This window comes from Prauserella rugosa (genome assembly GCF_000719975.1).
GTDB classification, from domain to species: Bacteria; Actinomycetota; Actinomycetes; order Mycobacteriales; family Pseudonocardiaceae; genus Prauserella; species Prauserella rugosa.
This window is the reverse complement of the sequence record NZ_JOIJ01000015.1, coordinates 56,791-113,329: the sequence shown is the minus strand read 5'-3', so window position 1 is coordinate 113,329 and position 56,539 is coordinate 56,791. Positions and strand designations below refer to the sequence as shown.

Here is a 56,539-nt window from a genome sequence, read left to right as displayed (position 1 = left end):
GCGTGGGAGCTTGGTTCATGTCCCCTCGCCTGGTAACCCGGGGCTTGCGACTCGGCCTTTCGGCTTTCGTCTGCCCGGTCTCCCTGGCGACGAAGAGAAGATTACACGCTCCCCAAACCCCCGAAAACAGGGGGGTCCCCTTTTGACGAAAGCCCAGGTCAGCGGGCCTTTCAGCCGTGCAGGCGCAGACCGGCCAGGTTCCGCTTGCCGCGCCGGACGACGAGCCACCGTCCGTGCAGCGCGTCGGACATCGACGGTGCCCACGTCTCGTCGGTGATCTTCTGGTTGTTCACGTACGCACCGCCCTCCTTGACGGTGCGCCGCGCCGCACCCTTGCTCTCGACGAGTCCGGTCGCCACGAGGACGTCGACGATCGTCGGCTCGTCCGACAGCGACACCTCCCCCGCGGGTACCTCCGCCAGCGCGGAGCGCAGGGTCGGCTCGTCGAGCTCGGCGAGCTCCCCGCGGCCGAACAACGCCTGGCTGGCGGCGACGACCTGGGCCGTCTGGTCGGGGCCGTGGACCAGGTCGGTCAGCTCCTGCGCCAGCCTGCGCTGCCCGAGCCGCGCCGCGGGCCGTTCGGCCGTGGCGGTCTCCAGCTCGGCGATCTCGTCCCGGTCGAGGAACGTCAGCAGCTTCAGGTACTCCACGACGCTCGCGTCCGGCAGGTTGAGGAAGTACTGGTACCAGGCGTACGGCGACGTGAGCTCCGGGTCGAGCCAGACGTTGCCGCCCCCGGTCGACTTGCCGAGCTTGCGTCCCTCGGCGTCGGTGACGAGCGGGGTCGTCAGCGCGTGCACCTGCTCGCCGTGCACCCTGCGCACGAGGTCGACACCGGCGACGATGTTGCCCCACTGGTCCGAACCACCGATCTGGAGCCGGACACCGTGGCGTTCGAACAGCTCCCGGTAGTCGGTGGCCTGCAGGAGCATGTAGCTGAACTCGGTGTAGGAGATGCCCTCGCCGTCGAGCCTGCGTTTGACGGTCTCGCGCGCCAGCATCGTGTTGATCGAGAAGTGCTTGCCGACGTCCCGCAGGAACGTCGGCACGGTCATCGCACCCAGCCAGTCGAGGTTGTTGACCTCGATGGGAGGCACGTCGGCGTGGTCGAAGTCGACGAACCGCGCCAGCTGGCCCCGCAGTCGCTCCGCCCACTCGCGCACGGTGTCCTCGGAGTTCAGCGTCCGCTCGCCGACGTCACGGGGATCGCCGATCAGCCCGGTGCCACCGCCGGCGAGCAACACCGGCCGGTGGCCGGCGTTTTGCAGCCGCCGCAGCACCAGCATCTGGACGAGATGACCGGCGTGCAGGCTCGGCGCGGTGGGGTCGAAACCGATGTAGGCCGCCACCGGCCCCGCGTCGAGATCGCGCCGCAGCGCCTCGAGATCCGTGGACTGCGTGATCAGTCCCCGCCAGGTCAGCTCGTCAAGAATGTGCTCGCTCACGGGGGTCATTGTCCCCGCTCGGGGTGCGCCGACGTCGCCGGGACCGGATTACCGGCGGACGCGGCCACCCCTGCGGTAGGTGCTCACGGCGGGGGAACCGTCGATCCAGAACCGCCACGGCACGTCCTGCGCCGCGGCCACGCCGACCCGCGGGCCCGTGCGGATCCGCTCGGCGGGCACGTCGTCGCCGTGGCACAACCGCACCGGCGAATCCGGGTCGGTGAGGTCGATGCCGTTGTGGGCGGCGTCGAGCCCCAGCACGGACGTCAGGACCGCGGGTCCCTTCGCGACCGTGCCGTTGCCGCGCGCCGTCGGACGCCGGGTGCGCGCCAGCTCCTGCCCCTCGAGCACCTCGCCGGCGCGGACGAGCACGGCGCCGGGTTTGCCGTCGGTCAGGCCGACGACGTTGGCACAGAAGTGCATGCCGTAGACGAAGTAGACGTACAGGTGTCCCGCGGGGCCCCACATGACGTCGTTGCGCGGCGTCCGACCGCGGTAGCAGTGCGACGCGGGGTCGTCGAGACCGCGGTAGGCCTCGACCTCCGCGAGCCGCACCCGCACCGTGCCCTCCTCGCTGTGGGATTCGAGCACGCAGCCGAGCAACCACGGGGCGAGCGCGACCGGATCGACGGCCAGCTCGTCCCGGCCGACCACACCCACACCCTCGTCGATCATGCTCAGCAGCGTAACGGGGCGGGGCCGAGGCGCCGTGAGCCTTGCGTCACGGCGCCTCGGCGGTGGGAACATTGGTCGCGTTGAACGCGACCATGGGGCCCTCGGGAGCCTTGTGTCACGGCGCCTTGGGGGTTGCCCACGCCCGGTGGGCGGCGGCGCGTTCGACGAGGCGGTCCCGCTGTTCGGCCACACGCGGCGGAGCCGTACCGCCCTTGGCATCGCGTGAGGACACCGATCCGGAGACGGTCAGCACCTCGCGCACGTCGGGCGTCAGCTCGGCGTGGATCGCCGCCAGCTCGTCGTCGGTCAGCTCGTCGAGGCCGGCGCCGCGCGCCTCGGCGACGCGGACGCACTCCCCCGCCGCCTCGTGGGCGCTGCGGAACGGCACCCCCTTGCGCACGAGCCACTCGGCGATGTCGGTGGCGAGCGTGAATCCCGCAGGGGCCAGTTCGGCCATCCGGTCGGTGTGGAAGGTGAGCGTGCCGAGCATGCCCGCCAACGCGGGGAAGAGCAGCTCCAGGTGCGCCACTGAGTCGAAGACCGGTTCCTTGTCCTCCTGCAGGTCCCGGTTGTAGGCCAACGGCTGCGCCTTGAGGGTCGCCAGCAGACCGGACAGGTTGCCGATGAGCTTGCCCGCCTTGCCCCGCGTGAGCTCGGCGACGTCCGGGTTCTTCTTCTGCGGCATGATCGAGCTGCCCGTCGCCCACGCGTCGTCGAGCGTCACGTAGCCGAACTCGGCGGTGTTCCAGAGGATGACCTCCTCGGCGATCCGCGAGAGGTTGACCCCCAGCATCGCCAGTGCGAAGGCGAACTCGGCGGCGAAGTCCCGCGAGGCGGTGCCGTCGATCGAGTTGTCGACGCTGCTCGCGAACCCGAGTTCCGCGGCGACCGCCTCGGGGTCGAGTCCGAGCGAGGATCCGGCGAGCGCCCCGGAGCCGTACGGCGACTCGGCGGTCCGCGCGTCCCAGTCGCGCAGCCTGCCGACGTCGCGCAGCAACGACTGCGCGTGGGCCAGCAGGTGGTGGGCCAGCAGGACGGGCTGGGCGTGCTGGAGGTGGGTCCGGCCGGGCAGCACGGCGTCCGGGTAGCGGCGGGCCTGCGCGACGAGGGCATCGACGACGTCGAGCGTGCCCGTCACCACCCGCCGGGCCGCGTCGCGCAGCCACATGCGGAACAGGGTCGCCACCTGGTCGTTGCGCGAACGCCCGGCCCTCAGCTTTCCGCCCAGCTCGTCACCCGCACGTTCGAGCAGTCCGCGTTCGAGTGCGGTGTGGACGTCCTCGTCGGCGATCGTCGGGGTGAACGCGCCGGAGGCGACGTCCTCGGCGAGCGTGTCGAGCGCGGTGAGCATGCCGTCGAGTTCGGCGTCGGACAGCAGGCCCGCCCGGTGCAGTACGCGCGCGTGGGCACGCGAGCCCGCGATGTCGTACGGCGCGAGCACCCAGTCGAAGTGCGTCGACGCCGACAACGCCGCCATCGCCTCGGCGGGCCCGCTGGCGAAGCGCCCGCCCCACAGCTTGACGCCCTCGGTTCCCGTGCCGGTGTGGTTGTCGCTGGAGCTCATCAGTCGGTTCCGTACTCCATCGCTGCTTCGTCGAGGGGCGTCGGCGTCTCGGCGGCGTCGGTCGAGACGTCCGGGTTGTCGGTGATGCGGTCGGCACCGCCGGACGGCAGCTCGCCGAACAGCGTGCCGTTCTCGACGAGCACCTGTCCCTGGTCCAACGGCTGCTCGGCGTAGAACTCGAGCTTGTGGCGGGAGTCGGCGATGTCGAGGTTGCGCATCGTCAGCTGGCCGATGCGGTCGGTCGGGCCGAAGGCCGCGCCCTCGACGCGTTCCATCGACAGCCGCTCCGGGTGGTAGGAGAAGTTGGCGCCCTGGGTGTCGAGGATCGTGTAGTCCTCACCGCGGCGCAGCCGCAGCGTGACCTCGCCGGTGACCAGCGACGAGATCCACCGCTGGATGGCCTCGCGCTGCATCAGCGCCTGCGGGTCGAGCCACCGGCCCTCGTAGAGCAGCCTGCCGAGCTTGCGGCCCTCGTTGTGGTAGTTGGCGACGGTGTCCTCGTTGTGGATCGCGTTGAGCAGCCGCTCGTAGGTGATCCACAGCAGCGCCATGCCGGGCGCCTCGTAGATGCCCCGCGACTTGGCCTCGATGATCCGGTTCTCGATCTGGTCGGACATGCCGAGCCCGTGCCGGCCGCCGATCGCGTTGGCCTCCGTCACGAGGGCCACCGGGTCGTCGAACGTCCGCCCATTGATCGCGACGGGACGGCCCGCCTCGAACCGCACGGTGACGTCCTCGGTGGGGATCTCCACGGCCGGGTCCCAGAACCGCACCCCCATGATCGGCTCGACCGTCTCCAGCGACACGTCGAGGTGCTCGAGGGTCTTCGCCTCGTGGGTGGCACCCCAGATGTTGGCGTCGGTCGAGTACGCCTTCTCCGCGGGGTCGCGGTACGGCAGACCGTGTTCGGTCAGCCACTCGCTCATCTCCTGCCGGCCGCCGAGCTCGCGCACGAAGTCCGGGTCCAGCCACGGCTTGTAGATCCGCAGGTCCGGGTTGGCCAGCAGGCCGTACCGGTAGAAGCGCTCGATGTCGTTGCCCTTGAACGTCGACCCGTCGCCCCAGATGTCCACGCCGTCCGCCTGCATCGCCCTGACCAGCATCGTGCCGGTCACGGCGCGGCCCAGCGGCGTGGTGTTGAAGTAAGCGCGGCCGCCGGAACGCAGGTGGAACGCACCGCACGCGAGCGCGGCCAGGCCCTCCTCCACCAGCTGCGGCTTGAGGTCGAGGATGCGGGCGATCTCGGCGCCGTACTCCTTCGCGCGGTCGGGCACACCCGCGATGTCGTCCTCGTCGTACTGGCCGATGTCGGCGGTGTAGGTGCACGGGATCGCGCCCTTCTCGCGCATCCACGCCGCAGCCACCGACGTGTCGAGGCCGCCGGAGAACGCGATGCCGACGCGCTCCCCCTTGGGCAGGGACATCAGAACCTTGCTCATTGCTTCTACTTCCTCACGTCCGGATCAGTCGGGGGTGTGGCCGTCGGCCAGGTCGGACAGCAGGCGGGCCAGGGCGGGGCCGCCGTCGGGGTCCCGCGCGATCACCATGAGCGTGTCGTCGCCCGCGATGGTGCCCAGGACCTCGGCCAGCGCCGCGCGGTCGATGGCGCTGGCCAGGAACTGCGCGGCGCCGGGCGGGGTCCGCACCACCGTCAGGTTCGCCGACCCCTCCGCCGACACGAGCAACTCGCCCAGCAGTCGCGACAGCCGTGACGTGCCACCCTGCACGCCCTTGACCGGGCTGCCGTCCTCGGGGATGACGTACACCGGAGCACCGGAGTCGGCGCCCCGCAGCTTCACGGCACCCAGCTCGTCGAGGTCGCGCGACAACGTGGCCTGCGTGACCTCGACGCCCTCGGCGGCCAGCAGCTTCGCCAGTTCGGTCTGGCTGCGAATGGCCATCGTGGACACGAGTTCGGCGATCCGCGCCTGCCGTGCGACCCGCGAGAGACTCATCGTCGCTGCCGCCCGTGGCGTGCCGGGGCCGGGTGGGTCACGTCGCGGCGATTCACACGTTCTCCTTCGCCATCAGCCAGGTCAGCAGCGCCTTCTGGGCGTGGAGGCGGTTCTCCGCCTCGTCCCACACCGCGCTGGCCGGGCCGTCGATCACCTCGTCGGTGATCTCCCAGCCGCGGTGCGCGGGCAGATCGTGCAACACGATGGTGTCCTTGCCGGTGCGGGCCAGCAGCTCCTCGTTGACCTGGAACGGGCGGAACGGCGCGACCCGGTCCTTGCCGTCGTTCTCCTGGCCCATGGAGGTCCACGCGTCGGTCGTCACGACGTCGGCCCCGTCGACCGCCGCATGCGGGTCGGTCAGCACCGCAGCGCTGCCACCGGTCTCGGCGGCCCGCTTGTGCACGGCCTCGAGGATCCACGGCACCGGGTGGAATCCCTCGGGCGCGGCCACACGCACGTGCATGCCCGCGGTGACACCGCCGAGCAGCAGCGAGTGCGCCATGTTGTTGGCCGCGTCGCCGAGATAGGTCAGCGTCAGCCCGGCCAGGCTGCCCTTGCGTTCCCGCACGGTCTGCAGGTCGGCGAGGATCTGGCACGGGTGGAACTCGTCGGTGAGCGCGTTGATCACCGGGACCGTGGCCTCACGGGCCAGCTTGTCGATGCGGGCCTGGGCGAACGTGCGCCAGACGACCGCGTCGACGTACCGCGACAACACCCGGGCCGTGTCCTCGATCGTCTCCTCGCGCCCGAGCTGCATGCTGCGCCCGTCCACCACCACGGGGTGCCCGCCGAGCTGCGCGATGCCCACCTCGAACGAGAAGCGCGTGCGGGTCGAGTTCTTCTCGAAGATCACGGCGACGGCCTTCGGCCCCGCGAGCTGGTCGCCGTGGGGCTGCTTCTTCAGCGTGTCGGCGAGGTCGAGGATCTCCGTCTGCTCCGCGGGCGTCAGGTCGTCGTCCCGGAGGAAATGGCGTGGCATGTCAGTCCTTCGTTGTCGCCCTGGCGGGCCTGGTCCGGTGGGAGCGGTGCCGGTGAGTGCGGTCGGGCCGGGCCTGGCTACCCGGCTGCGTTCTCCCCGGCGGCTTTCTCTTCTGTTTCCTCGGCGGCCTTCTCCTCGGCGGCCCTCTCCTCGGCAGCACGGTCGAGCGCGGCGGGCAGCGCGGCCACCAGCCGGTCCGCCTGCTCGCGCGAGGTGATCAGCGGCGGTGCCAGCCGGATCACGTCGGGCTGGATCGGGTTGACGAGGAATCCCGCCTTCTGCGCCGCGGCGGCCGTCTTCGCCGCAACCGTGTCGGTGAGCTGCACCCCGAGCAGTACGCCCGCGCCGCGGACACCGTCGACGAGGGCGTGCTCGAGTCCCTCGATCCCCGACGTGAGCTCCTTGCCGAGTGCCGCCACGCGGTCGAGCAGGCCGTCGGAGGCGATCGTGTCGAGCACGGCCAGCCCGGCGGCGCAGCACACGGGGTTGCCACCGAACGTCGTGCCGTGCTGGCCCGGTTCGAACAACTCGGCCGCCGCGCCGAAGGCGAGGCAGGCGCCGAGCGGAAGCCCGCCCCCGAGTCCCTTCGCGAGCGTGACGATGTCGGGCGTGATGCCCGCCTGCTGGAAGCCGAACCAGCTGCCGAGCCTGCCGACACCGGTCTGCACCTCGTCGACGACGAGCAACGCGCCGTGGGCGCTCGTGATCTCGCGCGCGGCGGCCAGGTACCCCTCCGGCGGCACGACGACGCCGTTCTCCCCCTGGACCGGTTCGACGACGAACGCGGCCGTGTCGTCGTCGATCGCTGCCTCGAGGGCGGCCACGTCGCCGTACGGGATGTGGCGGACGCCGGGTACGAGCGGTTCGAACGGCTCCCGCTTTCCTGGCTGGCCGGTGAGCGCGAGCGCACCCATCGTGCGGCCGTGGAACCCGCCGTCGGTCGCGACGACGGTGCTGCGCCCGGTCCTGCGTGTGAGCTTGAACGCCGCCTCGTTGGCCTCCGCGCCGGAGTTGCAGAACAACACCTTGCCTGCGTCCACACCGGACACTTCCAGCAGTCGTTCGGCGAGGGTCAGCGCGGGTTCGTTGATGTACAGGTTGGACGTGTGGCCGATCGTGGCGACCTGCCGCGTCACGGCGTCGACGACAGCCGGGTGCGCGTGCCCGAGCGCGTTGACCGCGATACCGGTGAGGAAGTCGACGTAGCTGTTGCCGTCGGCGTCCCACACCACGGCGCCCTCACCGCGCACGAGGGACAGCTGCGGGGTCCCGTAGTTGTTCATCATCGCGGCCTGCCACCGCCGCTGCTGGTCCTGATTGGACATCACGAGACCTCCTGCGCCCCGTCGGGAACGACCATCGTGCCGATGCCGCGTTCGGTGAACACCTCGAGCAGCACCGAGTGCGGGATGCGCCCGTCGATCACGTGTGCGCGCCGGACACCGCCGTGGATCGCGCGCACGCACGCCTCCATCTTCGGGATCATGCCGCTGGCCAGCTCGGGCAGCATCGCGTTGAGCCTGCTCACCCCGATCCGGTCGATCAGCGACGACCGGTCCGGCCAGTTCGCGTACAGGCCCTCGACGTCGGTCAGCACGACGAGCTTCTCCGCGCCGAGCGCACCGGCCAGCGCACCGGCCGCGGTGTCGGCGTTGACGTTGTGCACGACACCGTCGGCGTCCGGCGCGACGGTCGACACCACCGGGATGCGGCCGGCGTTGACGATGTCCTGCACCGCATCCGGGTTCACGCCGGCGACCTCGCCGACGAGTCCGATGTCGACACTCTCGCCGTCGACGGTGGCCTGCTTGCGCTCGGCGGTGAACAGCCGCGCGTCCTCGCCGGAGATGCCGACCGCGTACGGACCGTGGGCGTTGATCAAGCCCACGAGTTCCCTGCTGACCTGTCCGACCAGCACCATGCGCACCACATCCATGGTCTCCGGCGTGGTGACCCGCAGTCCGCCCTTGAACTCGCCCTCGATACCGAGACGGTCGAGCATCAAGTTGATCTGCGGCCCGCCGCCGTGCACCACCACCGGATGCACACCCGCCAGCCGCAGGAAGACCATGTCCTCGGCGAAGGCGCGTTTGAGTTCGTCGTCGACCATGGCGTTGCCGCCGTACTTGACGACCACCGTGGCGCCGTGGAACCGCTGCAACCACGGCAGCGCCTCGATCAGCACCCCCGCCTTCTCGGCCGCCGTGGCGAGCCGCTCGTCGGCGGGGACCAGGGATTCCGGATCACTCATGTCGAATACGCCGAGTTCTCGTGCACGTAGGCGTGCGTCAGGTCGTTGGTCCAGATCGTGGCGGACTCCGTGCCCGCCTTGAGGTCGACGGTCACGCTGACCGCCCGCGCGTCGAGGTCCACGAGATCGCGTGAGTCACCCGGCTCCCCGCCGCGGCAGATCCACACCCCGTTCATGGCGACGTCCAGAGCGGACGGTTCGAACTCGGCACTCGTCGTGCCCACCGAGGCGAGGATGCGTCCCCAGTTCGGGTCCTTGCCGAAGATCGCCGCCTTGAACAGGTTGCTGCGCGCGATCGACCGGCCCACCTCGACGGCGTCGTCCTCGGAAGCCGCACCCACGACCTCGATCGCGATGTCGTGGTCGGCCCCCTCGGCGTCCGAGAGCAGCTGCTGCGCCAGGTCGTGGCAGACCTCTGTCAGTTTCTCGGTGAACGCGGCCTCGTCGGCGGCCACCCCGCTGGCACCGCTACACATGAGCAGCACGGTGTCGTTGGTGGACATGCAGCCGTCCGAGTCGAGCCGGTCGAACGTCACGCGCGTCGCCGCCCGCAGTGCGCGGTCGGCCGCCGCGGAATCCAGTTCGGCGTCCGTCGTGATCACCACGAGCATCGTCGCCAGCGCCGGTGCCAGCATGCCGGCACCCTTGGCCATGCCGCCGATGCTCCACCCGTCGCCGGAACGCAGCGACTCCTTGCTGTGGGTGTCGGTGGTCATGATCGCCTCGGCCGCCGCGCCGCCGCCCTCGGCCGACAGCTCCCCCGCCGCGGCCTCGATCCCGGCGGTGAGCCGGTCGCGCTCCAGCTGCTCGCCGATGAGCCCGGTCGAGCACACCACGACGTCGATGGCGCCGAGCCCGAGCCGTTCGGCGACCAGTTCCGCGCTCGCGTGCGTGGTCTGGAAACCCTCGGGCCCGGTGTAACAGTTCGCCCCGCCGGAGTTCAGCACGACCGCCTTGGCCCTGCCGTCCGCGGTGACCTGCTCACTCCACAACACGGGATTGGCCTTGCACCGGTTGCTCGTGTAGACGCAGGCGGCGATGTCGGAGGGTCCGTCGTTGACCACGAGCGCGACGTCGGGCTTGCCGCTGGCCTTGAGCCCGGCGGTGACGCCCGCGGCCCGGAACCCCTTCGGAGACGTGATGCTCACGGTGCCACCCCCGCGGTCGGCAGCCCGGCCGTCTCGTCGAGACCGAGCGCGAGATTCATGGACTGGACGGCTCCACCCGCCGTGCCCTTGGTGAGGTTGTCGATCGCGGCCACGACCACGAGTCGTCCGGCGTCGGCGTCGACGGCCACCTGCAGCTGCACCGTGTTCGATCCCACGGTCGCCGCGGTGGTCGGCCACTGTCCCTCCGGCAACAGCTGCACGAACGGCTCGTCGGCGTAGGCCTTCTCGTAGGCGGCACGAACAGCGGCCTCACCGGTCTCCGTGTCGCCGGTCAGGGGCGCGCTCGCGGTGGTGAGGATGCCGCGCGGCATCGGGGCCAGTACCGGGGTGAACGACACCGTCACGGTCCTGCCCGCCGCGCCGCTGAGGTTCTGGACGAACTCGGGCGTGTGCCGGTGTGCACCGGCGATCCCGTAGGCGCTGGCGTTGCCCATCACCTCGGAGCCGAGCAGGTGCGGTTTGAGGCTCTTGCCTGCGCCCGAGGTGCCGGTCACGGACACGATCGTCACGTCGGGTTCGACGAGGCCGGCCGACAACGCGGGCGCCAACGCCAGCGAGCCGCCCGTCGGGAAGCAGCCGGGCACGGCGACCCGCGTCGTCGCACGCAGTCGCTCGCGAGCGCCGGGCAGCTCCGGCAGGCCGTAGGGCCAGGTCCCCGCGTGGTCCCCGCCGTACCAGCGCTGCCAGTCCGCGGAGTCGGCGAGCCGGTGGTCGGCGCCCATGTCGACGACGAGCACGTCGGGACCGAGCTGGTCTGCGATCGCGGCCGAATGGCCGTGCGGCAGCGCCAGGAACACGACATCGTGACCCGCGAGCGTGTCGGCCGACGTCTCCTCGACGATCCGGCCGGCGAGCGGAGCCAGGTGGGGTTGCGCCTGACCCAGTGGGGTACCCGCACTGCTGGCCGCCGTCAGCGCCCCGATCTCGACCTCAGGGTGCGCCAGCAGCAGGCGGAGCAGTTCGCCTCCCGCGTATCCGGTGGCACCCGCCACCGCAACCTTCACCGTCATACGAATGATTATGCATGACCATGCAAGCTCAATACAAACGCCCTGTCGCCGACCCCACCACCAGGTGAACGACAAAGCTCCCAAGGGCCCCATAGTTGCGTTGAACGCAACTATGGGGCCCTTGGGAGCACGTGCCCAGGGTGTCAGGCGCGCAGGGTGGCTCCGCACCGTTCGGTCACGGCCGCGACGGCCGCGTCCCGCGCCTCGGTGGCCTCCTCCACGGTCAACGTCCGGTCGCCGGCACGGAAGCGCAGCTTGTAGGCCAGCGAGTGCTTGCCCTCCCCGACCTGCTCACCGGTGTAGAGGTCGAACAGCGTGACGTCCTCGAGCAGCTCGCCCCCGCCGGACCGCAGCGCGTCGGCCACGTCGGCCGACGGCACGTCGTCGGCGACCACCAGCGCCACGTCCAGCAGCACCGGGGGGAACGCCGAGATCGACGGGGCCGGGCGGACCTCGCGCAGCGGCAACGCGTCGAGGTCGAGTTCCATCGCGACAGTGCGCGGCGGCAGTTCGAGCGCCTCCAGCACCTTCGGGTGCAGCTCGCCCGCGTGCCCGATCGTCGACTCGCCCGCGACCAGCCGGGCGCAGCGGCCCGGGTGCCACGGCAGCACGTCGTCGGCCTCGACCCGCAGTTCGGTCTTCGCCGCCTGGGCCACGAGCCTCGCGGCCTGGATCGCATCGGCCCAGCCCGCCTGCTCGCCCTGGCCCCACCAGCCGTCACGCAGCCGGCGACCGGACAGCACGACCGCGACGTGCCGCGGCTGATGCGGCACCGCGGCCTCGAGCGCCGCGAGCTGCTCGTCGTCGGGCCTGCCCGCGACACCGGGGTCCGGTGCGGCACCGCCGTCCTCGCCCGGCAGCACGACCTGTCCGATGTGGAACAGGGCGACGTCGCGCGAACCGCGGGAGATGTTGCGCTGCAACGTCTCCAACAGTCCGGGAAGCAGCGTCGTGGTGAGCCGGTTCTTGTCGGCCTCCAGCGGGTTGCGCACCTCGACGGTCCGCCTGCGCTCGTCGTCTGCCGGCAACGCGAACCGGTCCCACACCGACTCCGAGACGAACGGGAACGGCAGCACCTCGACGTACCCGGCCTCGGCCAGCGAGCGCGACACGGCGCGTTCCCTGCGCTGTGCCTCGCTCAGGCCACGCCCCGCCGGAGCGGGCGGCAACTCCGAGGGGATGCTGTCGTAGCCCTCGAGCCGCAGCACCTCCTCGACGAGGTCCGCGGGCTGCACCAGGTCGCTGCGCCAGCTCGGCGGCACGGCGCTGACCAGTGTGGTGCCGTCGTCGGCGGTGTCGATGGAGACCTTGCACCCGATCTGGGTGAGCCTGCCGACCGTGACACCCCGCTCGTAGCGAACGCCGGCGACCTTGTCGGGCAGGTTGATCGGCATCGTGACCGCCGGCATCGGTGCGGCCTCGCCGACCACGGTGCGCCCCGGCTGGATGCTGCCGTCGCCGTACTGACGCAGCAGTTTCGCGGCCCGTTCGAGCGCGGCCTCGCACAGCTGCGGATCGGCGAACCGCTCGAACCGCTTCGCTGCCTCGGAGAACAGCTTGTGCCTGCGCGCGGTGCGGCTGATCGACGCCGGATCCCAGTGCGCAGCTTCGAGCAGGACATCGGTGCTCTCGGCGCTGATCTCGGTGGTCGCACCACCCATGGTGCCCGCCAGCGAGATGACGCCGGTGTCGTCGGCGATCACCACGTCGTCCGGGTCGAGAGCGCGCTCGGCGTCGTCGAGGGTCGTGAGCGTCTCGCCCTCGGCGGCCCTGCGCACCACCAGGTCGCCCTTGATCGAGCCGGTGTCGAAGGCGTGCAACGGCTGCCCGAGCTCGAGCATGACGTAGTTGGTGACGTCGACGGCCAGCGAGATCGACCGCATCCCGGCCAACAGCAGCCTGCGCCGCATCCACCACGGCGTCGGCGCACCCGCGTCGAGGCCGGTGACCCGGCGCAGCACGAACCGGGGACAGCCCTCCGGGTCCTCGACCCGCACCGGCCACGCCTCGCCCTCGGGTTCGGGTACGTCCACCCGCGCCGGATCACCGAACGGCACGTCCAGCGCACACGACAGCTCGCGTGCCAGTCCGCGGATCGACAGGGCGTAGCCGCGGTCGGGTGTCGGCGTCACGTCCAGGACGGTGTCGTCCAGGTCGAGGATCTCGCGCGCGTCGTCGCCCGGATCGGCCGTTCCGGGCGGCAGGACGAGGATGCCCGAGTGGTCCTCGCCGATGCCGAGTTCCTTGGCCGAGCAGATCATGCCCTCGCTGACCCGGCCGTAGGTCTTCCGCGCGCTGATCGCGAAGTCGCCGGGCAGCACGGCGCCAGGCAGCGCGACGACCACGAGGTCGCCCTCGGCAAAGTTGCGGGCACCGCAGACGATGCCGTTGGTCCGCGGCTGCGGCAGCCCCCCGCCGAGATCGGCCGTGCCGCCGGAGGTGTCGGTGTCGCCGGTGCCGGTCTCCGCGCCGTCGGCGTTCCCGGAAGCGGCGTCGGTCTCGGCGCTGTCGGCGTCGTCACCGCCGTCGGCCGTGCCATCGTCACCGTCGCCGGCAGCGCCGGCAGCAGTGTCGTCCTCAGCGTCGGCGGAATCCTCCGCCGGGTCCTCGGGGCCGCCGACCTCGACCCGGCAGTACCGGATCGGCTTCTTGAACTCGGTGAGTTCCTCGATCTCGGCGACCCTGCCCACCACGAGCGGCCCGGTGACGTTGCCGACCTGTTCGACGCCCTCGACCTCGACGCCGAGGTTCACGAACGCCTCGACGAGCCTGTCGGGGGTGACGTCGTCGCCGAGCTCGAGGTGCTCGGTCAGCCAGCTGACGGGGACTCGCACTACGCCTCCTTGGTGCTGCGGTGCCGGCGCATCGGGGTTCCGATCCGGTGGTGGGACGAGACGCGGCCCATCACGTCTCCGTGCCGAACGGGACCGTGAACCGGACGTCACCCTCCACCATGTCCCGCATGTCGGGGATGCCGTTGCGGAACATCAGGGTTCGTTCGAGGCCCATGCCGAAGGCGAAACCCGAGTAGACCTCGGGGTCGACACCGCACGCACGCAGCACGTTCGGGTTGACCATGCCGCAGCCGCCCCATTCGACCCAGCCTGCGCCGCCCTTCTTCTCCGGGAACCAGACGTCGACCTCGGCCGACGGCTCGGTGAAGGGGAAGAAGTGGGGCCGGAACCGGGTACCGGACTCCTCGCCGAAGATCGCCTTGGCGAACGCGTCGAGCGTGCCGCGCAGGTGCGCCATCGTCAGTCCCTTGTCCACGGCCAGGCCTTCGACCTGGTGGAACACCGGGGTGTGGGTGGAGTCGAGTTCGTCGGTGCGGAACGTCCGGCCCGGGCACACGACGTACACCGGCAGATCACGGTGCAGCAGGGTGCGGGCCTGCACGGGCGAGGTGTGGGTGCGCAGCACGAGGTTCGAGTCGTCCGCACCCGCGTAGAACGTGTCGGCCAGCTGCCGCGCCGGGTGGTCCTTGCCGAAGTTCAGCGCGTCGAAGTTGAACCACTCGGCCTCGAGTTCGGGCCCTTCGGCGACCTCGTAGCCCATGCCGACGAAGACGTCGGAGATCCGTTCGGCGATGGTCGTCACCGGGTGGCGGGCACCGCGCGGGATCCGGTCCCACGGCAGCGTGACGTCGACGGCCTCCTCGCGGAGCACCCGCTCGTCGCGTTCGGCCTTGAGCACCGCCAGCCGCTCGTCGTAGGCGGACTGCACCGCCTGACGTGCCTGGTTGACGCGCTTGCCCGCGTCGGCCTTCTCCTCCTTGGGCAGCGATCCGATGGCTCGCTTGGCCAGCGGCACGGGCGCCTGGTCGCCGAGGTGCGCCGGCTTGACCGCCGCCAGCTCGTCGAGATCGCCCGCCGCGGCGAAGGCCTTCTCGGCCTCGGCCACCGCCGCCTGCAACGTCTCGGGAGCGAGCGCCTCGCTCCCGCTGGAGGACTGCTTATCGCTGGCTTCGGACATGTCTCCTCGGCGTGGAGCTGGTGAGATCGCCGGTGCTCGGGACGTGCCCGCCGCACCGCACGACGCTTAATCGGGTCCTGATTCTAAGCAACCGCTCCCCCGCGACCGGCGGTCACCCTCGGTCAGCAGCCGGTGTCCGGGCGGCGGCGTTCAGCCGCGCACGATGCGGGCGTAGAGGCACACCGCCGCCGCGGTGGCGAGGTTCAGGCTCTCTGCCTGACCGTGCACGGGTACGCGCACCGCGTCGTCGGCCGCGGCGACGACGTCGGAGGGCAGCCCGTGGGCCTCGTTGCCGAACACCCACGCGATCGGCCCGTCGAGGTCGACGTCGGTGAGCTCGTGGTCGGCGTAGCCGTCGGTCGCGAGCGTGCGCAGACCGGCGCGACGGCAGGCCTCGAGCACCGCGGGCACGTCCCGTTCCCGCGCGACCGGCAGGTGGAACAGGCTGCCCGTCGAGGCGCGCACGCATTTGCCGTTGTGCACGTCGACGGTCTCGCCCGCGAACACGACCGCGTCGGCGCCGGCGGCGTCGGCCACCCGCAGCACCGTGCCCGCGTTGCCCGGATCGGCGATACCGCAGAGCACGGCGACGAGACGTGGCCCGTCCGCGAGTGCCGTCTCCAGCGGCACCGTCACGGTGTCGCACACGGCCACGATCCCCTGCGGCGAGACCGTCTCGGACAGCAGTTCGGCGGCGCGCCGGTCGACGAACGAGACCTTCGGGGCCTCGGCCACGAGGTCGGCGTGCCGGTCCGCCGCTGCCTCGGTGACGAACAGTTCGTGCACCGTGCCGTGCCGCAGGGCCTCACGGACCGCCTGTGCGCCTTCGGCGAGGAACCGGCCGGCGTCGTCCCGCCCCGACCGGGTCGTCAGGCGCCGAGCAGCAACGACCCGGGGCGTCTTGTGCGTGAACACGGTGACAGCCCCGGGTCGTGTAGCGCGCGTGCTCAGGCCGACTTCTTCTCGTCGGTGTTGACGTTCTGCTTGGCGACCTCGACCAGCGAGGCGAACGCCTCGGCGTCGTTGACGGCCAGCTCCGCCAGGATCTTGCGGTCGACCTCGACACCGGCGGCCTTCAGGCCCTGGATGAGCCGGTTGTAGGTCATGCCGTTCTGCCGCGCGGCCGCGTTGATCCGGGTGATCCACAGCTGACGGAAGTCACCCTTGCGGGCACGACGGTCCCGGTACGAGTACTGGAACGAGTGGAGCGTCTGCTCCTTGGCCTTGCGATACAACCGCGAACGCTGACCGCGGTATCCGCTGGCCATGTCGAGAGTTGCGCGACGCTTCTTCTGGGCGTTCACCGCCCGCTTGACGCGTGCCACGAATCCATCCTGTCGTTCGGGGGGCGCACAGGCGCCCCGGGCTTACGGCGAGTGCGAGAAGGTCAGCGACCGAGGAGCTTCTTGACGCGGCGCACGTCAGAAGCGGCGACGTCGGTCGTGCCCTCGAGGCGACGGGTGAGCTTGGTGGGCTTGTGCTCCATCAGGTGCCGGCGACCGACACGCTGGCGGCGGAGCTTGCCGCTACCCGTCACGCGGACGCGCTTGGCCGTCCCCTTGTGCGTCTTGTTCTTCGGCATTCTTCCCTCTTTCGAACGGCAGCACACCGACTCGCGGTGTGCTGCACACGTTGCCACCCTCCGGTGCCCGGGAGCACCGGAGCGGCGGGCCATGATCCGCGCCGGGTCAGGACTCGGCGCCCTCGGCTTCCTTCGTCGCCTTCGACTTCGCCTTGGGGTTCTTGTGCGGCGCCAGCACCATGATCATGTTGCGGCCGTCCTGCTTCGGCTTCGACTCGATGAAGCCGAGGTCGGACACGTCCTCCGCCAGCTTCTCCAGCAACCGGAACCCGAGTTCCGGGCGGGACTGCTCACGGCCGCGGAACATGATCGTGACCTTGACCTTGTTGCCCTGAGCGAGGAAGCGGGACACGTGCCCCTTCTTCGTCTCGTAGTCGTGCTGGTCGATCTTCGGGCGCAGCTTCTGTTCCTTGATGACCGTCAGCTGCTGGTTGCGGCGCGATTCGCGAGCCTTCTGCGCGGACTCGTACTTGAACTTTCCGAAGTCCATGAGCTTGGCTACCGGCGGCCGCGCCTGCGGGGCCACCTCGACGAGGTCGAGATCGGCCTCTTCGGCGAGTCGCAGCGCGTCCTCGATGCGGACGATGCCGACCTGCTCGCCGTTCGGTCCCACGAGGCGAACCTCGGGGACTCGGATGCGCTCATTGATGCGCGTCTCGGAGCTGATGGGGCCTCCTTGGTCCAAGTGTCGCCAGTTCTCGTTCGACCCTGGTGCCCACAGTGCCCACATACCACGGGCCCCGGACACCGGTACTGTCGAGTACCTCGGCGCGGGGCCCATCAATCCGATCACGGCCTGCAGCGTGGCTGCGAGGCGTTCCGCCGACGTCCGTTCCGAAGGACGAGGCGGGACCGGACCCGGCCGCCTTGTACGGGCGGCGACTCGGGTGGGAGCGGGGCTCCACTTGCGGCCCCCGATGGCTCGGGAGCTGGTCGCACATGGAAGGGTACCAGACGTGGTCGACGACTCTTTCAACGCACCGAACACCGGCGGTAATCCCGCCACCGACGACCAGGACGACGTGCGCGCACTCGAGGACATCCCGAGCGTCGAGGTGATCAGCCGTGCCGCCGTGATGCTGCTGTCCGCCGCGGCCGAACGGCTGGGCCTTTCGGACGAGGACCCGGAGACGAGCCCGCGCCGCGACCTGGACGAGGCCCGCAGGCTCATCACCGCGCTGGCCGGCCTGGTCACGGCGTCGGCGGAGTACCTCGGTGTGCACGCCGCTCCCCTGCGCGACGGCCTGCAGTCCCTGCAGAAGGCCTTCCGCGAGGCCTCCGCCGTCCCCGACGCTCCCGGTCAGGGCCCCGGCGAGAAGTACACGGGCCCCGTGCACTGACCCCCGATTTGGTGCTCCCAAGGGCCCCATAGTCGCGTTGAACGCAACTATGGGGCCCTTGGGAGCTTTCAGTCGAGGACGGCCAGGGCGTCGATCTCGACGAGGAAGCCCGGCGGGAGGCCGACGTAGACGGTGGTGCGGGCGGGCAACTGCTCTGCCGGCACGGTGTCGGCGAGGACACTGTTGTAGACCTCGTTCATCTCGCCGAAGTGGTCCGGGTCGGTGAGGTAGACGCGCAGCATGACGACGTCGGCCAGACTCGACCCGGCCTCGTCGAGGATCGCCGCGATGTTCGCGAGCACCTGACGGGTCTGCGCGCCCACCCCGCCCGGGACGGCGCCGCTATCTGCGGCCGCCGGGTCGATGCCGACCTGCCCGGCCACTTGGACGATGTTGCCCTTGCGGCGCGCCTGCGAGTAGTTGGCGACCGGCTTCGGCGCCCGGTCGGTGCTGATGCTCGTCATGGCCGCCCAGCGTAGGAGATGCCGGCGTAGGAGATGCCGGCCTAGGAGATGCCGGCGTAGGAGAGGCCAGCCCGGCAGATCGGAGGTCCGGTGGTGGACCTGTCCGCACCGCGTGCCACGGCCACGCGTGAACGCCTCCGCGCGCGGTTCGGCGCCGACGTGGCGGCCTGGTGGGCCAAGCTGCCGTCGGTGCTGCGCGGGCTGGCCCACGACTGGGAGCTGGAGCTCGGCGAGCCGGTGGGCAGCGGCAACACGTCCCTCGTCGTGCGGTGCCGACGCGCAGGGCGTGCGCACGAGCCGGCGATCCTCAAGCTCACCCCGGATCCGGCGATCGCGAGCGCCGAGGCGACCGCGCTGCGGGTGTGGGCGCCGACCGGCCGGGTCCCCGCCGTGTACGCCGCCGGCACCGGGGCACTGCTGCTGGAGGCCATCACCCCCGAGACACCGCTGGCCGAGCAGGCGGAACCGGCCCCGCTCACCGAGGTCGCCGCGCTGATCCAGGCACTGCACCCACCCGGCTTCGCCGACGAGGCCGCGGCCGGGGGCATCGGTTCGGCCGCCGCGCGCACCGACGAGTTGTTCGCACTGTGGACTCGCCGCGCGGCCGGCGACACGCAGCTCGCCGCGGCCCTCGCACGCGGGCGGGCGCTCGCGGCCGAGCTCGCCGGCGATCCACCACGTCTGGTCCTGGCCCACGGCGACCTGCACCCGGGCAACGTGCTCACCCCAGGGCGCGCACCGGAGCACCCGCAGCGCCGCCTCGTCGCGATCGACCCTCGGCCCAGCCTGGCCGATCCGGCGTCCGACGCGATCGACTGGGTCGTGCTCGGCGTCCCCGCCCGGTGGCGCGCCGCGGCCGAGGAGCTGGCTGCCTCGCTCGACGTCGACCCCGACCGGTTGTGGGCGTGGTGCCGGGCGTTCGCGGCTCGGCTGGCCGCCACCGAGGCCGCCACCGAGCGCCGTCAGGCGTTCCGGGACATGGCCGTGTAGCGGACCTCGGGTCTGCCGACCCCGCCGTAGTGCGGTTGACGGCGGGCCAGTCCGTTGTCGGCGAGGTACTCGAGGTAGCGCCGCGCCGTGACCCTGGCGACGCCCGTGGCCTCGGCCACGGCGGCCGCCGACATGCCGCCGTCGGAATCCGCGTCGCCGCCGCGACCCTGGCCGTCCTCCGTGCCGCCACGTGCGGCCTCGGCGAGCACGGCGCTGATGGCGTCGAGGGTCTCGCCGCTCATACCCTTCGGCAGCGAGGCGTGGTCGGTGGTGCGCAACGTCGCGAGCATGCGGTCGACCTCCGCCTGACCGCCGACCTGGCCGGACCGGGCGACGCTGTCCCGGAACCGCGCGTAGCTCTCCAGCTTGTCCCGCAGCGTGGCGAACGTGAACGGTTTCAGCAGGTACTGCACGACGCCCGCGGACACCGCGGCCCGCACGACACCGAGATCCCTGGCGGAGGTGACCGCGATGACGTCGACGGTGTTGCCCTCCGCGCGCAGCGTGCGGCACACGGCCAGTCCGTGGGTGTCGGGCAGGTAGAAGTCCAGCAGCACCAGATCGACCGGATGGGCGCGGCAGAACCGCACCGCCTCGGCACCGGAATGGACGACCCCGGCGACGGTGAAGCCGGCCACACGCTCCACGTACGCACGGTGGGCGTCGGCCGCGACGGGATCGTCCTCCACCACCAGAACCGCAATCATCCTGGAATCACCCTACCGGCGGCTCGTCACCCAGGCGGCGAGCCACCGGATTCGGGCCGCTCCGGGAGCCGCACCGTGAACACCGCACCGTCGTCGCCGGTGACATCGATGCTCCCGCCGCAGCGGCGCACCGCCTGGCCGACGAGGGCAAGGCCCAGGCCGCGTTCGCCCGCGCTGCCTCCCGGTTTCGTCGACCATCCCCGCCGGAAGATGCCGGGCAGCAGGTCGGGGGCGATGCCGGGACCGCTGTCGGCGACCCGCAGCACCAGCTCACCCGGGTCGGAGCGGACCGTGACGGTGACGCGCGGGGCCCGTTCGCCCGCGTTGTCGATCGCGGCGTCCACGGCGTTGTCGATGAGGTTGCCGAGGATCGTGATCAGATCGCGCGAGGAGAGCCCGGGCGCGGAGTCGTCCATCGAGCTGTCCGGGGTGAGGGTGAGGTCGACGCCGCGTTCGGCCGCCTCGCTCGACTTGCCGAGCAGCAGCGCGGCCAGCACCGGTTCGGCGACCGCGCCGACGACCCGGTCGGTGAGCTGCTGGGCCGTCTCCAGCTCCGCGGTCGCCAGCTCCACCGCCTGCTCGCTGCGGCCGAGTTCGACGAGCGAGACCACGGCGTGCAACCGGTTGGCCGACTCGTGGGCCTGCGAACGCAGCGATTCGGCGAATCCGCGTACCGTGTCGAGTTCGCCGGTGAGCGTCTGCAGGTCGGTGTGGTCGCGCAACGTGACCACGGTGCCCATCGCCCGGTCGCCCGAGCGCACGGGCACCGAGTTGACCAACAGCACGCGGGTGTCGGTGACGTGGAGTTCGTCGGTGCACGGCTCACCCGACGTCATGGTCCGCTCGAGATCGGCGGCCAGGCCGAGATCGGCCAGCGGACTGCCCACGGGGTCCCGGGGCAGGCCCAGCAGCACACCGGCCGCGTCGTTGCACAGCACCACGCGCCCGTCCCGGCCGACGAGGACCAGACCCTCCTGCACCGAATGCAGGATCGCCTCGTAGTACTCGAACATCGACGACAGCTCCGCGGGCGCCACGCCGCGGGTCTGCCTGCTCAGGCGCCTGCTGACGAGATAGCTGCCGACCCCGCCGACGACGAGCACTCCGCCGGCGACGGCGGCGACCACGACGAGCCTGCTCGCCAGTTCCGCCGAGATCGCCTCCACCGTGATGCCGACGGCGGCGAGCGCGACCACGCGTCCGTCGTCGGCACGCACGGGGGCGACCGCGCGCACCGAGGGACCCAACGTGCCGGTGTAGGTCTCGGTGAACAGTCTTCCCTGCAGTGCCGGACCGATCGTGCCGATGAACGGTTCGCCGATGCGCCGCGGATCCGGGTGCGTGAACCGGGTCCGGTCGGTGTCCATGATCGTGATGAAGTCGATCCCGGTGTCGGCCCGCACCCGATTGGCGAACGGCTGCAGGGTGCGACTGGGCTCGGACCCGGTCACGGCATCCCGGACGTCGGGCGAGTCGGCCAGGGTCGCCGCGACCGACATCACCTCCTCGGCAGCCTTGTCCCGCACCGCCTGCGAGGCGTCCACATAGGCCAGTACGGCACCGACCGCGACGAGCGCCGTCACCACGACGAGCTGCAGCGCCAGCAATTGCCGCGCCAGACTCCAGTTCCGGCGCTCGGCCCGACGTCGCCGCGTCGTCACCGGACGCACCCGCACCGATCCCTCACGTGATCACCCCGTCGACACCTCGTCCTCTCGTCCTCTCGTCCCTGCAGCAACGCCCAGCCCCACGAGCCCAGCCGCACGAGCCCAGCCCGTCCATGACATCACGGCCGCCACGACGCCCGTCTCGCGACCGAAATGAACACAAGGTGGACCTCGCCCGTCCCCCGCGCCGATAGTCGTCCGGAATCTGGCGGTGATCCCCACGCGGTGCTGCGCGTTCGTCCGGTGACGGACCGCGTACCCGTGCGGCCGCACCGCAGGCGACTTCCGTGAGGAGGCAACGTTGCCTGAACCGTCCACGACGGCGCCCCAGGCCCCGAAACGCCGCGACAAGATGCACTACCTGTACATCGCGGTGATCGCCGCGGTCGTACTGGGCATTGTCGTCGGCTTCGCGTTCCCCGACTTCGCGACCAATCTGAAACCGCTCGGCAGCGGCTTCGTCGATCTGATCAAGATGATGATCAGCCCGATCATCTTCTGCACGATCGTGCTCGGCATCGGATCGGTCGCCAAGGCGGCGAGCGTCGGCAAGGTCGGCGTGCTGGCCGTCGGTTACTTCCTGTTGATGTCGACGTTCGCGCTCGGGATCGGGCTCGTCGTCGGCAACATCCTGCACCCCGGCGAGGGCATGCACCTCGACCCGAACGCGGTGTCCGAGGTCCAGAGCCAGGCCTCCGAGGGCAACGAGAGCACGGTCGACTTCCTGCTGGGCATCATTCCGGAGTCGATGGTCTCGGCGTTCACCGACGGCTCGGTGCTGCAGACGCTCCTGGTGGCGCTGCTGGCCGGCTTCGCACTGCAGAAGATGGGCGATGCCGGAAAACCGGTCCTGCGCGGGATCGAGCACATCCAGCGACTGGTGTTCCGGGTGCTCGCCATGATCATGTGGGCGGCCCCGGTGGGCGCGTTCGGCGCGATCGCCGCGGTCGTCGGTGAGACCGGCTGGGACGCACTGCGCAGCCTCGCCGTCATCATGATCGGCTTCTACCTGACGTGCCTGGTGTTCATCTTCGTCGTCCTCGGCGCGGTGCTGTGGCTCGGCGCGCGGGTGAACATCTTCAAGCTGCTCGCCTACCTCGGCAGGGAATTCCTGCTCATCGTGTCGACCTCGTCGTCCGAATCGGCGCTGCCGCGACTGATCGCGAAGATGGAGCACCTGGGCGTGTCGAAGCCGGTCGTGGGCATCACGGTGCCGACGGGCTACTCGTTCAACCTCGACGGCACGGCCATCTACCTGACGATGGCGACGCTGTTCATCGCCACGGCGCAGGGCAGCCCGCTGTCGATCGGCGAGCAGATCTCGTTGCTGGTGTTCATGATCATCGCCTCGAAGGGGGCCGCGGGCGTGTCCGGCGCGGGCATCGCGACCCTCGCCGGTGGTCTGCAGTCGCACCGGCCCGAACTGGTCGACGGCGTCGGGTTCATCCTCGGCATCGACCGGTTCATGTCGGAGGCCCGCGCGCTGACGAACTTCGCGGGCAACGCCGTCGCGACCGTCCTCATCGGATCGGTCACCGGTGGTCTCGACCGCGACCAGCTGAACCGGGTTCTGGCCAAACAGGACCCGTTCAACGAGGCCACGCTCGTCGACGACGGCCACGGCTCCGGCGAAGGCGGCGACTCCTCCGGCACCGGCGGTTCCGGCAGTTCCGATGGCTCCGGCGGCTCCGACGGCGGCCAGGCCCGCCACGACAAGCAGCCCGCCACCGTCTGAGCGGGCGCAGAGCCCGGTCCCGCGTGTGCCCGTCCCCCGGCGCGCGCGGGGCCACCACCGCGCCGGTGCGGTCCGTACCCCCGAAACGGATCGCACCGGCGCGGTTCCATGTCCGCGGTCAGGCGGGCTCCGGACGGGTCAGGTGGGTCCGCAGTCCGCGCAGTCCCCGGCGCATCATCAGCGCGTGGTTGATGCGGAACACCGGATGGGCCACCGGCGAGAGCCTGCGCAGCACGGGCTTGTGCGCGACCACCCGTTGCCGGATGGCCAGTCGTGTCCCGCCGGGCCGGGGTTCGAGTCTGCCGCTGAGCATGCCTTCCAGATCGCCCGACAGGGCCACCGCGACGCGGCCGCCCGGCCGGTTCTCCTCGACACGTGTCATCCGCAACCGCAGGGCGAACGGCAGGCTCGCCCGGCAGACGAGTTCAGCGGTGTCGTCGTCCACCTGCGTCACCGACCGGATGTCGGGCCACCACTCGGGATAGCGGGCCAGGTCGACGAGCGCCGCGAACACCGCGTCCGCGGGCGACGGCAGCGACCACGTCGTGCGGAACTGGTAGCTGTTCAGCGGCACGCGCCCATTATGTCAGCGGGGCCCGGCTCGCGGCTCAGCTCATGGCCGTCAACTCGTGGCGTGCCGGCGCCGGGGGTATCGGCTTCGGGGTGTCAGCTCACTGTGCGCGGTCGTTACGTTTCGGCGTTGCCGCGCATTTCGCCGGAATTCACCGGAACATATGAACCTGAACGCATGTCGGATCACCACCATGCGCATCCTCACGCCCATCCCCACCCGCACACCCACGCGCACCCGCACACCCACGGCACCGGCAGCGACCCGGCCGAGCTGCCACCGTCGGCGGATCTGTCCGTTCCCGACACGGAACTGAGCCAGGCCGAATTGTCGCGCCGGTCGATGCTGCGCGGAGCGGGACTGCTCGGCGCCGGGCTCGCCGCGGGCAACGTGCTGGCGACGCCGCAGGCCGCGGCGAAGGCCGAGACCGGATCGGCCTACCGCGGCGGCCTCCAGTGGCTGGCAGGCGACCACCACATCCACACGCAGTACAGCAACGACGGCAAGTACCGGGTCATCGACCAGGTGCGGCACGGCAACGCCTACGGCCTCGACTGGATGGTCATCACCGACCACGGCAACGTCACCCACGCGAAGATCGGCGTCGAGAAGGTCAACCCCGACATCGTCGCCGCCCGCGAGTCCGTCCGCGGCACCCTGGTGTTCCAGGGCCTGGAGTGGAACATCCCGGCCGCCGAGCACGGCACCGTGTTCGTCCACCCCGGCCGCAACGAGGTCGACGTGCTCAAGGAGTTCGAGAACTCCTATGACGGCAAGGTCGCCGACGCCGAGGACAGCACGCCCCAGAACGAGGCGCTCGCCATCGCGGGCGTGAACTTCCTGTCCGACGCGGTGAAGAGCAAACGCCTGCAGGACGCGCTGTTCCTGGCCAACCACCCGTCACGCAAGGGCATCGACGCGCCGCACGAGATCCGCGGATGGCGCGACGCCGCCCCGCACATCGCGGTCGGCATGGAGGGCGCGCCCGGCCACCAGGCCGCGGGACTGCCGGAACCGTACGGCATGGCCCGCGCCCGGGGGCTCTACGACAACAGCCCCGGAGCCGGTTCGTTCCCCGGTTACCCGCTGGAGAGCTACCGCACGTTCGGCGGGTTCGACTGGATGACCTCGACCGTCGGCGGGCTGTGGGACAGCCTGCTCGCCGAGGGCAAGCCGTGGTGGATCACCGCCAACTCCGACTCCCACCATGTGATCGGCGACACCGCGAAGCGCGGAGCCCCGGACGAGCACTACGAACAGCACGGCAAGCACGCCGACCCGGTGTACTCGGGCGGGCCCGACTTCACCGAGGGCGACTTCTGGCCGGGCTACTACAGCCGCACCCACGTCGGCGCGCGCGGGTTCGACTACGCCGCCGTCATGGAGGGCATCCGCGCCGGACGCGTGTGGGTGGACCACGGCGGGCTGATCGCCGGTCTCGACGTGTCGTTGCGGACGGCCGGGCGCGGACCGCAGCGCGCGGTGCCGCTGGGCGGCATGCTCCACGCGCGGCGGGGCACACCGGTCGAGCTGGCCGTCACCATCCGCCTCGCGGACACGCCGAACTGGGCGCAGTTCGTGCCGAAGCTCGCCCGCGTCGACGTCATTCGCGGCAGCGTGACGGGCCCTGTGGACGACGCCGACGCGTTCACCACACCCGACACGAAGGTCGCGCGTTCGTTCGAGATCGAGAAGACGAGCGGCACGGTGACACTGACGTACTCGCTGGGCCGGCTCGACCAGCCGTGCTACGTGCGACTCCGCGGCACCGACGGCAAACGGTCGGCACCGGGTCTGCTGGGCGAACACATCGACCCCCACGGACCGAAGATGGACGTCATGGCCGACTCCGACCCGTGGGAGGACCTGTGGTTCTACAGCAACCCGCTGTGGGCTCTTCCCCTGTGAACGCAGGCCCGGCGAGTGCGGCGCCGGCGAGTGGGGCCGTCGTGCTCGGGCTGGACGCGAACTGCAGGACGCTGGCCGAGGCCGACCACCTGGCAGCACGCTGGGCGCAGCACGTGATGCCGCCGGATGCGGGCCACGCGCACGCGTCGTTGTTGGTGTGCACCCATTTCGTCGCCGGCCGGGTGGCCGTGTCGCTGCGCGGCCTCCCCGCCGACCTGGGCGATCCCGCGGGGGCGGCCGACGCACTCTCGGCGCTCGAAACGCTCGGGGCCGGCACTCCCGCGGCGGTGTCCCTCGGCGACCGAACGGTCGACACCGAGGCCGTGCCCGGCGCCAGTGCGGAGCGGGCCGCGGAGGCGGCCGCACGCACCGACGGACGAGCGGTGGTCTTCGCCGGGGTGGGGTCGCTGACGGGTGAGGTGCCGGTGTCGCGGGTGCTGAACGGGTCGGCGATCGACGGGCTCGCCGTGCTCGGGGGCGGCGAGCCCGAGCCGGACGCGGTGCTGCGCACGCGCGACCACGTGCGTCCCGAATGGAGCAACGGGGTGCTGACGCTCGCGGTCTCCCCGGCCGGGCCGGGAATCTACGTCCCGTTCGAGGTCCCGAACCCGACGCCCTGCTGCGCCGACCACGCCTGACACGACTCAGGCTACTGAGGCTGTTGAGGGGCGGCGTTCGCCCGCGGTGCGAACGCCGCCCCCCTCAGCCGTCCAGGTAGGACTTGAGGAACCGGCCGGTGTAGCTGTCCGGGTTGGCCGCGACGTCCTCCGGGGTGCCTTCGGCCACGACCGTTCCCCCGCCGCTGCCGCCTTCGGGGCCCATGTCGATGATCCAGTCGGACGTCTTGATCACGTCGAGGTTGTGCTCGATGACGATCACCGTGTTGCCCTTGTCGACCAGGCCCTGCACGACGTCGAGCAGCCGCCGGATGTCCTCGAAGTGCAGGCCGGTCGTCGGCTCGTCGAGGATGTAGACCGTCTGGCCGGTGGAACGCTTCTGCAGTTCGCTGGCGAGTTTGACCCGCTGGGCCTCGCCGCCCGACAACGTCGGCGCGGGCTGGCCGAGGCGCACGTAACCGAGGCCGACGTCGACGAGGGTCGACAGGTACCGGTGGATCGGCTTGATCGGCTCGAAGAACTCCGCCGCCTCCTCGATCGGCATGTCGAGAACCTCGGCGACCGTCTTGCCCTTGTAGTGCACCTCGAGCGTCTCGCGGTTGTACCGCGCGCCCTTGCACACCTCGCAGGGCACGTAGACGTCGGGCAGGAAGTTCATCTCGATCTTGAGCGTGCCGTCGCCGGCACACGCCTCGCAGCGGCCGCCCTTGACGTTGAAGGAGAACCGGCCTGCCTGGTAGCCGCGGACCTTCGCCTCGGTGGTCTCGGCGAACAGCTTGCGCAGCCGGTCCCACACGCCGGTGTAGGTGGCGGGGTTGGACCGCGGCGTGCGGCCGATGGGCGACTGGTCGACCCGCACCAGTTTGTCCACGTTGGACAGCCCGTTGACGCGGGTGTGCCTGCCGGGAACCTGGCGCGCGCTGTTGAGCTTGTTCGCCAGGACGGTGGCCAGGATGTCGTTGACGAGCGTCGACTTGCCCGAACCCGACACGCCGGTGACGGAGATGAGGGTGCCGAGCGGGAACGACACGTCGATGCCGCGCAGGTTGTTCTCGCGCGCACCGACCACCGTCAGCTGCTTCTTCTTGTTCACCGGGCGGCGGATCTGCGGCACCGGGATCTCCTTGCGGCCCGCCAGATAGTCGCCCGTCATGGACTTCTTGCTCTTCAGCAGCTTCGAGTACGGCCCGCTGTGGACCACCTGGCCGCCGTGTTCGCCTGCGCCGGGACCGATGTCGACCACCCAGTCGCTGGCCTTGATCGTGTCCTCGTCGTGTTCGACGACGATCAGCGTGTTGCCGAGGTCGCGCAGCCTGCTGAGGGTGTCGATCAGCCGCTGGTTGTCCCGCTGGTGCAGACCGATGGACGGCTCGTCGAGCACGTACAGCACACCGACCAGTCCGGAGCCGATCTGCGTGGCCAGCCGGATGCGCTGCGCCTCCCCTCCGGAGAGCGTGCCTGCGGCACGGTCGAGCGAGAGGTAGTCGAGTCCGACGTCGAGCAGGAAGTGCAACCGCGCCTGGATCTCCTTCAGCACGGCACCGGCGATCATGGCCTGCCGCTCCCCGAGCACGAGGCCGTCGAGGAACTCGGAGGCCTCGGCCACCGACAGCGCACACACGTCGGCGATCGACCGCTCGCCGTGCTCGCCGTGTTCGAGGGTGACGGCGAGGATCTCCGGCTTGAGCCGGGTGCCCTGACACACCGGGCACGGCACCTCGCGCATGTAGCCCTCGTAGCGTTCGCGCGTGTGCTCCGACTCGGTCTGCTCGTGCCTGCGCTCCAGGAACGGGATGACGCCCTCGAAGTTCGCGTAGTACGACCGCCGCCTGCCGTAGCGGTTGCGGTACTGGACGTGGACCTGTTCGTCGACGCCGTAGAGCACCGCCTTCTGGACCTTGGCGGGGAGCTTGCGCCACGGCGTGTCCATCCGGAAGCCCATCGCCTCCGACAGCGACGTCAGCAACCGCTCGAAGTAGTCGGCGCTCTGCCCTCCGCTCCACGGCTGGATGGCGCCGTCGGCCAGCGACAGGTCCTCGTCCGGGACGATCAGCTCCAGGTCGACCTCCTTGCGGACGCCGATGCCGGTGCAGTCCGGGCAGGCGCCGTAGGGCGAGTTGAAGGAGAACGAACGGGGCTCGAGATCCTCGACGGCCAGCGCATGCCCGTTCGGGCAGGCCAGGTTCTCGGAGAAGCCGCGGATGCGATGTGGATCGTCCTCGGGCAGGTCGACGAACTCGAGCTCGACGAGCCCGTCGGCGAGCCGCAGCGCCGTCTCGATCGAGTCGGTGAGCCGCTGCTTGGCGCTCGGCTTGACCTTGAGCCGGTCGACCACGACGCCGATGTCGTGCTTCTCCTGCTTCTTCAGCTTCGGCGGATCGGTCAGCGAGTGGACCGTGCCGTCGACGCGCGCCCGCGCGTAGCCCTGCTGTTGGAGGTTGGAGAACAGGTCGACGTACTCGCCCTTGCGGCCGCGCACCACCGGAGCCAGGACCTGGAAGCGCACGTCGGCCTCCATGTCAAGCACCTGGTCGACGATCTGCTGGGGCGTCTGTTTGCTGATCGGCGCCCCGCACTGCGGGCAGTGGGGCTTGCCCGCGCGGGCGTACAGCAGCCGCAGGTAGTCGTAGACCTCGGTGATCGTGCCGACGGTGGACCGCGGGTTCCGCGAGGTCGACTTCTGGTCGATCGACACGGCGGGTGAGAGGCCTTCGATGAAGTCCACGTCCGGCTTGTCCATCTGGCCGAGGAACTGCCGCGCGTACGCCGACAGCGATTCCACGTAGCGCCGCTGGCCCTCCGCGAAGATCGTGTCGAACGCCAGGCTCGACTTCCCCGACCCGGACAGCCCCGTGAACACGATGAGGCTGTCGCGCGGCAGGTCGATGTCGATGCCGCGCAGGTTGTGCTCGCGGGCGCCGCGGATTACAAGACGGTCAGCCACCGGCGATGGTCCCTTCACTGGTGCAGCGCGGTGCGGGCCGGAGGGCCCGGGCCGCGTGAAGCGAGGTCGTGTGTGGGACGGGAGGCACGCACGGTCGCATGCGCATACCCGCCGACCACCATGCTAGGTCGCACCCCCGACAGAAATGCCGCCCGCCGTCCGGGACCGGGGTTCACGCCCTGGTCGGAGCGCCCTTCACGGGCTGAGCGGGGTCGACAGGCTCGGCGGGCACAGGGGCCTCGGCGGGTGCAGCGGACTCGGCGGGCTCGGCGGGCTCGGCGGGCTCGGCGGGCTCGGCGGGCTCGGCGGGCTCGGCGGGCGCAGGGGACTCGGCGGCCTCGGTCGTGTCCGGTGCGGGGGCGTCCGGTCCCGGGGCGTCGGGCCGAGAGCTCTGCGGACTTCTCGAGGGGCGTGCGGGTGCCAGCAGCCGGTGCGCGGGCCGTTCGACGAACACGGTCAGCGCCCACGCCGCCAGCACGATCACGGTCAGCACGACGCCGAGCCGGAGCCACCACGGCTCGACCTCCATGCCCGTCAGCACGCGCGCCACGACGTAGCCGAGCTTCTGGTGCACCAGGTAGATCCCGAAGCTGATCCCCGCCAGCCACGAGATCGGCCTGCGCAGTACGCCGAGCACGCGGTCCCAGTCGGGGCCGCGCGCGGCCAGGCACATGAGCCCGAGCATCACGCCGAGGCAGGCGACGATCACCAGTCGCGGTTCGCTCGAGCGGAAGATCTGCAGGCCGAGGACGACGAGCAGGATCGCCGTGAGGTTGGGCCCCGCGAGCCGCCGCTCGGACCACAGCCAGATCGCCGTACCGGCGGCGAACAGGTGCGCGTAGTACAGACCGGTGGCTGTCGGCACGACCTGCGTGATCCCGCTGAGCACCGGGCTGGCGGCCGCGACGCCGAGCACGCCCCACACCACGACGGCGGGCCGCACCCGGCGGGGCCGCCTGCGCCACCAGAACCACGCGACCAGCGCGGCCCCGGCGAACGCGGCCACCTGCACCGGCAGGGTCCAGTAGGAGGCGTCGATGCGCCGGTGCATGTTACCGGTCCACTCGTGCACCAGCAGCAGGTTGCGCACGAGGTCGCCCACGCCCGGCAGGTACCACGGGCCTTCCTCGCCGTCGTTGAAGATCGGCACGACGATCCGCAGGACCAGGAACGTCGCCAGCATCGCCACGACGTAGGCGGGCAGGATGCGCGCCAACCGGGCCTGGAACCACCGCCCGGCACTGAGCTTGCGCAGCGTCGGGCCCATGAAGTAACCGGACAGGACCAGCAGCGTGAAGGTGCCGAACGGCAGGCGCAGCGTGCCGGGGTACGGCTCGATGTCGGGCATCGCCTCCGCACCGGCGGTGACGTGGCCCGCCACGACGAACGTGATCGCCAGGACGCGGATGACGTCCCAGCTCATCTTGCGGTTCGACGTCCCGGCCCTCCGGCCCGGCGCACGCGCCGCCCCCGTTGTCGCTGCCACGCGCGTCCCCCTGTCGCCTGCCGCGATCGCCCGGTTTGCGGCGATCCGAGTCACGGACCTTAACGGCCGCCACCCCTGACATCACACAGCGGTCACGTAATACGGTGGGCGGCGTGAACGTCTCCGAGGACTACACCGGTCACGTCGAGCCGGGCGGCGATGCGGCCCGCCGCACGCTGGAGCACCTGACCATCACGAAGCTGTCGGTCGGCCCGATGGACAACAACGCCTACCTGCTGGTGTGCAGGGCGACCAACGAGGCGCTGCTCGTCGACGCCGCGGCCGACCCGGAGCGCATCTCCGACCTGATCGGGCACTCCGACGACCGTCCCGCACTGCGCACGGTGGTGACGACCCACCAGCACCCCGACCACTGGCAGGCGCTGGGCGCGGTGGCGGGCGCCAACGGCTCCTACACCGCCGCGCACCCCGCCGACGCCGACCCGCTTCCCGTGCCGCCCGACCACCTCGTCGAACACGGCGACACCCTGTCGGTCGGTGAGTGCACGCTCGAGGTCATCCACCTGCGCGGGCACACGCCCGGATCGATCGCGCTGCTCTACCGCGACCCGGCGGGCACCCCGCACCTGTTCACCGGCGACTCGTTGTTCCCCGGCGGCATCGGCAAGACGAACTCGCAGGAGGAGTTCACGTCGCTGCTCGACGACGTGGAGCAGCGCGTGTTCGCGGTGCTGCCGGACGAGACATGGTTCTACCCCGGGCACGGGGACGACTCGACCCTGGGTGCCGAACGCCCCAAGGTGCCGGAGTGGCGCGAACGCGGCTGGTGAAGACCGTCGCACGAATACCCGTCATACGAAGGCCCGTCACACACTGTGGCGGGCCTTCGTGCGTGTACCGACGTGGCGGGCCACGGTGGTCGGCAGCGCCGGGTTTTCGCCGCGCGCTCTGGTCGTGGACCGGGTTCACCTCGTAGGCTGTGTTCGGTATTTCGACAGCCGTTTGCGGTGTCGAACAAGCTGCGGTGTCGAACAGGCAGCGGTGTCGAACAGGTTGCGGTCTCGAACAGGCGCTGCGGTACCGCACGGAACGGGGTGATGGGAAGACCATGGGACGTCAGGTGCCCGCCGTCGCGAGAGCGCTGGACATACTCGAACTGTTCCTCGACGCCGACGCCGTGCTGTCGCCGCCCGAGATGACCAGACGACTCGGCCTGCCGCGCACCACCGTCCACGAGCTGGTGAGCACGCTGACCGCGCGTGGTTACCTGGTCCCGGCGCCCGAACAGGCGGGCGGTTACCGCCTCGGGGTACGCACGTACCAACTCGGCAGCCGCTACGCCGAGCAGCTGGACCTGGCCGCCGAGGGCAGGCAGGTCGCCGCCGACGTGGCGCAGACGTGCGACGAGACGGTGCACGTGGCGATCCTCGAGGACGCCGACGTCATCTACATCGCCAAGGTCGACAGCACCCACGCGGTGCGCATGGTGTCGGCCGCGGGCCGCAAGCTGCCCGCCCACTGCACCGCGGTGGGCAAGATGTTGTTGGCGATGCTGCCGGGGGAGGTCCTCGACGAGCGCATTCCCGTCGACGCGGCCCTGCCCGCGATGACGGCCGCCAGCATCACCTCCCCCACCGACCTGCGCACGCACCTGGCCGAGATCCGGGAGCGCGGCATCGCCGTCGAGGAACGCGAGTCCAATCCGGACGTGCACTGCGTGGCCGCGCCCGTGCGGGACGCCTCGGGCGCGGTCGTCGCGGCGCTCAGCATCTCCGTGCCCACCGTCCGGTGGGACGCAGCCCGCACCCCGGAACTCGAACAGCTCGCGCTGAAGGGCGCGGCGGACCTGTCGGCGCGTCTCGGCCACCGGGGCAGGCCGTGAGGGGCCCGGAGATCGCCGTCGCCGCGACGGCACAGCTCGGCGAGGGCCCCACGTGGGATCCCGCGACGCGGCGCCTGCTGTGGGTCGACATCCTCTCCTCCCGCGTGCACACGTTCGACCCGGCGAGCGGGGCGACGTCCACGACCGACACCGGGCAGCACGTGGGTGCGGCCAAACCGCGCACCGACGGCCGGGGTCTGGTCGTCAACCTGCGCGACGGGGTCGGCGTCTACGACGGCGCGGGAGCGTTCCGGTGGCTGCACCACGAGCCCGTCGAGGGGCGGCGCGGCAACGACGCCGCCGTGGCACCGGACGGCGCGTTGTGGGTCGGCACGATGCGCTACGACGAGGCACCAGGAGGCGGCACGCTGACCAGGTTCGGCCCGGACGGGTCCTCGGCCACCGTGCTGCCGCGGGTGACGGTGAGCAACGGCACCGGATGGAGTCCCGACGGGCGGCTGATGTACTACATCGACACTCCCACCCGGCGGATCGACGTCTTCGACGCCCACGACGACGGGTCGGTGAGCGGGCGCCGTCCCCTCGCCGTGCTCGAGGAGGGGGCGGGGTTTCCCGACGGGCTGTGCGTCGACGCCGACGGGTGCGTGTGGGTCGCGCTCTGGGCAGGCGGCGCCGTCCGGCGCTACACCCCCGACGGCCGCCTCGACCGCACGGTCGCACTCCCGGTGAGCCATCCGACGGCGTGCGCCTTCGCCGGCTCGGCACTGTCGGATCTGTACGTCACGACCGCGCGGGTCGGCCAGGACACGCCGCACCCGGACGCCGGGTCGGTGTTCGTCCTGCCCGGCGCGGGAACGGGCCTGGCCCAACCCGCGTTCGCGGGGTGAGCCGGGCCCGCCCGGCGTGGTGGGATCCGGCCCAGCGGCCGGGCGGACCCCGGGTGACCTTCCCTCTAGGTGGTCGTCTAGGTGGTCGTTGCGGCCCTGCGCTTGTTCCACACGTCGAAGCCGACGGCGGCCAACAGCACCAGGCCCTTGATCACCTGCTGGGCGTCGGTGCCGATGCCGACGAGGGACATGCCGTTGTTCAGCACGCCCAGGACGAGGCCACCGATCACGGCACCCACGACGGTGCCGACACCGCCGCGCATCGAGGCGCCGCCGATGAACGCGGCCGCGATCGCCTCGAGTTCGAACATGAGCCCGGCCTGTGGGGTGGCGGCGTTGAGGCGCGCCGCGTACACGCAACCGGCCAGCGCGGCCAGCACTCCCATGTTGACGAACACGAGGAACGTGACGCGTTTGTCCCGGACACCCGAGAGCTTGGCGGCCGCCTTGTTGCCGCCGAGGGCGTAGACGTGCCTGCCGATGACGGCGTTGCGCATCACGTAGCCGAGCACGATCACCAGTGCGCACAGGATCAGCAGCACGACCGGCACGCCGTGGTAGCTCGCCAGCGTCAGCGTGACGACCACGATCGCGGCCGCCATGGCGACGCACTTGGCCACGAAGAGCCGGAACGGCAGCACGTCGAGTTGGTGCGCAAGCTGACGCCTGCGGTCCCGCCACTGCTGCACCAGCAGCGCTACGACCGCGAGCAACCCCAGCACGAGCGTGGGGTTGTGGTACTGCGTGTACGGGCCCATCTCGGGAATGAACCCCTGCGCGATCTGCTGGAATCCCTGCGGGAACGGGGCGACCGACTGTCCTTCGAGGACGATCTGCGTCGCGCCGCGGAACAGCAGCATGCCGGCGAGGGTCACGATGAACGACGGGATGCCGACGTAGGCGATCCAGAATCCCTGCCAGGCGCCCGCGACCGCGCCGATCACGAGCGAGAGCACGAGTGCCACGCCCCACGGCAGGTTGTAGTTCACCATCATCACGGCCGCTATCGCCCCGACGAACGCCGCGAGGGAGCCGACCGACAGGTCGATGTGCCCGGCGATGATGACCACCATCATGCCGATGGCGAGGATCAGGATGTAGCTGTTCTGCTGGACCAGATTGGACACGTTGCTGGGCAGCAGCAGCGTCCCGTCGGTCCAGATCTGGAACAGCAGGACGATCAGCGCCAACGCGATGAGCATGCCGTACTGGCGGACGTTGTTGCGCGCGACGTCGAGCAGGATCGCGCCCGTGGACTGCTGCGCGGGTGGCAGATGGTCCGGTGACGGCGCGTCGGGAGTGCGATCTTCTGTCGTGGTCATGTGAGGACCTTCGGTTCGGTGTCCGTGGCGGTCATGTACCGCATGAGTACTTCCTGCGTGGCCTCGTCCCGGTCGACCTCGCCGGTCAGCCGTCCCGCGGCCATCGTGTAGATCCGGTCGCACATCCCGAGCAGTTCGGGCAGTTCCGAGGAGATGAACAGCACGGCTTTGCCTTGCGCGGCCAGTTCCTCGATGACGGTGTAGATCTCGAACTTCGAGCCGACGTCGATGCCGCGCGTCGGCTCGTCGAGGATCAGCACCTCCGGTCCGGCGTGGATCCACCTGCTCAGCACGACCTTCTGCTGGTTGCCGCCGCTGAGCCGCTCGACCGGTTCGAACACCGTGGGTGTCTTGATGTTCATCGACTTCCGGTAGCGCTCGGCGACCTGCTGCTCCTTGTGCTCGTCGACGGCGACCCCCCGCGTCATGGACGGCAGCGAGGTCAGCGAGATGTTGCGGTGCACCGTGTCGATGAGGTTGAGCCCGAAGGTCTTGCGGTCCTCGGTGACATAGGCGATGCCGTGGCCGATCGCCTCGGGCACCGTCCGCGTGCGCACCGGTGTCCCGTTCACCGCCACGGTTCCGCCCTCGTAGACGCCGTAGCTGCGGCCGAACACGTTCATCGCCAGTTCGGTCCTGCCCGCACCCATCAGTCCGGCGATGCCGACGATCTCGCCGCGGCGGACGGTCAACGACACGTCGTCGACGACCTTGCGCGGCTCGACCGGATGGCGCACGGTCCACCCGGACACCTCGAACGCGACCTCACCCGCGTCCGGGCCCTGGTACTCGCGGCGTTCCGGGAAACGGCTGCTGAGGTCGCGGCCCACCATGCCCCGGATGATCCGGTCCTCCGATAGTTCCGGCTCGGCGTCGGGTGTCTCGCGCACGCGCAACGTCTCGACGCTGCGGCCGTCGCGCAGGATCGTGACCGAGTCGGCGATCCGCCGGATCTCCTCCAGCTTGTGCGAGATGACGATGCACGCGATGCCCTGGTCGCGCAGGTCGAGGATGAGCTGCAGGAGGTTGCGGCTGTCCTCGTCGTTCAGCGCGGCCGTCGGCTCGTCGAGGATGAGCAGCTTCACCTCCTTCGAGAGCGCCTTGGCGATCTCGACGAGCTGCTGGCGGCCCACCCCGAGTTCGGCCACCCTCGTCCCGGGGCTGTCGGGAAGTCCCACGCGCCGCATGAGCCGTGCCGCATCGCGCAGCGTGGCACCCCAGCTGATGATGCCGCGGGAGGCCTGCTCGTTGCCGAGGAAGATGTTCTCGGCCACCGACAGTTCGGGCACGAGCGCCAGCTCCTGGTGGATGATCACGATGCCGCGGCGCTCGCTCTCGGCGATGTCGCGGAACGCGACGGACTCACCGTCGAACCGGATCTCCCCTTCGTAACTGCCGTGCGGGTGCACTCCACTGAGGACCTTCATCAGGGTCGACTTGCCCGCGCCGTTCTCGCCGCAGACGGCGTGGATCTCCCCCGCGCCGACGATGAGGTCCACTCCGGACAGAGCTTTCACCCCGGGGAACGTCTTCGTGATCCCGCGCATCTCCAGCACCGGTGCGGCCGCGTCGACCGCGGGCGCCGATGTGTCCCTGCCGGCCGCGGTCATTCGATCTGCCCCGCCTTGTAGTAGCCCTCCTCGACGAGGACGTCCGTGTTGGACTTGTCGATGCTGACCGGGTCGAGCAGGTAGGCGGGCACGACCTTCGCTCCGTTGTCGTAATCGGTCCGGTTGTTGAACTCCGGCTCACCCTGCGTCAGCAGCGCATCGCCCATCTGCACGGCCTGGTCGGCGAGCTTGCGGGTGTCCTTGAAGACCGTTTGGGTCTGCTGGCCCGCGACGATCGACTTGACCGAGGCCAGTTCGGCGTCCTGGCCGGTCACCACGGGGTAGGGCTGGTCGGCCCCGCCGTAGCCGGAGCTCTTCAGCGCCGAGATGACGCCGATGGAGATGCCGTCGTAGGGCGAGAGCACCGCGTCGAGCTCGGTGTTGCCGTAGTAGCGGCTGATCAGGTCGTCCATGCGCTTCTGCGCGGTTCCGCCGTCCCACCGCAGCGTCGTCGCCTGGTTCATCCGTGTCTGTCCACTGCGGACTTCGAGCTGCCCGCTGTCCAGATACGGCTTGAGCACCTTCATGGCGCCGTTCCAGAAGAACTGGGTGTTGTTGTCGTCCGGGGAGCCCGCGAACAGTTCGATGGTGAACGTCTCGTTCGGATTGTCCTCGAGTTCGAGTGCGTCCACGATGTACTGGCCCTGGAGCTGGCCGACCCGTTCGTTGTCGAACGAGGCGTACCCGTCGACGTATTCGGTGCCCATGATGAGGCGGTCGTAGGCGATCACGTGGGTACCCGCGTCCTCGGCCCGCTGCAGGACGGTCGTCAGCGCCGAGCCGTCGATGGCGGCCACGACGAGCAGTTCGTAGCCCTTGGTGATCATGTTCTCGATCTGGGCGATCTGGTTCTCGACCTTGTCGTCGCCGTACTGCAGATCGGTTTCGTACCCCGCCTTCTCGAACTCCTCGGCCATGTTCTGGCCGTCGGCGATCCAGCGTTCGGACGACTTCGTCGGCATGGCCAGTCCGACGGTCGACCCCTTGCCGCCCTCCGGTTGGTAGCGGCTGCCACCGCGGGCCTCCTGACCACAGGCGGCCAGTGTCGCGACGAGCGCGACGGCCGCCGCGGTGGCGGACACGACGGTCGCCACGCTGCGACCGCCGCGCCTCACGCGTATGCGCATGATCAACTCCTTTCGGGCACGGGGAACCGCTCGAGCGCGCCCGGGTCCCTGGAGCCGAGGGGCGACATGCCGCCGTCGGCACCGTGGCGGGCGAGCAGGTCGAGCGCGAGCCGGCCACGGCGGACACGCTCACGAGCGGTATCGAGGGTCACGTCGCGCAGATGCGCGCCGTAGGGGTAGATGCCGGGCGCCTTGCTGAGACCGAACTTCAGGTACAGCGGAGCGCCGCGGCGGATGAACTCGTGCGCGTCGTACATGCGCACGTAGCCGCCGAGGTCGTCGGGGGCCTCCAGATACAGGTCCATCGGCGCGCGCGAGACCCGGCGGATCTCGGTCAACTGGTCGAGACCGAGGTCGGAGGGGATGTTCACCGAGTCGGCGCCCAGGCCCTCCCACACCGCGTACGCCGCCGGGTTCACCGGCCCGACGAGGGCCGAGACCTTGAACGTCAGGTCGGCGGGCAACGTGCCGAGCGTGCGCAGCCGGTGCAGTGTCCACAGCACACCCTCGTCGGCGACGAGCAGACACCGCACGCCGAGTTCGGCGGCACGCAGTGCGTCCTCCACGCAGCCGGCCACCGAGGCGTGCCCGCGGGCCCGCAGTCCGCCGCCTCCCGACGGGGTGCGGGTGGCCGCCCCGATGTCCCAGGTTCCGCGGGGACCGGTGAACAGGCACAGTTCGACGTCCCGTTCGGCGCACGCCTCGACCATCTCGGTGATCTCGGCGTCGGTCAGCATCCATACACCGCTGCCCTGGCTGATGCGGTGAATGGGCACGTCGAGCCGGGTCGCCTCCTTGAGCACGGTGGCCAGCGCCTCGGGACCTTCGACCGACGGGATCTCGGTACGCCACGTCCCTCCGTCGGGGAACGTGTGCGGCGATCCGTGTGCCGGGTCGGGCTCGGGCGCTCCGAGTCCGACGAGGTCGAGTGCCGCCGCACCCGGCCGCCGCGGCGGTTGGGATCGATCCGGTGCTGTCATGGGACTCCTTCCCGTGGGCGGGATTCAGGGGATCAGCAGGACCTTGCCGACCGCCGGGTCGCCGGAGCCGACGAGCGCGATCGCGTCGGCGAACTCCGCCAGCGGTCTGCGGTGGGTGATCAGTGGTTCCGTCCGAAGCAGACCGAGCGCGAACGCGCGCACGGCGTGCGACCACGCGCGCGGCGGGGCACCGAACACGGTGCGCACGTCGAGCCTGCGGACCACGAGGTCGGTCGGGTCGAGTCCCGCCGCGCCCTCCGGCGGGATGCCGGTGAGCACGAGCCTGCCGCCGCGGCGCAGCAACTCCGCCGACGTGCGGGCGGACGCCGACGCACCCGCCGTCTCGACGACCACGTCCATGCGGCCGGCCACGTCGTCGACCGGTTCGTCTTTGGTACGGAAGGAATCGGCGCCCAGCTCCCGTGCCACCGCGGCCCGTTCGGTACCACCGCCGATCACGAGCAGCTCCGCCGGTGAGGACGCGGCCAGCAGTTGCAGTGCCGTCAGCCCGAGCGCTCCGTCGCCGACGACCGCGACCCGGTCGCCCGGCTGCACCTGCGCCGCCAGCACCGCCGCGGCACCGCACGCCGCGGGCTCCAACAGCGCGGCCGCGTGCAGATCCGCGTCGTCGGGCAGCACGTGCAGCAACCGGGCGGGCAGGGTCAGCGTGTCGGCCATGGCGCCAGGGCGGGTGAAGCCGGTCTCGTCGTAACCGGCCGTGCAGAGCGTCGGGTCACCATCCCGGCACCGCGCGCACGTCTGGCAGTTGCGGAATCCCTCGCCGACGACCTTCCGGCCGGCCAGCGAGGGGTCGGCGTCGTCGCCGACCGCCTCCACCACCCCGGCCCACTCGTGGCCGGGGGTCACCGGGTACCGCACGTACTCCGCGGGACGGGTGCCCGCGAACAGCTCCCGGTCGCTGCCGCACAGTCCGCATGCGTGGACACGGACGAGCACCTCGCCGCGGCCGGGCGCTCGGGGCGCGGTGTCGGCCAGTCGGGCGCTGCCCGGCTCGTCGACGACCACCGCGACCCCGGGGTTCACGCCGATCCCGTCGGATCGCGCTTCTCCCACCCCTCGGCCCACAGGTCGAAGTGCGCCCGCTGCTGCGGGAACTCCGCCGCCGCGTCGGTGTCGAGCTCGACGCCGAGACCCGGTTCGTCGGGGAGGGCGAAGTAGCCATCGACGACCTGCGGAGCGCCCTTCACGACGTGCTTGATCTGCGCGTCGGCGAAGTCGTTGAAGTGCTCGAGGATCTTGAAGTTCGGCGTGCAGCCGGCGAGCTGCAGGGAGGCCGCCGTCAGCACCGACCCGCCGACGTTGTGCGGCGCGACGAGCATGTAGTGGGTCTCGGCCGTGGCCGCGAGCTTGCGCGTCTCGGCGATGCCTCCGATGTGGCCCACGTCCGGCTGCAGGATGTCGACGGCCTGCGAGTCGAACAGTTCGCGGAACTCGATGCGGTCGTGGATCCGCTCACCGGTCGCGATCGGCGCGTCCACTTTGCTCGCGACCTTCTCCAGCGCCTTCAGGTTCTCCGGCGGGACGGGCTCCTCGATCCACGCCGGCTTGTACGGCGCGAGTTCCTTCGCCAGTCGCACCGCGGTCGCGGGACTGAATCGGCCGTGCATCTCGAGCATGAGCTCGCACTCGTCGCCGATCGCGTCGCGCACCGCTTCGATGAGCGAGACGGCGTAGGTGGTCGCGTCGTGGTCGAGTTCGAAATAGCCGGTGCCGAACGGGTCGATCTTGAGCGCGCGGTACCCGCGTTCGACGACGGTGCGCGCGGCGGCGTGGTACGACTCGGGCGTGCGCTCGGTGGTGTACCAGCCGTTGGCGTAGGCCTTGACCCGGTCGGTGACCTTGCCGCCCAGCAACTGCCAGACCGGCACGCCGAGCGCCTTGCCCTTGATGTCCCAGCACGCCATCTCGATACAGGCGATGCCGGACATCACGATCTCGCCCGCTCTGCCGTAGTCGCCGTACTTCATGCGACGCACCAGGTCCTCGATCGCGAACGGATCGGACCCCGCGATGTGGTTGACCTCGGCCTCGCGCAGGTAGCCGAGCAGCGCCTCGGTGTGGCCCAGCATGCGCGTCTCACCGACGCCCGTGAGGCCGTCATCGGTGTGGACGAGCACGTAGGTCAAGTTGCGCCACGGCGTCCCGACGACATGCGTACTGATTCCGGTGATCTTCACAAGCACACCCCAGCGTGTGTTCGAGATTTCGGACGTCGTTCGAAATGCAGGCCAAACCTATTAGTCACCCATCCGGGTGTCAATGGACTGTTCCGGCGATATCCGCGGCATAGACCGTGCCGCACGTCCCCCACGCACCCGGCCCCACAGCAGACCCCAAGAAACAGGGCCCCAACACAGGAGCGGGGCGTACCGACGGCACCAGCCCTCGGTACGCCCCGCTCCGCGCCGACCCCCGCACCGGCGCGACGATCGGCTCAGCGGCGGTGGATCCGCGCCAACCACGCCGGAAGCTCGACGGTGTCCCCGACCGCGACACCGAGCCCCTCGGCGTGCTCGGGAACCGTCGCCACGGCGCGGTAGCGCGAGGCCTCCAACGCCGCGATGTCCCATCCGGCGCCGAACGCCGACCGGATCGCGGTGTCGCGGATACGCGGTCCGAACCCCGGCTCACCGGTGTCGGCCAGGACGAGCACGTGCACCGTCGCGCCCGGCCGGGTGGCCCGGTGCAGCACGTCGGCGTAGCGCCGCTGGTCGTCCTCACCGAACACGTGGAACAGGGCGCTGTCCACGACGGTGTCGAACGCACCCTCGTGGGCCGTCCCCAGCGCGAACACGTCGGCGACCTCGAACCGTGCGGCGACGCCCCGCTGCGCGGCGTTGCGGCGCGCCAGCTCGACGGCCCGGTCGGCGAAGTCGACGCCGAGCACCTCGTATCCGCGCTCGGCGAGCAGGATCGTGTGCTCGCCCGCGCCGCACCCGGCGTCGAGCACCGTGCCGTGGATCCGCCCGTCCCGTTCCAGCGCCTCGACGGCGGGTTGGGCACCGTCGATCACCCAGCCCGCCGTGCCGTCGACGTAGGCGCGGTCGAAGTTGTCCCGCGCGATGGTCCCCTCGCTCATGGCAAGCCCTCCGTGGCGTCTGTGCCGGTTCTGTGCCGGCGCCGGGAGACCGCCCGTCGATCTCCACTGCGCACGAGCCTCGTCCCTCGAGCGCACTCGAAGTCAAGTGGGAACCTCGGTCACGTGGGAACCGCGTGCGACTTCCGTCGGTTGCCGTGGACGCGGTCCACACTCAGCCTGATCACATGCGGATGACACGTCGAACACTCAGCGTCACAGCCGGAGCGTTGCTCCTCCTGGCCACCGCTGCGCCGGCGGGTGCCCAGGCCCCCACGGACACCACGGACGCCACGGGCGCCGCGCCCGACCGCGGCGTCTACGAGGTCACGGCCGGCGCCGCCGACGGGCAGGCCCTCGCCCGCGCGGGCGTCGACGTCCTCGGGTCCCGCGGCGACACCGTCACGGTGGTCGCCGACCCCGCGCAGGCGCAGCAGCTGCGGGCGGCCGACGTCGCACTGAACCCGGTCGGCGACTTCGACGCCATGCTCGCCGAGCGCAACCCCGAGGTGGCCGACCCGAAGGCGGCCGCCGACGAGTTCCCCGAGGGCGACGAGGACTACCACACCTACGACCAGCTCATGACCGCGCTCGAAACCGCGGCGCAGGACCACCCCGACATCACCGAACTGTCCGATGTGGGCACGTCCCACGAGGGGCGCACCATCCCGCTCATGCGCATCGGAGCCGGATCCGACACCGACAAGCCCGAGGTCCTGTTCACGTGCAACCAGCACGCGCGCGAACACCTGACCACGGAGATGTGCCTGCGCATCGTGGAGCGCTTCACCGACGGCTACGGCACCGACGACACGGTCACCGAGCTCGTCGACACCCGCCAGATCTACGTGATCCCCACGGTGAACCCGGACGGGTCCGAGTACGACATCAGCGGCGGCCAGTACCAGGGCTGGCGCAAGAACCGCCAGGACCAGGGCACGGACCTGAACCGCAACTGGGGCTACAAGTGGGGCTGCTGCGGCGGTTCCAGCGGCGAGCCGACGTCCGAGACCTACCGCGGCACTGAGGCCTTCTCGGCCCCGGAGACGTCGGCGGTGCGGGACTTCGTCAACTCGCGGGTCGTGGACGGCGAACAGCGGATCAAGGCACACATCGACTTCCACACCTACGGCGAGCTCGTGCTGTGGCCCTTCGGGCACACCACCGACGACACCGGTGAGGGCATGACCGAGGAGCAGGCGCAGCGCTTCCGGTCGGTCGGCGAGGAGATGGCAGGCACCAACGGCTACACCCCGCAGCAGTCCAGCGACCTGTACGTCACCGACGGCGACGTCACCGATTGGATGTGGGGCCAGCACAAGATCCTGAGCTTCACGTTCGAGATGTACCCCGGCGACGGGGGCGGCCTCGACGGGTTCTACCCCGGTGACGAGAACATCGGCCCGGAGACCCAGCGCAACGACGAGGCGGTCGACATCCTCCTCCGCGAGGCGGGCGCGTAACGGCGAAGCACCTCGCCGGTGGGCGGCGGGCAGGTGCCCACCACCGACCGGCGAGGTCGGTCGACGGGTTATCGGCCGTCGGTGCGGTACGTCGTGGCCGTGCCGAGCCGGTCGACCGTCGTGCGCAGCACGTCCAGACACTGTTGCCAGCCGGTGAAGGTCTGCTCGGCCCACGGGTTGTCGGCGAAGGTGTGCTCGAACGTCAGCACGCATCCGGCACCGTCGGCTTCCAGCATGAATCGCAGCCGGTGCGCGCCGGTCTCGGCGTCGAACTCGGTGAAGGCCAACGTCCGTTCGGCAGCGAGTTCGGTGATCTCGGCGTACAGATCGGTCGGCGCGCCGTCGGGCTCGCGGAACCGGATGATGCCGCCGACCCGCAGGTCCAGCTCCTCGATCGCGAACGGGTACCACGCACCGAGGTGCTCGGGTTCGGTCAGCGCCCGCCACACCTTGGCGGGCGGGTGCGGATACCGCCGTTCGAATCGCAACTGCCAGCCGTCGTCGGTGCGCCGTCGGGTGTCGCTCACGTCTGCTCCTCGGTCTCGTCCTGGGTCTCTTCCGGGGTCCCGGTCTCGTTCTGGATCTCGGGGTCGTCCGGCATCGCGTCGAGGTGGCGTTCGAGGGCGTCGAGACTGTCGGACCAGAGCCGCCGATAGGGCGCGAGCCACTCGTCGACGTCGGCCAGCGGGCCGGGTCGCAGTCGGTACCAGCGGCGCTGGGCCTCCTGTCGCACCGACACCAGACCGGCCTCCCGCAGGACGCGCAGGTGCTTGGACACCGCGGGCTGGGTGAGTGCCAGTTCGTCCACCAGCTCCCCCACCAGGCGTTCCCTGGTTCTGAGCAGGTCGAGGATCTCCCGCCGACGAGGTTCGGCCAACGCCGCGAACGTAGTTGCCACGTTGGTTATATAACCAGAGCGGAATGTTCAGAGCAAGCAATCAGACAAGGCACTGGTTGCCAGCGCACGAATGCGCACGGCCGTGCTAATCTGGGTGCATGACCGCAGCGTTGGAAACCGTGCTCGCCCGCGCGGGACTGAAGGTGGACACCGCCGAGTTCCTCGCGCTCGTGGAACAGGCGGCGAAGCGCCTGTCCCCCGGCAACCCCGAGCCCGCGCACTACTTCTCCACCGAGCAGCGGGACGTGCTCACCGACGTCGGTCTCGACCTGTCGCCGACCCGCGACGACGAAGCCGACCCGCGGGCGTCCACGGTGGCCACCCAGGCGGTCTTCGCCGACTCCGCACTCTCCGTCGGCGAGGCGGCCCGCAGGCTCGGCGTGGACGACAGTCGCGTGCGGCACCGGCTCAAGCAGCACCGCCTCGCCGGGTGGAAGGACCACGGCGGCTGGCGCCTGCCCGCGTGGCAGTTCACGGCCGACGCCGCGGTCCCCGGGCTCGACGTCGTGCTGCGCGCCGTACCCGACGACCAGCCCGCCCTGGTGGTCGCCGGCTTCATGACCACGCCTCAGGACGACCTGCGCATCCACGACCGGCCCACGACCCCGCGCGACTGGCTGCTGGCGGGCGGCGATCCCACGCGCGTCGCCGAGCTGGCCGCTACCCTCGGAACACCCGCCTGATCCACACCCGGGACACCGCGCAGCACCACCCACGCACCACATCCACGAACGACCGCGCACCGAGGAGCACGTCGGCACACCCATGGCACGGCTACCCCTGCCCCCGCCGGGCGAGGTCCTGCGAGAGCACCTTCGCCCCGACGAGGACATCGTCGCGGTCCACCCCGCCACCCGGCTCGTGCGCGTGTTCTCCGCACGCGGCAACCACCCGCAACGGTGGGACACGTTCCGCCGCGTCGGCCCGGTTCCGCACGCCCGCTTCGACCCGCATCCCGCCGCCGAGTCACCCGCCGAGGACCCCGAGAACGGGGTGCTCTACTTCGGACTGTCGGTGCGCACGAGCGTGGCCGAGGTCTTCCAGACCACCTCCGTCGTGGACCGCAAGACCCGCGGGCCACACCTGGTCGTCGTCCGGCCCGCCCGCACACTGCATCTGCTCGATCTGACCGGACTGTGGCCCACCCGTGCCGGCGCGTCGCAGGAGATCTCCAGCGGTGCGAAGAAGGTCACCCAGGCATGGGCACGCGCCATCCGCGCGGAACTGCCCGATCTGGACGGGCTCTGGTACCGCTCGTCCATGGACGGCGGCGCACCGGCCGTGTGCCTGTGGGACCCGCCCGCCGCCTCGGCACTGCCCGCTACGCCCGACATCCTGCTCGGCCTCGACCACCCCGGCCTGGACGTGCCGCTGGCCAGGGTGTGCCGGGAACTCGGCTACGTGATGGTCGACTGAGCACCGCTCCCGAGCCGGCCCGAACGGACGTGCCTGCCGGGAGTTCCCACGACGACGAACTGCGGCGGGACCGGCCTTGCACCATGTGTCCCGCCGCGTCCGTCCACACGCGACCCCGGCGGCTCAGCCGACGGGCAGGTGACGCGACCACCAGTCGAGCACGGCCTCGAACCGCTGAACGCGGTGCCGAGGCTTGCCCGACCGGGTCAGCTCGTGCCCTTCACCGGGGAAGAGCAGGAACTCCGTGTCCGCCCCGTTCTTCTTGAGCGCCACGAACATTCGCTGCGCCTGCTCAAGCGGGCACCGCCAGTCCAGTTCGGAGTGCACCACCGCGAACGGGATGTCGATGTCGGCGACGTAGGACAGCGGGCTGCGCCTGCGCTGCTCGTCGAGGTCGGCGCCGACGTAGTTCTCGGTGAACGACCAGCCGATGTCGGAGGCGCCCGCGAACGAGTCCCATGCGTTCACCGCACGCTCGCTCCAGGCGGCGCGGAACCGGTGCCCGTGGTGCGAGGCCAGCCACCCCGTCATGAACCCGCCGTACGAACCGCCCATCACGCCGACCCGGTCGGCGTCGGTGTCGGGGCGGTCGAGCGCGGCGTCGAGCAGCGCCAGCACGTCGTCGGCGTCCACCGTGCCGAGGGCGTGCAGCACCGCGCGGCCGTGCGACTCGCCGTACCCGGCCGAACCGCGCGGATTCGCCAGCACCACGGCGTATCCGGCCGCGGCGTAGACCTGGGCCTCGTCGAACAGGCTCCACTCGTACGCGGCGAACGGACCGCCGTGCACGACGAGCAGCACCGGGTGCGGACCCTCGCCCTCCGGCGTCACCACCCATCCGTGCACCGGGTAGCCGTCCGCCGACGTCGCGGTCAGCTCCTCGGCGGGAAGGACGCCGGCCTCGCGCAGCGGGACGGACAGCGCGGTGCGGGCCGTGAACCCACCACCGCCCGTCGACACGAGCACCTCACCGGAGTCGGCCGGTCCGGCCTGGACCACCGCGATGCGATCCCCGTCCACGGCGAACGACCGCACGGCGGCCCGCTCGCCCGTCAGCACCGGGAGCTCGTCGAGCAGGGCGTCCGAGCCGTGCAGCGGCACGGACCGCAACTCCGCGGCGCCGCGATGTCCGACCACCACGAGCACGTCGTCGTCGCGCACGGCCGGTGGCCCCGCCGCGGCGACGCAGTCGACCGTCTCGGCGTCGGTGAGCCTGCGTGGCGGCTGCCCACCGTCGAGCGGCGCCGCCCACAGACCCGAGTTGGTCGCCGCCGCGGCCGCGCCCTCGAAGGCCGCGCCGTAGTAGTAGACGGTGGTATCGGCGACGACCGGCCGTTCGGCCCGCCCCGCGGTACGTACGACGAGCCGGGGGTCGCCGCCGTCCGCGGGTACGGCGTAGATGTCGCTCTGCAGCGTTTCGACCGCGTCCCAGTCCCGCGGCGCGACGACCAGGATCGTCTGCCCGTCCGGCGTCCACGCCGGTTCCCGCACCGAGGCCGCGTCGTCGGTCATCGGTTCCGGTTCGGTGACCGGGTCCTCGGCGAGCGCGTCGACGACGAACAGCCGCTGTGGACGGTCACGCAGGAATCCGACGTTGTCGACGCGGTAGTCGTAGCGGGTGATGCGCCGCGGTGCCTCCTCCCCCGCCTCCGGCGTGCGGCCCTCGTCGTCCGGGGTGCCGTACCGGCCGGGTTCGGGCACGCGCGCGGTGAAGGCGATCCGCCGCGAGTCCGGCGCCCACACCGGTTCACCGACACCGAGCGGCAGGGCCGTGAGCACCCGCGCCTCGCCGCCGGCCGTGGGCATCACGTGCAGCTGCGCGGGTCCGGACCCCTCGCCCCGCAGGAACGCGACCCATCGCCCGTCCGGGGAGATCACCGGGGAGCTGTCGTGAGCACCGTGGGTCCACGCGCTCAGTCCGTCGTCGCCGACCCAGTGCAGGGCCGAGACGTAGCTGTTCGTGTCGAGGTCGGGGCGGCTGACGGCGACGAGAAGAAGTTCCCCCGACAGGGCGGGCCTGCCGGCGGTCTTCAGCAGTTCGATATCGGTAGGACGCACGGCGCCGACCCTACACCGACTCGTTAGCCGCGCTAAAGACCTTGGCGCGTCAGCCGCGCTCGTCGGGCTTGTCCTCCGGCGCGGCAGCATGCAGGTCGAGTCCGGACTGCTCGACCACGCTCGGGTCGCGCTTGGCCTTCGCCAGGCTCGCCACGGTGGTCACGGCCAGCACGACGACGATGACGCCCAGCGACATCCAGTTGTTGATCTCCAGCCACGGCGGCGTCACGTGGTACTCGTGCAGCGCGTGGAGCACCAGCTTCACCCCGATGAACGCCAGGATGATCGCCAGCCCCTGCGACAGGTACACCAGCTTGCTGACCAGCCCGCCGAGCAGGAAGTACAACTGCCGCAGGCCCATCAGCGCGAAGGCGTTGGCGGTGAAGACGAGGAACGCCTCCTGCGTGATACCGAAGATCGCCGGGATGGAGTCGACGGCGAACAGCAGGTCGGCGCTGCCGATCGCGACGATCACGAGCGCCATCGGCGTCAGGTACCGCTTGCCGTTCTTCTTGACGATCGAGTGGTGACCCTCGTAGTCGTCGGTGACCGGGAAGACCTTGCGCGTCAGGCGCGTGACCAGGTTCTCGTGGTACTCGGACTCGTCGTCGTCCTTCTTCCGCACCATGTTGATCGCGGTGAAGATGAGGAAGGCCCCGAACAGGAAGAAGATCCAGACGACCTGGGAGATCGCCCAGGCGCCGATGGCGATGAACACGCTGCGCATCGCCAGTGCGATCACGATGCCGATCAGCAGCACGCGGTGCTGGTGGATCGCGGGCACCTTGAACGAGGCCATGATCACCATGAAGATGAACAGGTTGTCCACCGACAACGAGTACTCGGTGATGTAGCCCGTGAAGAACTCGACGCCGGGATCGTGCCCGGCCAGCAGCCACACGCCGATGCCGAACAGCACCGCACACGCGACGTAGAACGTCACCCAGCGAGCGGCCTCTCCCGTCGTCACCTCGTGGGGTTTGCGGTCGACGATCACCAGATCGATCGCGAGCAACACGATGAGGCCGCCGACGGTCGCGGCCCAGAGCCAGAACGGCACGGTCATGGACGAACTCCTCCGGTTAGCGGGTAGCTGCCACTATCCGGAGGTCTCTTCCACCGGCGGCGCCCTGCGGCGACCCATCCGGCCGGCGATGCCGGGTGCTCGGGAGGCAACCGTGTTGACGACACCGCCGTGAGGGAATACTCCCCTCCACAGCCCCTCCATCTTTGCCCCTCGCCGCGCCGCGGCGCCAGTCGAGACCGACGTTCCCCTGGTCACCACGTGTGTAACATCGATCACACGCGGTCAGGGATCGGGCATGCGGGACGAACCGAACCTCCCGCCCCCGCGTCGCGAGCACCGGGCCAATAGTGTGAGCATCGTGCCCCGCTTCCTTCACAGCCGTGGCCGCCGACTGGCGGCACTGGCCGCCGCGGTCGTCGTACTCGTCGCCGGCGGGCTCCTGCTGCTCGGCGACGACGAGCAGCAGGTGACGTACCGGACGCAGACGGCGACCATCGACGTCGAGGCCACGCCGGGCTCCGAGCAGCGCGAGCAGCTCGACACCACGCTCTACGTGCCGGACGAGACGCCGGCACCCGCGGTGTTGGTGCCGCACGGCTTCGGCGGGGACAAACGCAGCGTGGAACGGGACGCGCGGGAACTGGCCGAGAAGGGTTTCGTGGTGCTGACCTGGTCGGCACGCGGATTCGGCAACAGCACCGGGCAGATCTCGCTCAACGATCCCGACCGTGAGGTCGCCGACGCCTCCCGACTGCTCGACCACCTCTCGGCGATGCCGGAGGTGATCACCGACGACGACGGCGATCCGCGGGTCGGTGTCACGGGCGGTTCCTACGGCGGGGCGCTCGCGCTGCTGCTGGCCGGCACGGACGAACGCGTCGACGCCATCGCCCCGGCGATCACCTACAACGACCTCGGACGCTCGCTGCTGCCCAACCACGCGGCCCGGGGCGACGTCGAGAAGGCCACGCCCGCGCCCGGCGGCGACGCCGAGTCGGGGGTTCTGAAGACCTCGTGGATCGGGACGTTGTTCTCGGCGGGCAGCGGCGCCGCGACGCCGTCGTCGGGCGATGCCGGACCCGACGCCGTGGAGGCCGGCCAGGACGAGGAGAACGACGACGTCGCCACCGCACCGGGGGACGGCGGCACCGGCAACGGCACCGGAACGGGCGGTTCCGTCCCGGGCCTGTCCGGCGACGCGAGCGGCGGACAGGGGGCGGGCAACGGCGCGTGCGGCCGGTTCAGCGCCGAGGTGTGCGCCGCCTACACCGACGTCGCCACCGACGGCAAGGCCGACCGGGCGACGCTGGAGCTGTTGCACCGCGTCTCCCCCGCATCGGTCACCGACAACATCACCATCCCCACGCTGCTCGTCCAGGGTGAGCACGACACCCTCTTCGGTCTCGACCAGGCCGACGCCAACGCCAGGCAGATCGCCGACGCAGGCGGCGAGGTGTCGGTCGCCTGGTACGCGGGCGGCCACGACGGCGGCGGCCCCGGCCCCACGCTGCGCGGGGTGATGGCCGACTTCCTCTGGCACCACCTCACCGGCGAAGGCTCTGCTCCCTCTGTTCCCTCTGCCCCCGCTGACGCGGATGCCGCCGCTGTCCCGGCCGCACCGTTCGCCTACGACGTCACCGGAGCCCTGCGCGCGAACGGCGCCCCGTCGGTGCGCAACGTCGAGGCCGGTGCCTATCCCGGCGTGAACGGCGACGACGTGCAGCGCCGTGCCGTGCGGCTCGACGGCGGCGAACAGCAGATCGTCCGCCCGCCGGGCGGCACCCCGGCCTCCATCACCGGCATCCCCGGCCTCAACCGCATCGTCGCCGGCTCGTCGCGCCTGTCCGGACTGTTCACGCTCGACCCGCCCGGACAGGCCGCCATGTTCACCTCGCAGCCGATGTCCGGACAGCTGCTCGCCGCGGGCGCGCCCACCGTCCGGCTGCGGATCACTCCCGAGCAGGCGGCTCCCGAGCGCCAGGACGACCGGAACCCCGACGGCAACAGCAACGGCAACGGCAACAGCACCGCGAACGGGAACGGGAACGGGAACGGGCGGAACACGCCGGAGGAAGCGGTGCTGTTCGCCAAGGTCTACGACGTGGGCCCCGACGGCACCCGCACCCTGCCGGGGAACGCGGTCGCACCGATCCGCGTGCCCCTGTCCGAGGACGGCTCCCCCACCGAGGTCGACGTCACCCTGCCCGGCATCGTCCGGCCGTTCGAGGCCGACCACCGCCTGCAGCTCGTCGTCAGCACCACCGACCAGTCCTACGACGTACCCGACTCCCCCGCCGCCTACCGGATCTCGGTCGCGGGCGACGACGGCCTCGCCGTCCCGGTCGTACCGGGTACGACGGAGACCGCCGGATGGCCGGTCGCGCAGCTCGCCGGCATCGGCGGCGCACTCGCCGTCGCGGCCGCCGTGGCCGTGATCGCCGCGATCCGGCGCAGGCGTTCGCACACGGTCGACCCGGACCTGGCCGACACCCCGATGGTCATCTCCGGCCTCACGAAGTCCTACCCCGGCGGCCTCGCCGCGGTCAGCGACCTGTCCTTCCGCGTCGAACGCGGGCAGGTGCTGGGCCTGCTGGGTCCGAACGGCGCGGGGAAGACGACGACCCTGCGGATGCTCATGGGCCTGATCACGCCGACCCACGGCGAGATCCGCGTCTTCGGCCACCGGGTGAGTCCCGGTGCTCCGGTGCTGTCGCGCATCGGCTCGTTCGTCGAAGGCGCGGGTTTCCTGCCGCATCTGTCGGGCGCGGCCAACCTCGAGCTGTACTGGCAGGCCACGGGCCGTCCGGCCGACAGGGCGCACGTGGCCGAGGCCCTCGAGATCGCCGGGCTGGGCGACGCCGTCCACCGGAAGGTGCGCACCTACAGCCAGGGCATGCGTCAGCGGCTGGCCATCGCACAGGCGATGCTGGGGTTGCCGGAACTGCTCGTACTCGATGAACCGACCAACGGGCTGGACCCGCCCCAGATCCACCAGATGCGCGAGGTCCTGCGCCGGTACGCGGCCACGGGCCGCACCGTCGTGGTGTCGAGTCATCTGCTGGCAGAGGTCGAGCAGACCTGCACCGACGTCGTGGTCATGCACCGCGGCGAGCTCATCGCCTCCGGCGGGGTGCACGACATCATCGCCGCGGGCGGCGAGGCGACGTTCCGGGTCGACGACTCCGTGCTGGCCGCCGAGACGCTGCGCGGGCTCGCCGGGGTGTCCGACGTGGAGGTCGACGGCGAACTCGTCCACGCCGACCTCGGAGCCCTGCCGCGCAGTGCGGCGGTCGCGGCCCTGGTGCGCGCCGACGTGTCGGTGGAGCAGGCCGGTCCGCGGCGCAGGCTCGAGGACGCGTTCCTGCAACTCGTCGGGGAAGGGGACGGCGCATGAGCGACGCGGAACGGGACACCTCGAGCGCCGAGGGCAACGCGGAACGCAAGGGCAACGCGGAACGCGACGGCACAGTGCCTGCGCGGAACCCGGCGGCGACCGGGGCGGGGCACGCCCTCGATCAGCACGGGGTGCACACCGACCCGGCTGCACTGCAGGAGTTGACCGACGCCGCCGACGCCGAGCCGACCGCGGGTGTCGGGGCCGACGGCGCCGTCGCCGGCTACCGCGCGGGCCGCACGCTGCGGCTGGGTGTCGAACTGCGGCGGCAGCTGCGCAGGCGGCGGACGCAACTGGTGCTGGCGTTCGTCGCGCTGTTGCCGGTGATCCTGGTCGCGGCGTTCGAGATCGGCGAGGCCAGTCCGAACCGCCGGTCGGGCGGGTTCATCGACCTGGCGACCGCGAGCGCACCGAACTTCGTCGTGGTGGCGCTGTTCGTGTCGGGCTCGTTCCTGTTGCCGATGATCGTGGCGCTGTACTTCGGCGACACGATCGCCAGCGAGTCGTCGTGGTCGAGCCTGAAATACCTACTCGCCATTCCGGTGCCCCGGCACCGGCTGCTCCGGCAGAAGGCGATGGCGTCGGCTTTGCTGTCGGCATTGACGATCGTGGTGCTTCCGGTGTCGGCCCTCGTCGTCGGCACGATCTGGTACGGCACGGGTGAGGCGATCAGTCCGACGGGCGATTCGATCGCCTTCTCCGACAGCGTGCTCGCGCTCGGCCTGGCCACCCTGTACCTGATCGTGCACCTGGCGTGGGTCGCCGGCCTGGCGATGGTGCTGAGCGTCTCGACCGACGCGCCGCTCGGGGCGGTCGGCGGGGCCGTGCTGGTGTCGATCCTGTCGCAGATCCTCGACCAGATCACCGCGCTCGGCGATCTGCGGGACTTCCTGCCGACGCATTTCTCGTTCGCGTGGATGGATCTGATCGCGACCGACGTCGAGTGGACCCGGATGGCGTCCGGCGCGCTGTCGGCCACGCTGTTCGGGACGGTGTTCTTCCTGCTCGCGGCACGCCGGTTCGCGACAAAGGACGTCACGAGCTGAGGTGGTGGACGGCGCGGCGGCCACCACCTCAGCTGTGCCTCCGGCCGTGCCTCGGCCCGTGCGGATCAGCCCCACTGGTAGGCGAGCAACTTGCCGTCCAGGGTCACCACGACCCGGTCGCCGCCCGGGTCGGCGCGACGGTCGACGTCGAGCCGGAAGTTGATGGCGCTCATGATCCCGTCGCCGAACTTCTCGTGGATCAGTTCCTTGATCGTGGGCCCGTAGACCTGGAGGACCTCGTAGAACCGGTAGATCGTCGGGTCGGTGGGCACGGCGGTCTCGAGTGCTCCGCGCGTCGGCTGCGCGCGCAGGGCGGCGGCGACCTCGTCGTCGAGTTCGAGCACCTGCGCGGCGGTACGCGCCTGCTCCGCGCTCAACGGGTGCTGCCCGAGCAGCGCCGCGGTCGACCAGGCGACCGGCGCGTCGAGGAGTTCGGCGAGCTTCTCCCAGGTCAGTCCCAGGCGGTCCTTGGCGGCCAGGACGACGGTGGCCGCGTCCTTCTTGGTGATCGGGGTGGCGGTCATGGCGGCACGCTAGTCACGCGCCGTTTCGCCGGTGTTTCCCGCGAGCGACGTTTCCCGGTCGGTTCGGCGTCACCGGAGGGTTCCGGGTCCACCCGGTGGGTTCGGTGCTGATGACAGGCCGGCAGGAATGACCGACAATTTCGAGGCAGGATCGTCCTTTCCCGCATGCGACCGATATCCGGTAAGGAGGCCGTCATGCCTCGTCCCGTGTTCTTCGAGGTCTACGCGAGCGATCCGGAGCGCGCGATCACGTTCTACACGACCGTGTTCGAATGGCACTTCGAAAGATGGGCGCCCGAGGCCATGTGGGCGATCACGACCGGCACCGGCGCGCAGGGCATCGACGGCAATCTCGTGTTGCGCGACCAGCCACCGCCGCAGAACGGTGCCGCGGCTCCCACGTGTTCGCTGACGATGGATGTCGACGACCTGGAGTTGATGATGCGCGAAGTCGAACAGGCGGGCGGCAGTGTGGCCGGGCCGGTGCGCACCATCCCGGAGGTCGGCAGGTTGGTCTACTGCCGCGACCCGGAGGGCACGCTGTTCGGCATGCTCGAGCCCGACCCCGGCGCGTCCTGACCGGTCACTGCTGTCCTGCCGCGTCCATCCCGCGCAGTTCCTTCTTCAGCTCGGAGATCTCGTCGCGGAGCCGGGCGGCGAGTTCGAACTGCAGGTCGCGCGCGGCCTGCATCATCTGGTCGGTCATCTGCTGGATGAGGTCGGCCAGCTCGGCACGCGGCATCGAACTCGGTTCGCGGTCGACGAGCATGCCGGAGCTGCGCACCTTGTCGCCCTGCTCGGGCTTCTTGCCCCGCGAGGCGTTGCGCCCGGAGCCACCGACGTCGACCTCCTCCTCGGAGTCCTCGGCCTCGGTGTAGACGCGGTCGAGGATGTCGGCGATCTTCTTGCGCAGCGGTTGCGGGTCGATGCCGTGTTCGGTGTTGTAGGCGATCTGCTTCTCGCGCCTGCGGTTGGTCTCGTCGATGGCGTACTGCATCGAGTCGGTGATCGTGTCGGCGTACATGTGCACCTGGCCGGACACGTTGCGCGCCGCGCGGCCGATCGTCTGCACCAACGACGTGCCGCTGCGCAGGAAGCCTTCCTTGTCGGCGTCGAGAATCGCCACGAGCGACACCTCGGGCAGGTCGAGGCCCTCACGCAGCAGGTTGATGCCGACGAGCACGTCGAAGTCGCCGGAGCGCAGCTGGCGCAACAGCTCGACCCGCCGGAGCGTGTCGACCTCCGAGTGCAGGTAGCGCACGCGGATGCCGAGCTCCAGCAGATAGTCGGTGAGATCCTCGGCCATCTTCTTGGTGAGCGTGGTGACCAGCGTCCGCTCGTCCTTGTCGGCACGGGTGCGGATCTCGTGGACCAGGTCGTCGATCTGCCCCTCGGTGGGTTTGACGACGATCTCCGGGTCGACCAGGCCGGTCGGGCGGATGACCTGTTCGACGAACTCGCCGCCGGCCTGGCCCATCTCGTAGGGCCCCGGGGTCGCCGACAGGTACACCGTCTGGCCGATGCGGTCGGCGAACTCCTCCCACGTCAGCGGCCGGTTGTCGAGCGCACTGGGCAGCCGGAAACCGTGGTCGACGAGGGTGCGCTTGCGCGACATGTCGCCCTCGAACATGGCGCCGATCTGCGGCACCGTCTGGTGCGACTCGTCGATGACGAGCAGGAAGTCCTCGGGGAAGTAGTCCAGCAGCGTGGCGGGTGCCGACCCGGCCGGCCGCGCGTCGATGTGGCGCGAGTAGTTCTCGATGCCCGAGCAGAACCCGACCTGGCGCATCATCTCGATGTCGTAGCTGGTGCGCATGCGCAGCCGCTGCGCCTCGAGGAGCTTGTTCTGCTTCTCGAGTTCGGCCAGCCGCTGCTCCAGTTCGGTCTCGATCGCGTGGACGGCCTTCTCCATGCGCTCCGGGCCGGCCACATAGTGCGTGGCCGGGAAGATGCGCACCTCGTCGACCTCGCTGACGATGTCGCCAGTCAGCGGGTGCAGGTAGTACAGGCTGTCGATCTCGTCGCCGAAGAACTCGACGCGGATCGCCAGCTCCTCGTAGGCGGGGATGATCTCGACGGTGTCGCCGCGCACGCGGAACGTGCCGCGGGCGAACGCCAGGTCGTTGCGGGTGTACTGCACGTCGACCAGCGCGCGCAGGAACACGTCGCGATCGACCTCCTCGCCGACCGCCAGCCGGGACGACCGGTCGAGGTACGACTGCGGCGTACCGAGACCGTAGATGCACGACACACTCGCCACCACGATGGTGTCGCGGCGGGAGAGCAGGTTCATCGTCGCCGAGTGCCGCAACCGTTCGACGTCGTCGTTGATCGACGAGTCCTTCTCGATGTAGGTGTCGGTCTGCGGGACGTACGCCTCGGGTTGGTAGTAGTCGTAGTAGCTGACGAAGTACTCGACCGCGTTGTGCGGGAAGAACTCACGCAGCTCGTTGGCCATCTGCGCGGCCAGCGTCTTGTTCGGCTCGAGCACGAGCGTGGGCCGCTGGACCCGCTCCACGAGCCACGCCGTGGTGGCCGACTTGCCCGTACCCGTCGCGCCGAGCAGCACGACGTCCTTCTCCCCCTGCGAGAGCCTGCGGTCGAGCTCCTCGATGGCCGCGGGCTGGTCGCCGGCCGGCTCGTACTCGCTGACGACCTCGAACCGGCCGCCCTTGCGGGGGACGTCGGAGACGGGCCGGAACTCGGAGTGCGCCAGCACGGGGTGTTCGGTCGCGAATGCCACGTCCCCCAGGGTATGCGGCCCCACCGACAATGTCGGCCCGCGGCTCGCGGCCGGATCCACCGGTCGATCGCTCGACGACCGGGCGCGCACCGAGCAAGATGATCGCCATGCA

Annotated in this window: 49 protein-coding genes and 1 pseudogene (1 of these 50 cut by a window edge); 15 read left to right on the top strand and 35 right to left on the bottom strand. The window is 70.6% G+C overall.

The features are described from left to right. Positions 1–170 precede the first annotated feature (170 nt). The 16 genes and pseudogenes from tyrS to infC all read right to left on the bottom strand — a co-directional run bounded on the left by tyrS (position 171) and on the right by infC (position 17,332). Positions 171–1,445 (bottom strand): tyrosine--tRNA ligase, encoded by a 1,275-nt coding sequence (gene tyrS / locus IF64_RS0119365; protein ID WP_030533566.1) that lies wholly within the window; start codon positions 1,443–1,445, stop codon positions 171–173. 48 nt (positions 1,446–1,493) lie between these two features. After that, positions 1,494–2,120: a DNA-3-methyladenine glycosylase gene (locus tag IF64_RS0119360; RefSeq protein ID WP_030533565.1), complete on the bottom strand. Its 627-nt coding sequence runs from the start codon at positions 2,118–2,120 to the stop codon at positions 1,494–1,496. 115 nt (positions 2,121–2,235) lie between these two features. Next, the gene (gene argH, locus IF64_RS0119355) at positions 2,236–3,684 is read right to left on the bottom strand and encodes an argininosuccinate lyase (RefSeq protein ID WP_051757998.1); all 1,449 of its coding nucleotides are present in this window, start codon (positions 3,682–3,684) and stop codon (positions 2,236–2,238) included. Further along, positions 3,684–5,123: an argininosuccinate synthase gene (argG, locus tag IF64_RS0119350; protein ID WP_030533563.1), complete on the bottom strand. Its 1,440-nt coding sequence runs from the start codon at positions 5,121–5,123 to the stop codon at positions 3,684–3,686. Before argG ends, argH begins: the two co-directional genes overlap by 1 nt. Positions 5,124–5,147: 24 nt before the next feature. Beyond that, a pseudogene (locus IF64_RS0119345) lies at positions 5,148–5,642 on the bottom strand (arginine repressor); the annotation flags it as partial. 49 nt (positions 5,643–5,691) lie between these two features. Next, positions 5,692–6,618: an ornithine carbamoyltransferase gene (argF, locus tag IF64_RS0119340; RefSeq protein ID WP_030533561.1), complete on the bottom strand. Its 927-nt coding sequence runs from the start codon at positions 6,616–6,618 to the stop codon at positions 5,692–5,694. Between the two features lie 77 nt (positions 6,619–6,695). Then, on the bottom strand, positions 6,696–7,943 hold the full coding sequence (locus tag IF64_RS0119335) for an acetylornithine transaminase (protein WP_051757997.1): 1,248 nt from the start codon (positions 7,941–7,943) through the stop codon (positions 6,696–6,698). Next, on the bottom strand, positions 7,943–8,869 hold the full coding sequence (argB, locus tag IF64_RS0119330) for an acetylglutamate kinase (RefSeq protein WP_030533559.1): 927 nt from the start codon (positions 8,867–8,869) through the stop codon (positions 7,943–7,945). Before argB ends, IF64_RS0119335 begins: the two co-directional genes overlap by 1 nt. Next, positions 8,866–10,017: a bifunctional glutamate N-acetyltransferase/amino-acid acetyltransferase ArgJ gene (gene argJ, locus IF64_RS0119325; RefSeq protein ID WP_030533558.1), complete on the bottom strand. Its 1,152-nt coding sequence runs from the start codon at positions 10,015–10,017 to the stop codon at positions 8,866–8,868. The genes argB and argJ overlap by 4 nt, the downstream gene beginning before the upstream one ends. Continuing rightward, complete coding sequence (gene argC, locus IF64_RS0119320; RefSeq protein WP_030533557.1) at positions 10,014–11,048, bottom strand: N-acetyl-gamma-glutamyl-phosphate reductase; 1,035 nt, start codon at positions 11,046–11,048, stop codon at positions 10,014–10,016. Before argC ends, argJ begins: the two co-directional genes overlap by 4 nt. Positions 11,049–11,191: 143 nt before the next feature. Then, entirely contained in the window at positions 11,192–13,882 is a 2,691-nt protein-coding gene (gene pheT / locus IF64_RS0119315; protein ID WP_030533556.1) for a phenylalanine--tRNA ligase subunit beta, read from the bottom strand. Between the two features lie 70 nt (positions 13,883–13,952). Continuing rightward, positions 13,953–15,020 carry a phenylalanine--tRNA ligase subunit alpha gene (gene pheS / locus IF64_RS0119310; RefSeq protein WP_030533555.1) on the bottom strand — a complete coding sequence of 356 codons (1,068 nt, stop codon included), beginning with the start codon at positions 15,018–15,020 and terminating at the stop codon, positions 13,953–13,955. A gap of 150 nt (positions 15,021–15,170) precedes the next feature. Continuing rightward, positions 15,171–15,935, bottom strand: a complete 765-nt coding sequence (locus IF64_RS0119305; protein ID WP_048807047.1) for a TrmH family RNA methyltransferase — start codon at positions 15,933–15,935, stop codon at positions 15,171–15,173. 32 nt (positions 15,936–15,967) lie between these two features. After that, complete coding sequence (gene rplT, locus IF64_RS0119300) at positions 15,968–16,345, bottom strand: 50S ribosomal protein L20 (RefSeq protein ID WP_030533553.1); 378 nt, start codon at positions 16,343–16,345, stop codon at positions 15,968–15,970. Between the two features lie 62 nt (positions 16,346–16,407). After that, positions 16,408–16,602 (bottom strand): 50S ribosomal protein L35, encoded by a 195-nt coding sequence (rpmI, locus tag IF64_RS0119295; protein ID WP_030533552.1) that lies wholly within the window; start codon positions 16,600–16,602, stop codon positions 16,408–16,410. Positions 16,603–16,708: 106 nt separating this feature from the next. Beyond that, positions 16,709–17,332, bottom strand: coding sequence for a translation initiation factor IF-3 (infC, locus tag IF64_RS0119290; protein WP_145600750.1), 624 nt, complete (start codon positions 17,330–17,332; stop codon positions 16,709–16,711). Positions 17,333–17,558: 226 nt separating this feature from the next. On the opposite strand from infC, the gene IF64_RS0119285 reads away from it, so the two are divergent. Continuing rightward, the gene (locus IF64_RS0119285; protein WP_030533550.1) at positions 17,559–17,942 is read left to right on the top strand and encodes a DUF1844 domain-containing protein; all 384 of its coding nucleotides are present in this window, start codon (positions 17,559–17,561) and stop codon (positions 17,940–17,942) included. Between the two features lie 68 nt (positions 17,943–18,010). Here the strand turns inward: IF64_RS0119285 and IF64_RS0119280 are convergent, their stop codons facing one another. Further along, positions 18,011–18,406, bottom strand: coding sequence for a RidA family protein (locus IF64_RS0119280; RefSeq protein ID WP_030533549.1), 396 nt, complete (start codon positions 18,404–18,406; stop codon positions 18,011–18,013). 90 nt (positions 18,407–18,496) lie between these two features. Here IF64_RS0119280 and IF64_RS0119275 point away from each other — a divergent pair, with 90 nt between their 5' ends. Then, on the top strand, positions 18,497–19,396 hold the full coding sequence (locus IF64_RS0119275) for an aminoglycoside phosphotransferase family protein (protein WP_169741960.1): 900 nt from the start codon (positions 18,497–18,499) through the stop codon (positions 19,394–19,396). On the opposite strand, the gene IF64_RS0119270 is transcribed toward IF64_RS0119275, so the two are convergent. After that, a complete protein-coding gene (locus tag IF64_RS0119270) occupies positions 19,369–20,103 on the bottom strand; it encodes a response regulator (RefSeq protein WP_030533547.1) in 735 nt (244 codons plus the stop codon). The genes IF64_RS0119275 and IF64_RS0119270 overlap by 28 nt on opposite strands. Positions 20,104–20,129: 26 nt before the next feature. Continuing rightward, positions 20,130–21,764 carry a sensor histidine kinase gene (locus tag IF64_RS0119265; RefSeq protein WP_030533546.1) on the bottom strand — a complete coding sequence of 545 codons (1,635 nt, stop codon included), beginning with the start codon at positions 21,762–21,764 and terminating at the stop codon, positions 20,130–20,132. 358 nt (positions 21,765–22,122) lie between these two features. On the opposite strand from IF64_RS0119265, the gene IF64_RS0119260 reads away from it, so the two are divergent. Next, a complete protein-coding gene (locus IF64_RS0119260; RefSeq protein ID WP_084705974.1) occupies positions 22,123–23,505 on the top strand; it encodes a cation:dicarboxylate symporter family transporter in 1,383 nt (460 codons plus the stop codon). Positions 23,506–23,623: 118 nt separating this feature from the next. Here IF64_RS0119260 and IF64_RS0119255 read toward each other — a convergent pair whose 3' ends face one another. After that, positions 23,624–24,079, bottom strand: coding sequence for an SRPBCC family protein (locus IF64_RS0119255; RefSeq protein ID WP_030533544.1), 456 nt, complete (start codon positions 24,077–24,079; stop codon positions 23,624–23,626). A gap of 174 nt (positions 24,080–24,253) precedes the next feature. Here IF64_RS0119255 and IF64_RS0119250 point away from each other — a divergent pair, with 174 nt between their 5' ends. Then, a complete protein-coding gene (locus IF64_RS0119250) occupies positions 24,254–25,984 on the top strand; it encodes a PHP domain-containing protein (RefSeq protein WP_030533543.1) in 1,731 nt (576 codons plus the stop codon). Further along, positions 25,981–26,622 (top strand): hypothetical protein, encoded by a 642-nt coding sequence (locus IF64_RS0119245; RefSeq protein ID WP_030533542.1) that lies wholly within the window; start codon positions 25,981–25,983, stop codon positions 26,620–26,622. The genes IF64_RS0119250 and IF64_RS0119245 overlap by 4 nt, the downstream gene beginning before the upstream one ends. Before the next feature lie 64 nt (positions 26,623–26,686). On the opposite strand, the gene uvrA is transcribed toward IF64_RS0119245, so the two are convergent. Further along, positions 26,687–29,545 carry an excinuclease ABC subunit UvrA gene (gene uvrA / locus IF64_RS0119240; protein WP_030533541.1) on the bottom strand — a complete coding sequence of 953 codons (2,859 nt, stop codon included), beginning with the start codon at positions 29,543–29,545 and terminating at the stop codon, positions 26,687–26,689. A gap of 172 nt (positions 29,546–29,717) precedes the next feature. Further along, entirely contained in the window at positions 29,718–31,031 is a 1,314-nt protein-coding gene (locus IF64_RS0119230) for an acyltransferase family protein (protein ID WP_246134733.1), read from the bottom strand. A 113-nt stretch (positions 31,032–31,144) separates the two neighbouring features. On the opposite strand from IF64_RS0119230, the gene IF64_RS0119225 reads away from it, so the two are divergent. The 3 genes from IF64_RS0119225 (at position 31,145) to IF64_RS0119215 (ending at position 33,722) form a co-directional block, all read left to right on the top strand. Beyond that, positions 31,145–31,822 carry an MBL fold metallo-hydrolase gene (locus IF64_RS0119225; protein WP_030533540.1) on the top strand — a complete coding sequence of 226 codons (678 nt, stop codon included), beginning with the start codon at positions 31,145–31,147 and terminating at the stop codon, positions 31,820–31,822. Positions 31,823–32,100: 278 nt separating this feature from the next. Then, positions 32,101–32,874, top strand: coding sequence for an IclR family transcriptional regulator (locus tag IF64_RS0119220; RefSeq protein WP_030533539.1), 774 nt, complete (start codon positions 32,101–32,103; stop codon positions 32,872–32,874). Next, positions 32,871–33,722, top strand: a complete 852-nt coding sequence (locus IF64_RS0119215; RefSeq protein WP_030533538.1) for an SMP-30/gluconolactonase/LRE family protein — start codon at positions 32,871–32,873, stop codon at positions 33,720–33,722. Before IF64_RS0119220 ends, IF64_RS0119215 begins: the two co-directional genes overlap by 4 nt. A 77-nt stretch (positions 33,723–33,799) precedes the next feature. On the opposite strand, the gene mmsB is transcribed toward IF64_RS0119215, so the two are convergent. From mmsB to IF64_RS0119180, 7 genes are all read right to left on the bottom strand, one after another. Continuing rightward, a complete protein-coding gene (gene mmsB, locus IF64_RS0119210) occupies positions 33,800–35,044 on the bottom strand; it encodes a multiple monosaccharide ABC transporter permease (protein WP_030533537.1) in 1,245 nt (414 codons plus the stop codon). After that, positions 35,041–36,654: a multiple monosaccharide ABC transporter ATP-binding protein gene (gene mmsA / locus IF64_RS0119205; protein WP_051757995.1), complete on the bottom strand. Its 1,614-nt coding sequence runs from the start codon at positions 36,652–36,654 to the stop codon at positions 35,041–35,043. The genes mmsB and mmsA overlap by 4 nt, the downstream gene beginning before the upstream one ends. Continuing rightward, on the bottom strand, positions 36,651–37,781 hold the full coding sequence (gene chvE / locus IF64_RS0119200) for a multiple monosaccharide ABC transporter substrate-binding protein (protein WP_030533535.1): 1,131 nt from the start codon (positions 37,779–37,781) through the stop codon (positions 36,651–36,653). Before chvE ends, mmsA begins: the two co-directional genes overlap by 4 nt. Before the next feature lie 2 nt (positions 37,782–37,783). Next, positions 37,784–38,761, bottom strand: coding sequence for a hypothetical protein (locus IF64_RS0119195; RefSeq protein WP_030533534.1), 978 nt, complete (start codon positions 38,759–38,761; stop codon positions 37,784–37,786). A gap of 24 nt (positions 38,762–38,785) precedes the next feature. After that, entirely contained in the window at positions 38,786–39,805 is a 1,020-nt protein-coding gene (locus IF64_RS0119190) for a zinc-dependent alcohol dehydrogenase (RefSeq protein WP_030533533.1), read from the bottom strand. Continuing rightward, positions 39,802–40,959 carry a mandelate racemase/muconate lactonizing enzyme family protein gene (locus IF64_RS0119185; protein ID WP_030533532.1) on the bottom strand — a complete coding sequence of 386 codons (1,158 nt, stop codon included), beginning with the start codon at positions 40,957–40,959 and terminating at the stop codon, positions 39,802–39,804. The genes IF64_RS0119190 and IF64_RS0119185 overlap by 4 nt, the downstream gene beginning before the upstream one ends. Before the next feature lie 257 nt (positions 40,960–41,216). Continuing rightward, complete coding sequence (locus IF64_RS0119180) at positions 41,217–41,861, bottom strand: class I SAM-dependent methyltransferase (RefSeq protein ID WP_030533531.1); 645 nt, start codon at positions 41,859–41,861, stop codon at positions 41,217–41,219. A 185-nt stretch (positions 41,862–42,046) separates the two neighbouring features. On the opposite strand from IF64_RS0119180, the gene IF64_RS0119175 reads away from it, so the two are divergent. Further along, positions 42,047–43,321: a M14 family metallopeptidase gene (locus IF64_RS0119175; protein ID WP_030533530.1), complete on the top strand. Its 1,275-nt coding sequence runs from the start codon at positions 42,047–42,049 to the stop codon at positions 43,319–43,321. Positions 43,322–43,389: 68 nt separating this feature from the next. Here the strand turns inward: IF64_RS0119175 and IF64_RS0119170 are convergent, their stop codons facing one another. Then, a complete protein-coding gene (locus IF64_RS0119170; protein ID WP_030533529.1) occupies positions 43,390–43,848 on the bottom strand; it encodes an SRPBCC domain-containing protein in 459 nt (152 codons plus the stop codon). After that, a complete protein-coding gene (locus IF64_RS0119165) occupies positions 43,845–44,219 on the bottom strand; it encodes an ArsR/SmtB family transcription factor (protein ID WP_051757994.1) in 375 nt (124 codons plus the stop codon). The genes IF64_RS0119170 and IF64_RS0119165 overlap by 4 nt, the downstream gene beginning before the upstream one ends. Positions 44,220–44,317: 98 nt before the next feature. On the opposite strand from IF64_RS0119165, the gene IF64_RS0119160 reads away from it, so the two are divergent. Together IF64_RS0119160 and IF64_RS0119155 are read left to right on the top strand one after the other, a co-directional pair. Continuing rightward, a complete protein-coding gene (locus tag IF64_RS0119160) occupies positions 44,318–44,902 on the top strand; it encodes a MerR family transcriptional regulator (RefSeq protein ID WP_030533527.1) in 585 nt (194 codons plus the stop codon). Between the two features lie 82 nt (positions 44,903–44,984). Next, on the top strand, positions 44,985–45,635 hold the full coding sequence (locus IF64_RS0119155) for an RES family NAD+ phosphorylase (protein ID WP_030533526.1): 651 nt from the start codon (positions 44,985–44,987) through the stop codon (positions 45,633–45,635). 123 nt (positions 45,636–45,758) lie between these two features. Here IF64_RS0119155 and IF64_RS0119150 read toward each other — a convergent pair whose 3' ends face one another. Together IF64_RS0119150 and IF64_RS0119145 are read right to left on the bottom strand one after the other, a co-directional pair. Next, positions 45,759–47,693, bottom strand: a complete 1,935-nt coding sequence (locus IF64_RS0119150; protein ID WP_030533525.1) for a S9 family peptidase — start codon at positions 47,691–47,693, stop codon at positions 45,759–45,761. A 49-nt stretch (positions 47,694–47,742) separates the two neighbouring features. Continuing rightward, positions 47,743–48,759, bottom strand: coding sequence for a TerC family protein (locus IF64_RS0119145; protein ID WP_036877203.1), 1,017 nt, complete (start codon positions 48,757–48,759; stop codon positions 47,743–47,745). A gap of 319 nt (positions 48,760–49,078) precedes the next feature. Here IF64_RS0119145 and IF64_RS0119140 point away from each other — a divergent pair, with 319 nt between their 5' ends. Next, the gene (locus tag IF64_RS0119140) at positions 49,079–52,114 is read left to right on the top strand and encodes an alpha/beta fold hydrolase (RefSeq protein WP_030533523.1); all 3,036 of its coding nucleotides are present in this window, start codon (positions 49,079–49,081) and stop codon (positions 52,112–52,114) included. Continuing rightward, complete coding sequence (locus IF64_RS0119135; protein WP_084705969.1) at positions 52,111–53,160, top strand: ABC transporter permease; 1,050 nt, start codon at positions 52,111–52,113, stop codon at positions 53,158–53,160. The genes IF64_RS0119140 and IF64_RS0119135 overlap by 4 nt, the downstream gene beginning before the upstream one ends. A 65-nt stretch (positions 53,161–53,225) precedes the next feature. On the opposite strand, the gene cynS is transcribed toward IF64_RS0119135, so the two are convergent. Beyond that, complete coding sequence (gene cynS, locus IF64_RS0119130) at positions 53,226–53,684, bottom strand: cyanase (protein WP_030533521.1); 459 nt, start codon at positions 53,682–53,684, stop codon at positions 53,226–53,228. A 195-nt stretch (positions 53,685–53,879) separates the two neighbouring features. Between cynS and IF64_RS0119125 the strand changes: the two genes are divergently transcribed. After that, positions 53,880–54,263 carry a VOC family protein gene (locus IF64_RS0119125; protein ID WP_030533520.1) on the top strand — a complete coding sequence of 128 codons (384 nt, stop codon included), beginning with the start codon at positions 53,880–53,882 and terminating at the stop codon, positions 54,261–54,263. A gap of 4 nt (positions 54,264–54,267) precedes the next feature. Here IF64_RS0119125 and uvrB read toward each other — a convergent pair whose 3' ends face one another. Continuing rightward, on the bottom strand, positions 54,268–56,427 hold the full coding sequence (gene uvrB / locus IF64_RS0119120) for an excinuclease ABC subunit UvrB (protein ID WP_030533519.1): 2,160 nt from the start codon (positions 56,425–56,427) through the stop codon (positions 54,268–54,270). A gap of 98 nt (positions 56,428–56,525) precedes the next feature. On the opposite strand from uvrB, the gene IF64_RS0119115 reads away from it, so the two are divergent. Then, positions 56,526–56,539, top strand: partial view of a ribonuclease FAU-1 family protein gene (locus tag IF64_RS0119115; RefSeq protein ID WP_030533518.1) — the start only. Its footprint extends 505 nt past the window's final position; only the first 14 of its 519 coding nucleotides appear in the window; it begins with the start codon at positions 56,526–56,528; its stop codon lies beyond the right edge, outside the window.

Excerpts from the sequence above, each read along its gene's own strand:
- mmsB (WP_030533537.1), bottom strand. The coding sequence starts at position 35,044 with ATGACCACGACAGAAGATCGCACTCCCGACGCGCCGTCACCGGACCAT.
- argB (WP_030533559.1), bottom strand. The coding sequence starts at position 8,869 with ATGAGTGATCCGGAATCCCTGGTCCCCGCCGACGAGCGGCTCGCCACG.
- chvE (WP_030533535.1), bottom strand. The coding sequence starts at position 37,781 with ATGCGCATACGCGTGAGGCGCGGCGGTCGCAGCGTGGCGACCGTCGTG.
- IF64_RS0119195 (WP_030533534.1), bottom strand. The coding sequence starts at position 38,761 with ATGACAGCACCGGATCGATCCCAACCGCCGCGGCGGCCGGGTGCGGCG.
- cynS (WP_030533521.1), bottom strand. The coding sequence starts at position 53,684 with ATGACCGCCACCCCGATCACCAAGAAGGACGCGGCCACCGTCGTCCTG.
- IF64_RS0119260 (WP_084705974.1), top strand. The coding sequence starts at position 22,123 with ATGCACTACCTGTACATCGCGGTGATCGCCGCGGTCGTACTGGGCATT.
- rpmI (WP_030533552.1), bottom strand. The coding sequence starts at position 16,602 with ATGCCGAAGAACAAGACGCACAAGGGGACGGCCAAGCGCGTCCGCGTG.
- pheS (WP_030533555.1), bottom strand. The coding sequence starts at position 15,020 with ATGTCCGAAGCCAGCGATAAGCAGTCCTCCAGCGGGAGCGAGGCGCTC.
- argC (WP_030533557.1), bottom strand. The coding sequence starts at position 11,048 with ATGACGGTGAAGGTTGCGGTGGCGGGTGCCACCGGATACGCGGGAGGC.
- IF64_RS0119160 (WP_030533527.1), top strand. The coding sequence starts at position 44,318 with ATGACCGCAGCGTTGGAAACCGTGCTCGCCCGCGCGGGACTGAAGGTG.
- IF64_RS0119280 (WP_030533549.1), bottom strand. The coding sequence starts at position 18,406 with ATGACGAGCATCAGCACCGACCGGGCGCCGAAGCCGGTCGCCAACTAC.
- IF64_RS0119125 (WP_030533520.1), top strand. The coding sequence starts at position 53,880 with ATGCCTCGTCCCGTGTTCTTCGAGGTCTACGCGAGCGATCCGGAGCGC.
- IF64_RS0119270 (WP_030533547.1), bottom strand. The coding sequence starts at position 20,103 with ATGATTGCGGTTCTGGTGGTGGAGGACGATCCCGTCGCGGCCGACGCC.
- IF64_RS0119175 (WP_030533530.1), top strand. The coding sequence starts at position 42,047 with ATGCGGATGACACGTCGAACACTCAGCGTCACAGCCGGAGCGTTGCTC.
- IF64_RS0119180 (WP_030533531.1), bottom strand. The coding sequence starts at position 41,861 with ATGAGCGAGGGGACCATCGCGCGGGACAACTTCGACCGCGCCTACGTC.
- argF (WP_030533561.1), bottom strand. The coding sequence starts at position 6,618 with ATGCCACGCCATTTCCTCCGGGACGACGACCTGACGCCCGCGGAGCAG.
- IF64_RS0119145 (WP_036877203.1), bottom strand. The coding sequence starts at position 48,759 with ATGACCGTGCCGTTCTGGCTCTGGGCCGCGACCGTCGGCGGCCTCATC.
- IF64_RS0119135 (WP_084705969.1), top strand. The coding sequence starts at position 52,111 with ATGAGCGACGCGGAACGGGACACCTCGAGCGCCGAGGGCAACGCGGAA.
- infC (WP_145600750.1), bottom strand. The coding sequence starts at position 17,332 with ATGTGGGCACTGTGGGCACCAGGGTCGAACGAGAACTGGCGACACTTG.
- IF64_RS0119250 (WP_030533543.1), top strand. The coding sequence starts at position 24,254 with ATGTCGGATCACCACCATGCGCATCCTCACGCCCATCCCCACCCGCAC.
- IF64_RS0119335 (WP_051757997.1), bottom strand. The coding sequence starts at position 7,943 with ATGTCCAATCAGGACCAGCAGCGGCGGTGGCAGGCCGCGATGATGAAC.
- IF64_RS0119220 (WP_030533539.1), top strand. The coding sequence starts at position 32,101 with ATGGGACGTCAGGTGCCCGCCGTCGCGAGAGCGCTGGACATACTCGAA.
- argH (WP_051757998.1), bottom strand. The coding sequence starts at position 3,684 with ATGAGCTCCAGCGACAACCACACCGGCACGGGAACCGAGGGCGTCAAG.
- IF64_RS0119155 (WP_030533526.1), top strand. The coding sequence starts at position 44,985 with ATGGCACGGCTACCCCTGCCCCCGCCGGGCGAGGTCCTGCGAGAGCAC.
- mmsA (WP_051757995.1), bottom strand. The coding sequence starts at position 36,654 with ATGACCGCGGCCGGCAGGGACACATCGGCGCCCGCGGTCGACGCGGCC.
- argG (WP_030533563.1), bottom strand. The coding sequence starts at position 5,123 with ATGAGCAAGGTTCTGATGTCCCTGCCCAAGGGGGAGCGCGTCGGCATC.
- IF64_RS0119360 (WP_030533565.1), bottom strand. The coding sequence starts at position 2,120 with ATGATCGACGAGGGTGTGGGTGTGGTCGGCCGGGACGAGCTGGCCGTC.